The organism is Cryobacterium adonitolivorans (genome assembly GCF_004402695.1).
In the GTDB taxonomy this organism is placed as follows: domain Bacteria; phylum Actinomycetota; class Actinomycetes; order Actinomycetales; family Microbacteriaceae; genus Cryobacterium; species Cryobacterium adonitolivorans.
The window spans coordinates 57,256-114,926 of the sequence record NZ_SOFL01000002.1 but is presented as its reverse complement, the minus strand read 5'-3'; the positions used below and the strand labels follow the sequence as shown (position 1 = coordinate 114,926).

At 64.7% G+C, this 57,671-nt stretch carries 44 protein-coding genes and 2 pseudogenes (2 of these 46 only partly in view); 21 read left to right on the top strand and 25 right to left on the bottom strand.

What is annotated here, in order from left to right; translation table 11 throughout:
- Both E3O42_RS00770 and E3O42_RS00765 read right to left on the bottom strand, forming a co-directional pair.
- Window positions 1-1,197, bottom strand: partial view of a PhoX family protein gene (locus tag E3O42_RS00770; RefSeq protein WP_134452033.1) — the 5' portion only. The gene continues 861 nt to the left of window position 1, outside the view; only the first 1,197 of its 2,058 coding nucleotides appear in the window; its start codon is at window positions 1,195-1,197; the stop codon falls past the left edge of the window.
- A gap of 184 nt (window positions 1,198-1,381) precedes the next feature.
- Entirely contained in the window at window positions 1,382-2,206 is an 825-nt protein-coding gene (locus E3O42_RS00765; protein WP_134452032.1) for an MBL fold metallo-hydrolase, read from the bottom strand.
- Window positions 2,207-2,427: 221 nt separating this feature from the next.
- Between E3O42_RS00765 and E3O42_RS00760 the strand changes: the two genes are divergently transcribed.
- Window positions 2,428-3,834 carry an MFS transporter gene (locus E3O42_RS00760; protein ID WP_198414034.1) on the top strand — a complete coding sequence of 469 codons (1,407 nt, stop codon included), beginning with the start codon at window positions 2,428-2,430 and terminating at the stop codon, window positions 3,832-3,834.
- 33 nt (window positions 3,835-3,867) lie between these two features.
- Here the strand turns inward: E3O42_RS00760 and E3O42_RS00755 are convergent, their stop codons facing one another.
- The 3 genes from E3O42_RS00755 to E3O42_RS00745 all read right to left on the bottom strand — a co-directional run bounded on the left by E3O42_RS00755 (window position 3,868) and on the right by E3O42_RS00745 (window position 6,407).
- Window positions 3,868-4,848 (bottom strand): SRPBCC family protein, encoded by a 981-nt coding sequence (locus tag E3O42_RS00755; protein ID WP_134452030.1) that lies wholly within the window; start codon window positions 4,846-4,848, stop codon window positions 3,868-3,870.
- A gap of 14 nt (window positions 4,849-4,862) precedes the next feature.
- Window positions 4,863-5,216 carry an ArsR/SmtB family transcription factor gene (locus E3O42_RS00750; protein ID WP_134452029.1) on the bottom strand — a complete coding sequence of 118 codons (354 nt, stop codon included), beginning with the start codon at window positions 5,214-5,216 and terminating at the stop codon, window positions 4,863-4,865.
- Between the two features lie 396 nt (window positions 5,217-5,612).
- Window positions 5,613-6,407: an IclR family transcriptional regulator gene (locus tag E3O42_RS00745; RefSeq protein ID WP_134452028.1), complete on the bottom strand. Its 795-nt coding sequence runs from the start codon at window positions 6,405-6,407 to the stop codon at window positions 5,613-5,615.
- A gap of 98 nt (window positions 6,408-6,505) precedes the next feature.
- Between E3O42_RS00745 and E3O42_RS00740 the strand changes: the two genes are divergently transcribed.
- From E3O42_RS00740 to E3O42_RS00725, 4 genes are all read left to right on the top strand, one after another.
- The gene (locus E3O42_RS00740; protein WP_134452027.1) at window positions 6,506-7,462 is read left to right on the top strand and encodes an amidohydrolase family protein; all 957 of its coding nucleotides are present in this window, start codon (window positions 6,506-6,508) and stop codon (window positions 7,460-7,462) included.
- Window positions 7,459-8,043: a nuclear transport factor 2 family protein gene (locus E3O42_RS00735; protein ID WP_134452026.1), complete on the top strand. Its 585-nt coding sequence runs from the start codon at window positions 7,459-7,461 to the stop codon at window positions 8,041-8,043. Before E3O42_RS00740 ends, E3O42_RS00735 begins: the two co-directional genes overlap by 4 nt.
- 25 nt (window positions 8,044-8,068) lie before the next feature.
- On the top strand, window positions 8,069-9,157 hold the full coding sequence (locus E3O42_RS00730; RefSeq protein ID WP_134452025.1) for an amidohydrolase family protein: 1,089 nt from the start codon (window positions 8,069-8,071) through the stop codon (window positions 9,155-9,157).
- Between the two features lie 1,236 nt (window positions 9,158-10,393).
- On the top strand, window positions 10,394-11,149 hold the full coding sequence (locus tag E3O42_RS00725) for a hypothetical protein (RefSeq protein WP_134452024.1): 756 nt from the start codon (window positions 10,394-10,396) through the stop codon (window positions 11,147-11,149).
- A 1,172-nt stretch (window positions 11,150-12,321) separates the two neighbouring features.
- Here the strand turns inward: E3O42_RS00725 and E3O42_RS00720 are convergent.
- Together E3O42_RS00720 and E3O42_RS00715 are read right to left on the bottom strand one after the other, a co-directional pair.
- Window positions 12,322-12,978 carry a response regulator gene (locus E3O42_RS00720; RefSeq protein ID WP_134452023.1) on the bottom strand — a complete coding sequence of 219 codons (657 nt, stop codon included), beginning with the start codon at window positions 12,976-12,978 and terminating at the stop codon, window positions 12,322-12,324.
- The gene (locus E3O42_RS00715; protein ID WP_174844199.1) at window positions 12,975-14,648 is read right to left on the bottom strand and encodes a sensor histidine kinase; all 1,674 of its coding nucleotides are present in this window, start codon (window positions 14,646-14,648) and stop codon (window positions 12,975-12,977) included. The genes E3O42_RS00720 and E3O42_RS00715 overlap by 4 nt, the downstream gene beginning before the upstream one ends.
- A 223-nt stretch (window positions 14,649-14,871) precedes the next feature.
- Here E3O42_RS00715 and E3O42_RS00710 point away from each other — a divergent pair, with 223 nt between their 5' ends.
- Together E3O42_RS00710 and E3O42_RS18870 are read left to right on the top strand one after the other, a co-directional pair.
- Complete coding sequence (locus E3O42_RS00710) at window positions 14,872-16,353, top strand: CitMHS family transporter (protein ID WP_241984551.1); 1,482 nt, start codon at window positions 14,872-14,874, stop codon at window positions 16,351-16,353.
- A gap of 66 nt (window positions 16,354-16,419) precedes the next feature.
- Window positions 16,420-16,568: pseudogene (locus E3O42_RS18870) on the top strand (DNA polymerase domain-containing protein); the annotation flags it as partial.
- A 19-nt stretch (window positions 16,569-16,587) separates the two neighbouring features.
- On the opposite strand, the gene E3O42_RS00705 reads toward E3O42_RS18870, so the two are convergent.
- Complete coding sequence (locus E3O42_RS00705; RefSeq protein WP_134452021.1) at window positions 16,588-18,093, bottom strand: PucR family transcriptional regulator; 1,506 nt, start codon at window positions 18,091-18,093, stop codon at window positions 16,588-16,590.
- Window positions 18,094-18,219: 126 nt separating this feature from the next.
- Here E3O42_RS00705 and gabT point away from each other — a divergent pair, with 126 nt between their 5' ends.
- The 4 genes from gabT to E3O42_RS00685 all read left to right on the top strand — a co-directional run bounded on the left by gabT (window position 18,220) and on the right by E3O42_RS00685 (window position 23,787).
- Window positions 18,220-19,584: a 4-aminobutyrate--2-oxoglutarate transaminase gene (gabT, locus tag E3O42_RS00700; RefSeq protein ID WP_134452020.1), complete on the top strand. Its 1,365-nt coding sequence runs from the start codon at window positions 18,220-18,222 to the stop codon at window positions 19,582-19,584.
- The gene (locus E3O42_RS00695) at window positions 19,581-20,852 is read left to right on the top strand and encodes a Glu/Leu/Phe/Val family dehydrogenase (RefSeq protein ID WP_134452019.1); all 1,272 of its coding nucleotides are present in this window, start codon (window positions 19,581-19,583) and stop codon (window positions 20,850-20,852) included. The genes gabT and E3O42_RS00695 overlap by 4 nt, the downstream gene beginning before the upstream one ends.
- A 103-nt stretch (window positions 20,853-20,955) precedes the next feature.
- On the top strand, window positions 20,956-22,410 hold the full coding sequence (locus E3O42_RS00690) for an NAD-dependent succinate-semialdehyde dehydrogenase (protein WP_134452176.1): 1,455 nt from the start codon (window positions 20,956-20,958) through the stop codon (window positions 22,408-22,410).
- 9 nt (window positions 22,411-22,419) lie between these two features.
- Window positions 22,420-23,787 carry an NAD-dependent succinate-semialdehyde dehydrogenase gene (locus E3O42_RS00685; protein ID WP_134452018.1) on the top strand — a complete coding sequence of 456 codons (1,368 nt, stop codon included), beginning with the start codon at window positions 22,420-22,422 and terminating at the stop codon, window positions 23,785-23,787.
- A gap of 107 nt (window positions 23,788-23,894) precedes the next feature.
- Here E3O42_RS00685 and E3O42_RS00680 read toward each other — a convergent pair whose 3' ends face one another.
- From E3O42_RS00680 to E3O42_RS00670, 3 genes are read right to left on the bottom strand one after another with little or no spacing between them, the layout of a single operon-like run.
- The gene (locus E3O42_RS00680; protein ID WP_134452017.1) at window positions 23,895-25,457 is read right to left on the bottom strand and encodes an APC family permease; all 1,563 of its coding nucleotides are present in this window, start codon (window positions 25,455-25,457) and stop codon (window positions 23,895-23,897) included.
- A 25-nt stretch (window positions 25,458-25,482) separates the two neighbouring features.
- The gene (locus E3O42_RS00675) at window positions 25,483-26,340 is read right to left on the bottom strand and encodes a universal stress protein (protein WP_134452016.1); all 858 of its coding nucleotides are present in this window, start codon (window positions 26,338-26,340) and stop codon (window positions 25,483-25,485) included.
- 55 nt (window positions 26,341-26,395) lie between these two features.
- The gene (locus tag E3O42_RS00670) at window positions 26,396-27,823 is read right to left on the bottom strand and encodes a flavin monoamine oxidase family protein (RefSeq protein ID WP_134452175.1); all 1,428 of its coding nucleotides are present in this window, start codon (window positions 27,821-27,823) and stop codon (window positions 26,396-26,398) included.
- Between the two features lie 213 nt (window positions 27,824-28,036).
- Here E3O42_RS00670 and ligD point away from each other — a divergent pair.
- A pseudogene (gene ligD / locus E3O42_RS00665) lies at window positions 28,037-29,144 on the top strand (non-homologous end-joining DNA ligase).
- A gap of 94 nt (window positions 29,145-29,238) precedes the next feature.
- Window positions 29,239-29,805 (top strand): GrpB family protein, encoded by a 567-nt coding sequence (locus E3O42_RS00660; protein ID WP_166787848.1) that lies wholly within the window; start codon window positions 29,239-29,241, stop codon window positions 29,803-29,805.
- A 101-nt stretch (window positions 29,806-29,906) separates the two neighbouring features.
- On the opposite strand, the gene E3O42_RS00655 is transcribed toward E3O42_RS00660, so the two are convergent.
- The 8 genes from E3O42_RS00655 to E3O42_RS00620 form a co-directional block, all read right to left on the bottom strand.
- On the bottom strand, window positions 29,907-30,401 hold the full coding sequence (locus E3O42_RS00655; RefSeq protein ID WP_134452015.1) for a DUF1801 domain-containing protein: 495 nt from the start codon (window positions 30,399-30,401) through the stop codon (window positions 29,907-29,909).
- 260 nt (window positions 30,402-30,661) lie between these two features.
- Window positions 30,662-31,942, bottom strand: a complete 1,281-nt coding sequence (locus tag E3O42_RS00650) for a hypothetical protein (protein ID WP_134452014.1) — start codon at window positions 31,940-31,942, stop codon at window positions 30,662-30,664.
- 13 nt (window positions 31,943-31,955) lie between these two features.
- The gene (locus tag E3O42_RS00645) at window positions 31,956-32,699 is read right to left on the bottom strand and encodes a hypothetical protein (RefSeq protein WP_134452013.1); all 744 of its coding nucleotides are present in this window, start codon (window positions 32,697-32,699) and stop codon (window positions 31,956-31,958) included.
- Window positions 32,700-33,530: 831 nt separating this feature from the next.
- On the bottom strand, window positions 33,531-34,187 hold the full coding sequence (locus tag E3O42_RS00640) for a histidine phosphatase family protein (RefSeq protein ID WP_134452012.1): 657 nt from the start codon (window positions 34,185-34,187) through the stop codon (window positions 33,531-33,533).
- 209 nt (window positions 34,188-34,396) lie between these two features.
- Window positions 34,397-35,185, bottom strand: a complete 789-nt coding sequence (locus E3O42_RS00635; RefSeq protein ID WP_134452011.1) for a class I SAM-dependent methyltransferase — start codon at window positions 35,183-35,185, stop codon at window positions 34,397-34,399.
- A gap of 9 nt (window positions 35,186-35,194) precedes the next feature.
- Window positions 35,195-36,733, bottom strand: coding sequence for a putative bifunctional diguanylate cyclase/phosphodiesterase (locus E3O42_RS00630; RefSeq protein WP_134452173.1), 1,539 nt, complete (start codon window positions 36,731-36,733; stop codon window positions 35,195-35,197).
- A 215-nt stretch (window positions 36,734-36,948) separates the two neighbouring features.
- A complete protein-coding gene (locus tag E3O42_RS00625; protein ID WP_420897834.1) occupies window positions 36,949-37,329 on the bottom strand; it encodes a DUF7793 family protein in 381 nt (126 codons plus the stop codon).
- A 243-nt stretch (window positions 37,330-37,572) separates the two neighbouring features.
- Window positions 37,573-38,178: a TetR/AcrR family transcriptional regulator gene (locus E3O42_RS00620; protein ID WP_134452010.1), complete on the bottom strand. Its 606-nt coding sequence runs from the start codon at window positions 38,176-38,178 to the stop codon at window positions 37,573-37,575.
- A 122-nt stretch (window positions 38,179-38,300) separates the two neighbouring features.
- On the opposite strand from E3O42_RS00620, the gene E3O42_RS00615 reads away from it, so the two are divergent.
- Both E3O42_RS00615 and E3O42_RS00610 read left to right on the top strand, forming a co-directional pair.
- Entirely contained in the window at window positions 38,301-40,040 is a 1,740-nt protein-coding gene (locus tag E3O42_RS00615) for a CocE/NonD family hydrolase (RefSeq protein WP_134452009.1), read from the top strand.
- 120 nt (window positions 40,041-40,160) lie between these two features.
- Window positions 40,161-41,267: a magnesium and cobalt transport protein CorA gene (locus E3O42_RS00610; protein ID WP_134452008.1), complete on the top strand. Its 1,107-nt coding sequence runs from the start codon at window positions 40,161-40,163 to the stop codon at window positions 41,265-41,267.
- A 10-nt stretch (window positions 41,268-41,277) separates the two neighbouring features.
- On the opposite strand, the gene E3O42_RS00605 is transcribed toward E3O42_RS00610, so the two are convergent.
- The 5 genes from E3O42_RS00605 to E3O42_RS00585 form a co-directional block, all read right to left on the bottom strand.
- A complete protein-coding gene (locus E3O42_RS00605) occupies window positions 41,278-41,898 on the bottom strand; it encodes a histidine phosphatase family protein (protein ID WP_134452007.1) in 621 nt (206 codons plus the stop codon).
- Window positions 41,895-43,454 carry an FGGY-family carbohydrate kinase gene (locus E3O42_RS00600; RefSeq protein ID WP_134452006.1) on the bottom strand — a complete coding sequence of 520 codons (1,560 nt, stop codon included), beginning with the start codon at window positions 43,452-43,454 and terminating at the stop codon, window positions 41,895-41,897. The genes E3O42_RS00605 and E3O42_RS00600 overlap by 4 nt, the downstream gene beginning before the upstream one ends.
- Entirely contained in the window at window positions 43,454-44,917 is a 1,464-nt protein-coding gene (locus E3O42_RS00595) for an FGGY-family carbohydrate kinase (protein ID WP_134452005.1), read from the bottom strand. Before E3O42_RS00595 ends, E3O42_RS00600 begins: the two co-directional genes overlap by 1 nt.
- Window positions 44,914-45,975, bottom strand: coding sequence for a 2-hydroxyacid dehydrogenase (locus E3O42_RS00590; protein ID WP_134452004.1), 1,062 nt, complete (start codon window positions 45,973-45,975; stop codon window positions 44,914-44,916). Before E3O42_RS00590 ends, E3O42_RS00595 begins: the two co-directional genes overlap by 4 nt.
- 131 nt (window positions 45,976-46,106) lie before the next feature.
- The gene (locus tag E3O42_RS00585) at window positions 46,107-46,898 is read right to left on the bottom strand and encodes a DeoR/GlpR family DNA-binding transcription regulator (RefSeq protein ID WP_134452171.1); all 792 of its coding nucleotides are present in this window, start codon (window positions 46,896-46,898) and stop codon (window positions 46,107-46,109) included.
- A 247-nt stretch (window positions 46,899-47,145) separates the two neighbouring features.
- Between E3O42_RS00585 and E3O42_RS00580 the strand changes: the two genes are divergently transcribed.
- The 5 genes from E3O42_RS00580 to E3O42_RS00555 all read left to right on the top strand — a co-directional run bounded on the left by E3O42_RS00580 (window position 47,146) and on the right by E3O42_RS00555 (window position 54,243).
- On the top strand, window positions 47,146-48,210 hold the full coding sequence (locus tag E3O42_RS00580) for a substrate-binding domain-containing protein (RefSeq protein ID WP_134452003.1): 1,065 nt from the start codon (window positions 47,146-47,148) through the stop codon (window positions 48,208-48,210).
- 97 nt (window positions 48,211-48,307) lie between these two features.
- On the top strand, window positions 48,308-49,150 hold the full coding sequence (locus E3O42_RS00575; RefSeq protein WP_134452002.1) for an ATP-binding cassette domain-containing protein: 843 nt from the start codon (window positions 48,308-48,310) through the stop codon (window positions 49,148-49,150).
- Window positions 49,150-50,403, top strand: a complete 1,254-nt coding sequence (locus E3O42_RS00570; RefSeq protein WP_134452001.1) for a sugar ABC transporter permease — start codon at window positions 49,150-49,152, stop codon at window positions 50,401-50,403. Before E3O42_RS00575 ends, E3O42_RS00570 begins: the two co-directional genes overlap by 1 nt.
- Before the next feature lie 558 nt (window positions 50,404-50,961).
- Entirely contained in the window at window positions 50,962-51,951 is a 990-nt protein-coding gene (locus E3O42_RS00565) for a DMT family transporter (protein WP_134452000.1), read from the top strand.
- 390 nt (window positions 51,952-52,341) lie between these two features.
- Entirely contained in the window at window positions 52,342-54,243 is a 1,902-nt protein-coding gene (locus E3O42_RS00555; protein ID WP_134451999.1) for an ABC transporter ATP-binding protein, read from the top strand.
- Between the two features lie 364 nt (window positions 54,244-54,607).
- On the opposite strand, the gene E3O42_RS00550 is transcribed toward E3O42_RS00555, so the two are convergent.
- Window positions 54,608-55,012: a transposase gene (locus E3O42_RS00550; protein ID WP_166787847.1), complete on the bottom strand. Its 405-nt coding sequence runs from the start codon at window positions 55,010-55,012 to the stop codon at window positions 54,608-54,610.
- A 352-nt stretch (window positions 55,013-55,364) separates the two neighbouring features.
- On the opposite strand from E3O42_RS00550, the gene E3O42_RS00545 reads away from it, so the two are divergent.
- A protein-coding gene (locus tag E3O42_RS00545) for an arylsulfatase (RefSeq protein WP_134451997.1) crosses the window boundary here: on the top strand, window positions 55,365-57,671 show its 5' portion. Its footprint extends 60 nt past the window's final position; only the first 2,307 of its 2,367 coding nucleotides appear in the window; its start codon is at window positions 55,365-55,367; its stop codon lies off the right edge, out of view.

Here is a 57,671-nt window from a genome sequence, read left to right as displayed (position 1 = left end):
CTTGACGCTGTTTCCCGTGCGGAAAGTCTTGTGAGAGACGAATTTGTAGAGGTAGTCGAAGCGCTCGTCGTCGCCCATGTATGCCACGACGCGGCCGTCGCCGGCGACGGTGACGTTGGCACCCTCGTGCTTCATCCGACCCATGGCGGTGTGTTTCACTGGGGTGGCGCTGGGGTCGAGTGGGTCGATCTCAACGATGTAGCCGAACCGGTTTGGCTCGTTCACGTAGCCGGGGTTCGCCACGGCGTCGAATCGCGGCTCGATGGCTTCCCAGCCATAGGTGGAGGGCGAAGACGACAGACCGTACCGCTTCTGCCCGGCCGTGGCTCCCGAGGAACGAAAGTAGTTGTTGAAGTTCTCTTCGCCCGACAGAATGGTTCCCCACGGGGTCGTTCCGCCGGCGCAGTTGCCGAAGGTTCCGAGCACGCTCGTGCCCTCCGGGTCATCCTGCGTCTTCATCATGTCCTGGCCAGCGGCTGGTCCGGTCAGACGGAACGGGGTGGATGCCGTGATACGACGGTTGTAGTCGGAGGAGCGCAGGTACGACCACGGGCGGCCCCTCTTGTCGCGCGCAAGCTCGACGACGGCCAGGCCGTGGGCAGCCATCGTGATGCGCAACTGCTGCAGCCGCTCGGCCTCGTTCGCGGCCGGCGGGAACATGATCCCGGGGTTCGTGTATTCGTGGTTCGTGACGAGCAGGCCGTGGCGACCGCCGCCGCCCTGCAACTCGATGATGTCGAGGTAATCGTTGTTGTAGCCGAACTGCAGCGACTGCGCCTCGGGGGTCTGGTTGTTGATGTCGAACTCGGGCGCGCCGGCCAGGATCGGGTCTCCCCAGCGGATGATCGGCGCCCACTGGAAACCTGACGGCACCACAAAGTCGTCCACCGTCGCGGCAACGGGAGGGATGGCGGTGAATGCCAGTCCACGCATTGCGGCGTGGGCTGTCGGGGTGCCGCCGAACGGCGAGTCGAATGCGGCGAAGGTGAGCGCCAGTGCGCCCGCGCCTGCGCCGAGCAGCACAGAGCGACGGGAGAGTGCGACGCCGACGATGTCCCTCAAGTACTCGTTGTCGGTCTGGTTGCACACCCCCATTGCGCAGGCGTTGCCGCATTTGAGCTGGCATGTCACCGGACTGCGCTTGCCCTTGGTGTGGCCCGCCATCGGAAGAGGCATCCGTGTTTCCTGCTGCGACATGGTTCTGTTCTCCTCCAACGGCCGATTTAGACAGGGTCAACGCAACAGGATGCCGGTGGCCGTCCGGTTTCACTCGGGTGAACACCGACGGTCTCCTATTCGAAGATTCCCCTTTTCCCCAACTGAGCGCCTTGGTGGCTTTCCGGTTGCCGTCGCCGGCCTAGTGTGCAAATCCTCCCGACCTCTATTCGGGCGTCCCGCCATGCTCTCGTTTATGGGCGAGCTCCTGAACTTGCCACTTGTGCACGTCGGCCAGCCACTCCAACGGCGCCGATGGGCCGACCCGAAAGTCGCCGGGATCCCCGCCGTCACTCATGGTCTCTACGTACGCGCGATCCTGTTCGATCCGCGCTCGTACCTGATCCGCTTCGCCGACAGACCCGTGACCGGGGATGACGACATCAACGTCGTCCGCCACGTCCTCGAACAGCCGGAGCGCGTCGAGGTAATCCTCGATCGGATTCGCGGCCCGTAGGTCGAGGAACGGCATCAGGATGTCCGACAGCATGTCGCCGGCGACGAGGACTCCCCGCTCCTCGATCAACAGTGCCGCGTGGCCTGTGGCATGGGCCTGATGCTCGATGATGCGGACGTCAGGGCCGTCCCACGGAACCTGTGTGGTTTCGGCGGGCAGACCGGTGATGAAACCCAGCAAATCCATCGGGACCTCCTCGGCGTACTCCGGTGGTAGCCCCTCGGCCACGCGGGCCATCCAATCCGCGTTCGAGAGCACATCCCGGATGGACGCCGCGCAGCGGGCTGTACCGTAACGGGGCACTACACCGAAGCTCGCGTGCCAGAGCACATGATCCCAGTGCGGATGCGTCGAGAAGCCTGCCACCACGGGCTGGCCCAGCTCGCGAACGTCGTTCGCGAGGGTGGCCATTTCGTCCCGCGTGATCCCGGGGTCGATGAGCAACACACCCGCCCGGCCCTGCACGACAACGGAATTACTCTGGATGAACTCGCTCTCGTGAACATGCACACCCTCCGCGACCTGCTTCAGCATGGGAGCCCTTCCGCCTGTGGTTTGCGATCGATTGTCGAAACGGTACTACTGGCGGCAGTAGAGCACCACGGGCGAAGCGGGTGACCCGTGACATGTTCACGGGGTCTCCTTACAATGAGGTTCAGCGGTCTCGGTTGGCTGAGACTGTTGATTCGAGCGGTGGCCGTTCGAACTCGCGACGCGACTATGAGCGCACCGGGGAGGACGAGCACATGGGCAGAATGGACGAAACGCCAGCCGCATCCGAGGCTCACACCGAACCACCGCCCGGTGGCGCGCGCACGTTCGCGCAGGTGCTGGTGAACACGGCGGTCGCAAACGTCACGACGAGCTTCCTCTGGTTCGCACTCACATTCTGGGTCTACCTGGAGACGCGCTCGGTACTCGCTACCGGCATCATCGGTGGAGCGTACATGTTGCTCGTCGCCCTGTTCTCGATGGCGTTCGGCACCATCGTTGACCGGCACCGCAAGCACCTCGTGATGGTGTTCGCGGGCCTGGTCACCTTGATCGCATTCGGTATCGGCGGCGTGCTGTATCTCCTGTTCCCGGAGTCCACTCTGCTCGACATCGGTAGGCCCATGTTCTGGCTGTTCAGCGGGATCATCCTCTTCGGGGCAGTCATCGAGAACATGCGCAACATCGCACTGTCGACGGTCGTCACACTGCTTATCCCTACCGAGCGGCACGCGAACGCGAACGGGCTCGTGGGCACAGTGCAGGGGCTCGCCTTCATGGTGACGAGCGTTTTCAGCGGGCTCGCGATCGGGTTGCTGGGAATGGGGTGGACGCTCATCATCGCGATCGCCCTTTCGGCGGCGGCCCTCCTGCACCTGCTGTTCCTACGCATCCCCGAGGAACAACCGCAGCAGGATGGCGAGCGGCGTCCGCTCATCGACCTGCGCGGCAGCATCACGGCGGTGAGGGCGGCCACAGGGCTCTTCGCGCTCATCATTTTCTCGACGTTCAACAACTTCATCGGTGGCGTCTATATGGCGCTCATGGACCCTTACGGCCTCGAGCTCTTCCCCGTCGAGGTGTGGGGAATCGTGCTCGGTGTCACGTCGACCGGGTTCATCATCGGTGGCCTGCTGATCACGAAGTTCGGACTGGGACGCAACCCGATACGCACGATGCTGCTGCTCGTCATCCTCATGGGCGTGCTCGGGGCGCTGTTCACGATCCGCGAGTGGTGGTGGCTGTACGCCGCCGGCATCTGGCTCTATATGACGCTCATCCCCGCCGTCGAAGCGTCAGAGCAGACGGTCATCCAGAAAGTGGTGCCGTTCCGTGAGCAGGGGCGCGTGTTCGGGTTCGCCGCGGCATTCGAGTCGGCGGCCGCCCCCATCACCGCGTTCCTCATCGCGCCGATCGCCGAGTTCATCATCATCCCGTTCATGAACTCGGCTGCCGGACGCGAGGGCCTCGGCTGGCTCCTGGGAGACGGCGAGGCGCGGGGCATTGCGCTCGTGTTCCTTGTCGCGGGGATGCTGATGGTGCTCGCGGCCATCGGTGCGTTCTTCACGAAGTCGTACCGCCGCATCTCGGCGCAATACCTCGGCGAGGACGAGTCTGTCCCGGTTGAGGGCGATCAGGACTCGACGACCGAGGCGCAGCTGCGGCACTAAGAATGACTCGCAGCCGCACCTCGACGGGTAGAGCTATGCCAGCGTCGGCTGCAACAGCCCCTCGAGACGCTGGTAACTCGTCTCCATGCCGTCGGTCATGCCGGTCGCAAGCACCGCGTCGCGCTGCTCGGCGTTTGCGTAGGTGATGACGAGTGAGAGCAGGGTTCCGCCCTCGACTTCCGTCAGGGTCAGCTCGTTGAGCGTTGCCGGGAAGTCCATGCCGACCATCGCCTCGGTCGTGACCGCGCGGTACGGTTCCTCCACCTCGAGCAGTTCGCCGGTGAAGCCGAATCGCTCGTCGCCACCGTCCCGCTGCCACTCATAGTGGTAGCTCTCGCCGATGGCCGTCGCGATCTCACAGACAGGCATCGACCAGCCGTCCGGTCCGAGCAGCCACCGCTTCATGAGGGCGGCGTCGTTGTGTGCCCGCCACACCTGGTCGACGGTGCCGCGGATGACCCGCGCCACGCGCACCTGGGTATCGCTGAGGACTTGCGCTTCCGCCCTGCGCTCGGTGGCGAATGATGCCAGGTCGGCCAGCACCTGATCGATCTGAGCCATTGCCTCACGGGTGCCTTCGAGCATGCCCATATCGATGAGCTGCTGCATCTGCTCGAGCGAGTCGAAGTGCGATGTTGCACTGAGGCGGCTGCCGCCGCTCGTCTCCTCGAAAGCGAAGTCCATCCGGGTGGCCGGGAGGTCGGTATTCGGCACGCCCGCCGCATCCGAGAACCTGTCGATCACTTCGAACGAGTGGGGAGCGTCGGCTGAGGTCCAGTCCCAGCAGCCGTAGTGTGTGTCTCCCTCTGGTCCGGTCATTGAGTACACGCTGCGTCCGCCTGTCAGGGCGTCGTGCCGGAGAAACGTTGCCGGATAGGTTGGCGGACCCCAGAACCGCTCGATCTGGCGCGGGTCGGTGTACGCATCCCAGAGCCGGCGGAGTGGCGCCGCGAAGTCGGCGACGATCGTGATGCTGAGCTGGTCGAGGTCTTTTTCGACAGAAGTGACGGGCATGATGTTCCTTTCGGTTAGCTGTCGGGTGGAGCCGGTTCGTCTTCCGCGAGCAGGATGTCGAGGCGATCGATGCGCGAACGCCAGAGCTCTTCGAAGCTGTCGAGCAGGCGCTGCGCCTGGCGGATGCGGTCGAGATTTCCCCGAACCATCCGCTCACGACCACGCGGTTCTTTGGCCACGAGCCTGGCCTCCTCCAAAACTGCAACGTGTTTCTGGACTGCCGCGAACGACATGCTGTAGGAGTCCGCCAACTGCGACACCGAGACATCGGCGACCAACGTGCGGCACACGATATCCCGCCGCGTCGCGTCCGCTAGGGCGCGGAAGAGGCGGTTGACATCCTGTTCGGAAAGTTCTAATACAACCATTTGATTGTATGATATTCGACGAATGCGAGTCGCACAACCACTCTAGAGTCCGAATTGTCCCGAGGCGCCAGTGCAGGGGCTATTTAGAGGTTGCGATCGGCGTACACCGGTAGCACCCGTTGCAGTCGCACCAGCGCCTCGGCGTCGTGGTAGCGGTATCCGTTGTCACCGATGTGGCTCGGCGCTGTCGATGATGGTAGGGAGAACGTCGGTACTCCAAGCGTGTAGGGCCGCGATTGCGCCGCGACGTACCGAGAGCGTTCTTCAATCACCACGGGTCCCACACCGCCATCGGCAGGGCCCCACCCATCGCGCGGTCAACCAAGCTCCCCAGGCAGTTCAGCTAGCTGGGGGCCAGGCTATCCTGATCGGCGAAGAAGTCGACCTGGTCGATGTTCAGGTCGGCGTTCGGTCTGCAGCGACGGAGCTGTAGTTCAGCTCTCGGGTGACGGCGAGGGCGGTGGTCTGTACGACATGAACGTAGGTTCCCAGGTCCGGTCCTCCGGTCGGCACGACAACGGAGAGTGCCGCCACGACTGCGCCGTCCGGCGCTCGTACGGGCGCGGCGACGGTGCTCACTGACCAGGGTTCGCTCTGGCGGCCACGCGCGAAACCGCCGCGTCGGACTTCGGCGAGGGTTCGGCGCAACTCCGCGGGGCTGCGTATCTCGGTGTCTGCGGAGGGCACGAATTCCTCGATGGTCCGCTCCTGCACATCCGCGGGCGCGTGAGCGAGTAGCACGAGGCCGACGCCGGTCGAGGTCAGCGGAAGGCGCCCCCCGACTCGGTATTGCACGGGCATCGCGCCGTGGGCGGAGAGCCGCTCGACGAGGAGCGCGTCATCGCCGTCGCGTACGGCGAGCAGCACATGTTGGCGGGTGACGGCGAAGAGGTCCTCCATATATGGCATGGCGACGGCACGCAGGCCGTGTCCGCGGGGTGCGAGAGTGGCAACCTCGAGTAGCCGGAGTCCGACGACGAATGCGCCGTCGGACCGGCGTTCGAGCGCGCCGACGTCGACGAGCTTGCGTGCCAGGCGCAGGGCACTGCTGCGCGGGATCCCGCTGCGCCGCGACAGCTCGGCGAGGGAGAGTTGCCTGTGGTCGGCTGTAAAGGCTGCGAGCAGCCGGGCGGCGCGTTCGATCACCGCCTCACCGGCACCGGTCCTGCCGGCGCGCGCTTGTTCGGTCATGAGACGTTGTATCCATTCGTGTTCCACTCAGCGGCACAGCTGATGCCATCCTACGGCCGGATGGCTACGCTTGAAGAACAATCTGAGAACGGAACACCATGGCAACCACACCTCTCGTCGACGTCCACGCCCACTTCGTCACCGACTCCTACGTCGTGGCGGCGCGCGCCGCCGGGATCACACATCCGGACGGCATGCTCGCCTGGGCCACCTGGAGTCTCATCGAGCAGCTCGAGCTCATGGAGCGTGGCGGTATCGCGAAGTCCTACCTGTCGATTTCTTCGCCCGGGGTGCACTTCGGCGACGACGTCGCGGCGAGGTCCCTGGCGCGCGAGGTCAACGAGTACGGCGCCGGTCTGCGCCGGGAGCACCCTGACCGCTTTGGCCACTTCGCGTCGCTGCCGCTACCGGATGTCGCGGGATCGCTCGCCGCGGCCGCGTACGCGTTGGACAAGCTCGGCTCCGACGGCGTCGCTGTCGAGACGAATGCACACGGCGTCTACCTGGGTGACCCGAGCCTCGACCCGCTGTGGACTGAACTCGACCGGCGCGGCGCACTCGTGTTCGTGCACCCGACGACACCGCCCGCCGGCGAACAGACGTCACTAGGCCGGCCGCGCCCGCTCATGGAGTTCCTCTTCGATACCGCGCGGGCGGCGAGCGACCTCGTCTACGCACGTGTGCTGATGCGCTTCCCACACATCCGCTGGGTGCTCACGCACACCGCCGGTGTGCTGCCGCTGCTCGTCGACCGGATGGACGCGTTCAGGCCCCTGATGATGCCTGAGCTCGCCGACGACCCGGCCGTGCGTGATCAGCTCGGAGGCGTCTGGTTCGACATGGCCGGCACTCCTTTCCCGCGCGCCGTCCCCGCGTTCGACGCCGCTTTCGGCACCGACCGACTGCTGTACGGCAGTGACTACTGTTGGACCCCGCTTGACGGTGCTCTCGCGCAGATCGCCTCGATCGACGCCGCCGAACAACCCTCTGACACGGATTCCTGGCGCGACCTGACGACCCGCAACGCTGACGCTCTTCTGAGGAGGAACCGATGACCGACGATCTCACCACCATCACACAAGTCGTGCTGCACGAACGCCAGGCCCGCGACCGCGGTTGGTGGTATCAGATGGCAGGCTGCTTCTGGCCCGACTCCCAGGTGCACCTCAGCTGGCACACCGGTGACGGCCCCGGGTTCGTGGCAGCCTCACGCGAGATGGCTGGGCGCGGAGACGCGAGTGTGCACAGGATGTCACCGCCGACGGTCCACGTTGCCGACGACAGGGCATGGACCGAGGTGCCCGCCGGGATCGAAGTGCGCACCAGGATCGACGGCGTGCAGGTCGACCTCGTGTCCTACGCCCGAGTCTGCTACCGCCTCGTGCGGCGCGACCTTGTGTGGAAGATCGCCTCGCTCGACGTGATCTACGAGCGCGACACCGCCACCGCCGCCGTCCCCGGAGAGTCGTTCACCATCCCGCCCGGCGAGCTCGAGCGCTTCCGCCCCTCTTACGCGATCCTCGCGTGGCACCTCGACCGGCGCGGTTACACGATCGGCACCGACTTGCTGGGCGACGACCGACCCGCCGAGCGCGACGCCTTCTACGCCCGCACCCTGGAATGGCTGCACGCATGACCCACCCACCTGAAAGGAACCACTCATGACCACCACGGTCTTCACCGACGTCCACGTACTCAAAGGCGACGGGCTCTCCTCCCCGAGCACCGTCATCGTCACCGACGGCACCATCGTCACAGTGCACCAGGGCGCGCCGACCGCGGCCGAGGTATCCGACACCACCGACGTCATCGCCGGCGACGGCGGAACCCTGCTGCCCGGCCTGATTGACGCGCACGTGCACATCAACACCCGCAAGGACCTCGACGCCCTCGCCGCGCACGGTGTGACAACAGCCTTCGACATGGCCTCTTGGCCTATAGCGCTCACCGCCACGATGCGCGCCGAGCAGGGAACCGCGAGCACTATCAGCGCCGGGGTTCCGTTCATCGGAGCGAACGGCCCTCACTCGCACTTCGGCATGCCAGGCGACGCGATCGTCACCGACCCGGCCGGCGTCGCCGCCGGCGTCGCCCAGCGGGTCGCGGACGGATCCGACTTCATCAAGATCGTCACCGAGGCTCCGGGCCGCGGCGGCCCGGAGCCCGAGATCATCGCGGCCGTGGTCGAGGCCGCCCATGCCGCGCGGCTCCAGGTCGTCGCACACGCCAGCCACCTCGCAGCCTTCATAATGTCGCTGGACGCTGGCGTCGACGTGATCACTCACGTGCCGACCGAGGCTGCCATCGATCAGGCCGTCGCACGCCGCATGGTCGACGAGGGCCGCCTCGCGATCCCGACGCTGACCGTGTCCCAGCTCCTCACCTCAAAGCGTCCCGTCCCGGGGCAAACCTACGAGAACGCCCTGGCATCCGTGGCCGCCATGCACCAGGCCGGCGTGCCGATCATGGCTGGGACCGACTCGGTGAACCAACCCGGCGTTCCCTTCTCCATCCCGCTCGGCACGGCCCTGCACGGGGAGCTTGAACTGCTGGTGGACGCAGGTCTCTCGCCTGCCGAGGCGCTGCGCGCCGCGACCAGCACGCCAGCCCAGGCGTTCGGTCTCGACGACCGGGGTGCCGTGCGCGAGGGCCTGCGTGCCGACCTCCTGCTCATCCAGGGCGACCCGACGTCACAGATCGGTGCGACCCGCAATGTGCGGGGCGTATGGATCGCGGGTCGGCGGGTCTGATCCGGCCCGCCACCCAGTCACCATACGACCGACCGGAGGTAGCCGTTGATCTGCCCCGCCACCCAGACACCGGCGACGGCTCGAGTCGCCGTGGTGTTCCGTGTCGTGTCACCGTCGACGCCCATACTCAATCCGTGCACGATCAACGGGGGTCCAGCTCGCCTCGCCCGTCGCGCGCAGCCTTCGCCGCTCTCGACGCAGTCCCTGCCCCAACCGCCGCTTAGCGGGGGCACGCAACAACGCGATCATGCGCCAATGATGCCCTGCATGCGATCCTGCTCAGACTCGCTAGTGAACCCGAACCGGTTCTGGCGCCGCCTGTACGGAATGGAACCGCCTGCGTCAACTGTCTTGCAATCCCTCTGCTAGGTTTCTCGCACGAGCAACCGGGGAGGGGTAGAGAGCGCTAATGACGAAGCCTCGAGGAACCAAAAGAATCTGGACTTCATCGGGACTCATCCTCTTATCCCTCCTGGCGATGGCGGGTTGCACGACAGGTGATTCCACCTCCGAAGTCCGTTCGTTTCTTGCAACGGACGCTGGGCCGGAGGATGCCCTGCCACCCAACGTTGCAGCTGACGGCTTAGACACGGAATCAAGTCGACGGGTTGGAACCCAAGGGGACGTGGGGTACTACCTCGCCGAATACAAGGACCCGAATACCGGTGCCGCGGGCGTGTGCCTAGTCCTCGTCAAAGCGAGCGCTGAGTTCTCAAATTCCGCGTGCGGATCAGCTGTTGGCATGCGAACCACCGGCAGCGAAACCGGGGGTGCAGAAATCGTTCAAAAGGGTGATGAGGCTCCGGACGGTTGGGTTCGCCTCAGCGATTTCCTCATTGTGAATCCAGACGCCTAGGTCTAGCCGATCCAGGTTTTACCACCGCCTACCGCGCAGTGCCGCTGTCCTCGCCGCCCGCATCGGCCCATGTCTCGCAACCATAGGGATACGAAACGTCTCACGCGCCACGTCTGCGCTCCATGCATGTACGTTTCGAGATACCAGATCGACGTTTTCGTCGGCGGGCTCGTAATCCGGATCAACACGCATCACGTCAACGCACTTCGCTGTCCCATCCCCGCCTCACCTCGGCGGCGCAGCCGAATCGCGGCAGAACCACCGCCTGTGATGTGCGGCTCCCCGCAGTGGGGCGTGCCTACGCCCCGCGCAGTCGGTAGAGTCGGGCGTGCACGGGGGTCGTGCGGGGCGTCGTCTCGGGCGCCGGATGTGGGGGAATCATGCGTCGTTCGAAACCAGCCCTGGTCAGATCGGTGGCCTGCCTGCTCGGGGTGGCCCTCGCGCTCACGGCGTGTACCGCGTCGCCGCCGGATGCCGGTGGGACCGAGAGCGCCGAGAGCGTGAACACGGCGGACTGGCCCACCGTTGAGCTCAACGGCGTCGGTCCGGTCGAGAAGATGATCGACGTGCCAGAGGGCGCAGCGTCGTTCAGGGTGAGCTTCGTCTGCGTGAGTGGTAATTTCAGCGTCTCTTTCAGCGGAGCTACGCAGAGTGACCGCCGCGGCGGCTGCCAGGGCACCCGTACCTACCTGTTTCCGGCGCCCGAATCCGCGCTGATGCAGCTGTACATCTCCGTGCCAGCCGACTCGCAGTTCGCGTTGACGGGCGAGTTCACCACCGAGGTCTTCAGCCCCGATCCGCTCATCACCGACGCGTGCACGCAGCTGTCGGAGTACATGAGTGTCTATCTCAACGCAGACCAGGGCTACCTACAGGGCGACGTGAGCGCCGAGGAGTGGCGCGTACAGATGGATGAGGCCGCGGGCATCATCACCGAGCTGCAGAACACGGCCACCGGGCTCATCGCCCTGCAGCTGCCCGCGCTGGTGGAAGGGATGTCCTCGCCCGTCGTCGTGCCCGGCTACTTCCACGAGCAGCACTCACCGACCGAGATGGATGCTGCGGGCACGATCGTCGGGGACGTCTGCAGCGACAACGGCTCCGGCCTTGTGATCATGGCCGCTTACGGCGGCTGACCCCTTCAGCGACTCGCCGCGCAGCGCCCTTTGAGAGGTTCCGAGGGGGCGATTTGCGGCAAGTGGCGGTGGGGCGCCCTCTGTGTCAGCCTGTGATGAGGGATTCCTAGTGGCAGATAGAGAGTATTTTCATGGTCGATTCCACTCGCAGTGGACAGTATCGACCTTTGGCTGTGAAGCTGCAGATCTTGACTGAATACGAGAATGCGCCGCACGGATCGAAGGGTCTCGTTGCGCGAGAGCATAGGGTTTCTCTTCACCAGATTTACCGGTGGGCGTATGCCCGCGATAATGGCGAGTTCGGGCCTGGCCCGTCGGGACGAGGGGTGACACCAAGCCGTATGACGCCAAAGAAGCAGAGCGCCGAGATCGCGGCGTTGTGTGGAACGAAGACAGGACTGTCTTCCGAAGAGACACATGGGTTAAGAGCTCCAGCGAACGAGGCTATCTGTACCCTGGGTTACGAGGCCATCGACACGAGAATTGCGAATCCGAGACCCGCGAAAGCCACTCCAGTCACGAGCGCGACAACCGCCCGGACTCCACGCCTGGGCGACCAGGGCACGAGGAAAATGGGGAGTCCGATTAGAAACGGAATTGGCGCAAGGTTACCGATCGTGCCGCCGACATCCCGACTGATTCCGAATCCGCCACCTGTACATCCGTTGATACCGCAGAAGTCCCAAAGCGCGCTGATCAGCAGGACCGAACCCACAACCACTGGAATCGGAAGAGCCCAGAGCAGGTGGAGCCAGGTGCGCTTTCTAGGTACGGTTTCGGACACCTAGATCCGTTCCCCTTCATCAGCGTATTCATGGCGACACCACCAGCCCTAGTGTGACTTCGGCAGCTGGCCACACGCTACGGTCCTGCTGCACCTACCGTCAGCCCCCAGAATGGGGCGATCAAGTCCATGGAAACATGTAAATCTCGGCAGGCCTGCGGCGCTTCGTTGATGTGAAGAGCCATCGTGCGACGATCCTCCGTTCACCGGAACAACTATCCTCAACGGGCACTTGCCCGAAGCCAGGCGATTCCGACGCTTGCGGATCGCGACGTGTCCGTTGGACTCGCCCGATATTAGGCCCGCTGACGGGGAGTCAAACGCACGAGTTCAAGCACGCAGCAACAGGCGGCGGTGCGATGTACGTTGGTCCCTGAGAACGAGACGGTCAGAGTCGGACGCTGTACCGGTGCTCGGGGCGACCTGTCGCTCCGTAGCGGAGGGTCACTTCCACTTCACCGCGGGTTGCCAGGGCGGCGAGGTGCCTCTGCGCCGTCGCGCGAGACAGACCGGCGCGGCCGGCGATCATACTCGAGGACGATTCACCGTCCTGGAGCAGTTCGACGATCAGTTTCTCGGTCGTTGAACGCGACACCGATGCTCCTCCACCGTCCCGACCGTAAAGAACCCGCTGAGCCTTTTCGATAGCATCCTGGTCGAGTTGGCGGTCTTCTGCGGCCAGGTTGCGGAACCGGCGATATGCCTCCAGCCGCTCGCTCAGCCGCGCGGGTTCGAACGGTTTGATGAGGTAGTCCAACGCGCCCGCGCGGAGCGCACGACGCACGGTGGCGCCATCCGACGCCGCACTGATCATGAGCGCATCAACGTCGATCTCGGCGACGAAGGCTATTCCGTCGCCGTCGGGGAGGTAGACGTCGCAGATGACGAGGTCGGGCCGCAAATCGCGCACCGCCGCGCGCGCGGCGCGCACTCCTCGAACTGGCTCAAGGGCGGTGTAGCCGGGGCGCGCATCGACGATGTCGCGATGAAGGCCGCCCACGCGGAAGTCGTCGTCGACGACAAGCACAAAAATTGTATCGGTCATGATTCTTCTCCTTGTGCTGGACGGGCCGGGGCCCGCATGACCCCGGGCAGTCGGGCGCAGAACACGGCACCATTTCCGTCGCGGCCGCCAGCGTCAGCGAGCCACACATCTCCACCAAGACGCGCGGCGATGTCGCGGACGAGCGGCAGACCGATTCCCCGCCCATGCACCGCGTCCGGGTCAAGGTTCATGCGCTCCATGTCGCTGAACACGCGTGCACCGTTAGACACGCCCTGCCCGGAGTCGGACACGGTCATGACGAGTGTGTCGCCGTCGTCGAGCAATTCCACGTCCACCCAGCGTGGCTGCTGACCGTACACAGCCGCGCTCACTGCATTGTCGACGAGGTTGGCGAGCACGGTGGCCACATCCTCGGGCACTGAGACGACTCCGCGCACCAGCGAGTCCTGCCCCACCGTCAACTGCACGCCGCGCTCACCGGCCTGCGCGGCCTTCGCTTCCACAAGCGACACAAGGAAAGGCTCGGTCAGGTGCTCACCGGCGGACGGACCGCCAGCGGTGCGTGATGTTTCCAGCACGTCGTCGAGGTAGTCCCGTGCGTCGGGCACGCGGCCCGCGTCCATCAGGCCGGCCGCCACGTGCAGGCGGTTCGCGAACTCGTGGCGCTGCACCCGAAGTGCATCGGTCATCGACGCCACGGCTTCCAGGCGATCCGTGAGGGTCACAACGTCGGTACGGTCGCGGATCACCGCGATCAGGCCCAGGTCCCGATTTGCGCGCGACACCGGGTGGGTGTCGATGTAGACGACATGGTCGGCGAGTACGACCGGATCGGCCGCATCCGGTCCTCGTCCGCCCGTCGACAGCGACTTCGTCTCACCGGCCAGGGCCGCGATCACCGGCCCGGGCAGCGCGAGGTCGTGGATGCGGCGTCCGACCAGGTCGGAAATGCCGAGCAATCGCGCAGCCGTGGTGTTGGCGACGGTCACGACGTCGTCCGGTCCGTAGGCGAGCACCCCATCCCCCACGCCGTCGAGCACCGCCGCCTGGTTCTGCACAAGCGCGGACAATTCCTCGGGCTGAAGGCCGAGGGTGAGGTGCTCGAGGCGGCGTCGGATGACGAACGACACGACAGCGCCCAGCGCGAGGGCAACGGTGGCGGCCAGCGCAACGCCCCCAAGTAGGAGGGGAAGCTCTTTGAAAACACTGCTCGGTGCGAAACCGACACTCACCTCCCCCACCGGCTCATCGGTGTTGGGGTCGCGGACAGGAACTTTGGCGCGAGCTGACTCACCGAGGGTGCCCGATTCCCACGACACCGTCTCGCGTCCGGCCAGAGCCTCGGCGAAGCTTGTGCTGACCTCCGCTCCGAGCAGCTGCGGCTCGGGGTGCGCGAGTCGGATGCCGTGGTCGTCCGTGATCACGATGAACAGTGCGCCGGTATTGGCCTCCGCCGCTGCCGCGAGAGCGGACAGCGGTCCGCCACGGAGGCTCGCGTTCGTCGGCGTACCGACGTCGGCAGAAGCGCGGGCGACACCGGCGCGAACATCGGAGCCGGCGGCGACGGTGCGTGCGATCGACAGCGCGGAGGTCTCGGCCTCGGCCCGGAGCTGTTGCACGCCGATCCCGACGAACACGCCGGTGCAGATCGCGACGACGACGGTCACGCATGCGAGCTGCAACAGCAGCATCTGCGTCGAGAACCGCATCTTTCGCCTCCTAGCGGCGCACCGAGCAGAATGCGCATAACCAACGATATGCGCAATACGTGCAGCAAAGCGCGATACGGGACGCTGCGCCCGTGGCCTGCCTAAGCTTCACACCCATCGTCATACGCTTCGGCATTGACCGCCGAGCGGCATCCGCCTGCCTTGGCCGCACCATTTACACAAAGACAAAGGAGTCGATGTGCTCGTCATCCTCGGATTCACCATGATCCTTACCTTCATGGTGCTCATCATGACCAGGCGGCTCACGCCGATGGTCGCCCTCATCCTCGTCCCCACGATCTTCGGCCTCTTTGCCGGTGCCGGTCTGGGGCTCGGCGACATGATCATCGAGTCGATCGGGGATCTCGCCCCGACGGCGGCGCTGCTCATGTTCGCGATCATGTTCTTCGGCATCATGATCGACGTCGGGCTCTTCGATCCCCTTATCCGGTTCATCACCCGCTTCCTCGGCAATGACCCGGCCAAGGTCGTTCTGGGCACAGCGATCCTGGCCGGCGCGGTGTCGCTCGACGGAGACGGGTCAACGACCTTCATCATCACCACCTCGGCGATGTTGCCGATATACCTGCGCATGGGCATGAGCCCGGTCGTGCTCACGTGCGTGGCGGGCCTGATGAACGGCACGCTCAACATCGTGCCGTGGGGTGGGCCGACCGTGCGGGCCGCCTCGGCTCTGGGCGTTTCGCCGACTGACATCTTCGTGCCCATGCTGCCCTCTCTGGCGACGGGCCTCATCATTGCGCTGGCGTTCGCCTGGTTCTTGGGGCTGGCCGAGCGCAAGCGCATCGGCTCGCTCGAGTACTCCCCCGCTGCACTGGCGGATGCTGCACCGATGGCGTCACCGAGTTTCTGGCGCGGGCTCTTCGGCGGCAACCGCGTCGTGCGCGGCACGGACATCCGGCCAGGAGCAGCGGCAACGCTCTCGACCACCGGCATCCTCACGGTGCGCCCGGGCCAGCGGATGCCGGCAGGGCACACGGCCCTGGCCGAGCAGAAGCTGCTCGAAGAGGACGAGCGCGACACGGCGATGGCCGACACCATGCTGAGTGCAGACCGGCCGACGCTGCGGCCCAAGCTGATCTGGGTGAACTTCGCGCTGACCGTCGCCGTCATGGTGCTGCTCGTGCTGGATGTCATGCCACTGGCCTACATCTTCATGGTCGGCACCGGAGTGGCCCTCATGATCAACTTTCCGAAGCTGCGCAGCCAGGCCGACGAGATCGTCGCGCACGCCCCCAGCATCGTCGGCGTCGTCTCAATGGTGCTCGCCGCTGGCGTCCTGGTCGGCGTGCTGAATGGCACCGGGATGGTGACGGCCATGGCTGACTGGGTGGTTCAGGTGGTGCCGGCGTCGATGGGTGAGTACCTGGCGGTCATCACCGGAGTGCTCTCCATTCCGATGACGTTCTTCATGTCCAACGACGCGTTCTACTTCGGCATCCTCCCCGTGCTCGCCGAGAGCGCGGCGACCTACGGCATCGACCCTGTGGAGATGGCCCGCGCCTCGATCATCGGTCAGCCCGTTCACCTGCAGAGTCCGCTGGTGCCGGCCATCCTTCTGCTCGTCTCCCTCGCAAACGTCAACCTCGGCGACCACCACAAGAAGGTGCTTTGGCGAGCATGCGTGGTCTCGCTGGTGATGCTGCTCGTGGGCGTGCTTGTCGGCGCCGTCCCATTCGGCTAGGCACAGCTTCAGCCAAACCAATTAGCTGCTTCGGGGCCGTAGGGCCCGCCGCGTACCATCGCCATCATGGACGCGGCGAAGGACGACGCGACCACCCTCGACATCGACGGACGGGAGGTGCGCGTGAGTCATCCCGGCAAGCTCGTCTTCCCCGATCCGGGCTCACCAAGCTCGACCTCGTGAACTACTACCTCGCGGTGGCCGGCGGCTCCGTCCCGTTCGGCTGACCGCGTGTCAGGTGCTTGCCAGGTCGAGCGAGGAGAGCATAGCCCACAGCTCCGCTCGGTCCTGGAACTCCTGCAGGTCGAGGCCGGTCAGCTCACCGAGCTGGTGCACACGTGCTTTGAGGGTGTGGCGGTGAATCCCCAGTGCCCGTGCGGCTGGATCCCACGCGGCGTTGTGGCTGAGCCACACCCCTGCGTCGGTGAGCAATGAGCGCCCGTCTGGCGAAACCAGCACCGAAGAGAGGCGGGCCTGAGCGATCTCGGCCACCCGCGCCGACGCGAGGAGACCGAAAAAACTCGATGAAACCAGTTCGGAGAACTCGACGATCCCACCCGGCCGAGCCCGCTCGAGCGCTCGCTTTGCTTGTACGATTCCGACATCGAGTCGATCCCAGCCGAGCCGCTCCGAAACTCCGGCTCGAGCGTTCCGGCGGGACAGGAACGCTTCCAGGGCGGGCCAACCGGATGGTTCGATGAGCAGCGTCAGTGTGTCGGGAGAGCTCACCACAAACGTGTTGTTCTTGGGAACGCAGGCTCGTCGTTCCAGTGAATCGCGAAGTTTTGCGTGGGTGGGCTCTAAACCGATTGTCGCCACCCTGAGTTCGGCGCCGGGAAGTCCCGCCGGAATGGCTTGGATAGCCTGACGAACCTCGGCGATCCGCCCGTCCCTGAGGAGTGTGAAGAGTTGTTCCAGCAACGACCTCAGACTCACGCGCAGGCTGTGGTGGTGTTCCAACGACACCTCCGCAAGCGCCACGAGTGTGGTCGCGATGGAGAAGTCGGCCGAGTCGAAAGGTTCAGAACGGGTGAGAACGAGGGCGCCGCTGAGCTGCCGCGCGCTCCCGAGGGTCTGGATGGTGGCGAACAGTGGAGGCACCGAGAGGTCTCTCCGGGCTCGGCGTTGCCCGGCCAACAGCAGACCCTTTTCCACCACCACCTCCTGCGGAAGTTCCGACACGGCGCCCTCGTCCACGGCATCGGTGAGATCACCGTCCGCGTCGAAGAGGGCGATGCTGCAGCCGAGCAGGGTGCCTGTTCTCTGGATTGCCGCACCGATGCCGCCTGCGCCCAGGGCGGCAACCGACACAGCGTTCTGGGCGGCCAGCACCCAGTCGATCCTGGCTGTGGCTTCCGACGCCTGAACAGCGCCGACCCATTGGCTGATGGCGATGAACGGAGTGCGGTAGGGCACCTCCACGAGGGGAAGGCCGGCTTGCCGGCAGGCCTCCACCAGCCCGTCCGGAGTGCCTGCACGAACGACCTCGGTTCCAAAGCCGAGCGCGACCACCCCGGCAGAGCGGAGCCGGTCGACGTATGCAGAGTAGAACCGGGGATCATCGCCCTCCGGGAATTGACGTCCCGTCGTCATGAGCATCTGGCCGGGCGCCAGGAACGGCGACGGGTCTTCCAAGTCCGAGCTGTGCACCCACCCCAAGGACGTGGATTCCGGAGCCCCCTCGCGTTCCGAGATTCCGAATTCGCGGTGCGCGATCAATGACGCCAGGGTCGCAGGCATAAGCCGATTCCTTCCGTTCGCCACTATGTCAACATTCTACGGCTTCGTAGACACTATGGCAGTGGCCATGGCACCGGCGGACCGCAAAGCTGAGCAGGCCACGACCTCGATTCGGATTGGAAGACTATGACCTTGACGACTGCGCCCCTGGAAAATGTTCAATTTGGCGGACCCGCCCTCCGGCAACTGCGCAATTTGGTTACTGCGATTCCGGGTCCGCGGTCGATCGAACTGAACGCGCGAAAATCTGCTGCGGTACCCCGCGGCGTGGGCATCGCCCTCCCGATTTACGTGCAGGCGGCCGGCGGCGGCGTGGTGATGGATGTCGACGGCAACACTCTCATCGATTTGGGTTCCGGTATCGCCGTGACAGGGGTGGGCAATGCAGCACCCGCTGTCGTCGAAGCGGTCACGGAGCAGGTGAACCGGTTCACCCACACCTGTTTCACCGTCACCGGTTACGAGGGGTACGTCGCCGTCGCCGAATTGCTCAACGAGCTCACCCCCGGCGATCACGAAAAGCGCACGGCCCTGTTCAATTCCGGTGCGGAGGCCGTGGAGAACGCCGTAAAGATCGCTCGTCACTTCAGTGGCAAGCAGGCCGTCGTCGCGTTCGACCACGCCTATCACGGCCGCACCAATCTGACCATGGCCCTCACGGCGAAGTCGATGCCCTACAAGAGCGGCTTCGGACCGTTCGCACCGGAGGTCTACCGGGCCCCGGTGTCCTACCCCTTCCGGGACGGCAACCTGTCCGGCCCGGTCGCGGCCGCCCGTGCGATCACCCAGATCGAGAAGCAGATCGGCGCGGCCAACCTCGCCGCAGTGATCATCGAACCGATCCTCGGCGAGGGAGGTTTCATCCTTCCCGCTCCCGGCTTCCTCGCCGCCATAGCCGCCTGGTCGCGTGCGAACGGCGTGGTCTTCATCGCGGACGAGGTGCAAACCGGCTTCGCTCGCACCGGTGCCATGTTCGCGTCCGAGCACGAGAACCTCGTTCCCGACCTCATCGTGACGGCGAAAGGCATCGCCGGGGGCCTCCCGCTCTCGGCCGTCACCGGCCGCGCCGACATCATGGATGCGGCCCACGTCGGCGGGCTCGGCGGCACCTACGGCGGCAACCCCCTGGCGTGCGCGGCGGCGATCGCGACCATCCAGACCTACCGGACCACCGGGCTGATCGAACGCGCCCGCCAGATCGAAGCGGTGCTGCGCGAGGAACTGGAGGCGCTGCAACTTCTCGATCCCAGGATAGGTGACGTGCGGGGGCGGGGCGCCATGATCGCCATCGAATTGGTGGACCCCGCGACACAGGAGCCCGATGCCGCCCTCACAGCGCGGGTGGCTGCCGCTGCCCACGCCAACGGTGTGATCCTGCTGACCTGCGGAACCAACGGCAATGTCGTCAGGTTTCTGCCCCCGCTGACCATCTCCGATGAACTCCTTCGCGATGGCATCTCCGTGCTGCGAGAGGTTCTGGCCGCATCATGACCCTCATCGAATCCACCACGGACGTGCGCACGTCGGCGCTCGACGACGCCCAGGCCCAGCTCGCCGAGGCCGTCGCTGACCTCGGCTACGACGAGGGCACCCACTCGATGCTGTCCAAGTCGCGCCGCGAGCTGACGGTCAGCATCCCGCTGCGCCGCGACGACGGCAGCATCCAGGTCCTGACCGGTTACCGGGTGCAACACAACATCTCCCGCGGACCCGCCAAGGGCGGCCTGCGTTACAGTCCCGCCGTGACGCTCGACGAAGTGCGCGCTCTCGCCATGTGGATGACCTGGAAATGTGCGTTGCTGGACGTTCCCTACGGCGGAGCGAAGGGCGGAATCGCCCTGGACCCCCGGGACTACAGCCAGGCGGAACTGGAACGGATAACGCGTCGCTACACCAGCGAGATCCTCCCGATAATCGGCCCGCAACAAGACATCCCCGCGCCCGATATCGGCACCGATGAGCGCACCATGGCGTGGATCATGGATACCTACTCCGTGAGCCAGGGCCACACCGTGCCCGGCGTGGTGACGGGCAAACCGCTGAGCCTGGGCGGTTCGCTCGGCCGGGCCAGTGCCACCTCCCGCGGGGTGGTCCACATCGTCAAGGCCGCTCTGCACAGCAGGGGCGTCGCCGTGACCGGGTCAACCGCCGCCATCCAGGGTTTCGGCAAGGTCGGTCGCGACGCCGCGCGCTTCCTCGCCGCGGCCGGCGCCCGGGTCGTGTCGATCAGCGACCAGTACGGGGCAATCCACAACGCCGCCGGGCTTGATATCGGCGCCCTCGGCCAGCACGTCGATGCGACCGGGACGGTGGTGGGATTCGCATCCGCGGATCCGCTCGACGCCGACGAGCTGCTCGAGCTCGACGTCGACGTCTTGATTCCTGCCGCGATCGAGGGAGTGATCCACGCAGGCAACGCCGGCAGGATCCGCGCCCGCATCATCGTGGAGGGCGCGAACGGTCCCACGTCCCGCGATGCCGACGCCATCCTCGCCGCCAACGGCGTTCTCGTGGCCCCCGACATCCTCGCCAACGCGGGTGGTGTGATCGTGTCGTACTTCGAGTGGGTGCAAGCCAACCAGTCGTACCGGTGGGAGGCAAGGGACGTGGAAGCGCGGCTCGAGGAGCGGATGCTCGCAGCCTGGGCATCCGTGAGCGAGCATGCCCACGCCCATAACCTCACCCTCCGGGCCGCTGCAACCCGCCTCGCCGTCGCCCGTGTCACCGAGGCGCACCGCCTGCGCGGACTCTACCCCTGACCGTGGCTGACGCCCCAACGTCAGCGTCGCCCACATCACCGTCGCCTACTTCCCAGGAGCTCTTGTGACCAGCTTGACCGAAACCGCCCGAACCGAATCCGCCCTGCTCGAATCTGCTCTGCTCGAATCCGTGCCCGACTCACTGTTCATCGCTGGCGACTGGGTTGCCGCCGAGTCTGGCAGGACCCTCGAAGTATTCGATCCGGCGACGGGCGATGTGCTGAAAAGCATTGCTGACGCCGGACCGACCGACGGCATCAGAGCCTTGGATGCGGCGGTTGCCGCCGCATTAGAATGGGCGGCCACGGCGCCTCGCGTGCGCGGCGAGCTGCTTCGTGGCGCATTCGACCTGCTCCAACAGCGGAAGGACGAGGTCGCCCTGCTGATGACCCTCGAAATGGGCAAGCCACTCGCCGAGTCAGCGGGCGAGGTTGCCTATGGTGGCGAGTTCCTGCGCTGGTTCAGCGAAGAAGCCGTGCGCATCTCCGGCAGGTACGGCCGCAATCCCGAGGGCACCGGCCACATGCTGGTATCCCAGCGCCCGGTCGGACCGGCCTTCTTGATTACGCCGTGGAACTTCCCCCTCGCGATGGCGACCCGCAAGATCGCCCCCGCCCTCGCGGCCGGCTGCACTGTCGTAATCAAGCCGGCAGAGCTGACACCGTTGACGACGCTGTACCTGGCGCGGATCTTCAGCGAGGTCGGCCTGCCAGCGGGGGTGCTCAACGTCATCACAACCTCGAGCTCGGCGGAGGTCTCGGCACCGATCATCGCCGACAGCCGACTGCGAAAGCTGAGTTTCACAGGTTCCACCGGCGTCGGGCGGGTTCTAATGAAGCAGGCGTCCGACAATGTCCTCCGAACGTCGATGGAGTTGGGTGGCAACGCACCCTTCCTCGTCTTCGAGGACGCCGACCTCGACAAGTCGGTGGATGGTGCCCTCGCTGCGAAGTTCCGCAATACCGGCCAAGCCTGCACGGCAGCCAATCGATTCCTCGTCCATCGCTCCGTGGCCGACGAGTTCGTGCGCAGGGTCGCCGAACGGGTCACGGAGTTCCGGCTGGGGCGCGGTACCGAGCCGGGGGTGACAGTTGGGCCGCTGATCAATGCCTGCGCTGTCGACAAAGCCGACACGCTGGTGCAGGACGCTGTCGCTCGCGGCGCAGCAGTGGTGGTCGGAGGGCGCAGACCCGCGCGCACGGGAAGTTTCTACGAACCCACGGTCGTGACCGGAGTTCAGCCTGGCAGCGACATCCTTCGCGAGGAGATTTTCGGCCCCGTCCTGGCGATCGTCGTGTTCGACGACGAGGACGAGGCGGTCTCCCTCGCGAACGACACCGAATACGGCCTCGTCAGCTACGTTTTCACCGAGAGCCTGGACCGCGGACAGCGGATGATCGACAGGCTGGACACGGGAATGATGGGTCTGAACGTCGGCGTCATCTCGAATGCGGCGGCGCCGTTCGGCGGAGTCAAGCAGTCCGGACTGGGCCGCGAGGGCGGCGCCGAGGGCATCCACGAATACCTCTCCCCCAAATACACCCTGATCCCGAGCTGAAAGAGCCAGATGTCCACCTACAGTGTTGTGAATCCGGCGACCGGAGAACCCGCCGTCGAATACCCTCTGATCTCAGATGCCGAGCTCTCCGAAACTATCGGGATCGCCGCCCGGGCGCACCGCGACTGGTCGAGCAGAACCGCAGTGAGTGAGCGCGCGCTCCGCTTGCAGCGCGTCGCCGACCTGCATCGGGAACGCCGGCGGGTCCTGGCTGACATTGCCGTGCGCGAGATGGGCAAGCCGATCGAGCAGGCGCTGGCCGAGGTCGATTTCAGCGCCGAGATCTACGCGTACTATGCCGAGAGCGCTGCTGGATTGATGCAGGACGAGCCCATCGTCCTGCGTGGCGGAGCGGGCTCCGCTCTGATCCGTCGTAGCTCGATCGGGGTGCTTCTGGGGATCATGCCCTGGAACTTCCCCCTGTACCAGGTCGCGCGATTCGCCGGGCCCAACGTCATCATCGGCAACACCGTGCTCCTCAAGCACGCGCCGCAATGCCCCGAGACGGCTATCGCCCTGGAACAGATCTTTCTCGACGCCGGCTTTCCGCGAGGCGTGTTCTCGAAGCTCTTCGCGTCCAACAATCAGATCGAGTCTGTCATCGCCGACGCTCGTGTGCAGGGTGTGTCCCTGACGGGGTCCGAACGAGCTGGCGCGGCCGTCGCGGAAATCGCGGGACGGAACCTCAAGAAGATTGTTTTGGAGCTCGGTGGTTCTGATCCCTTCATTCTGCTGAGCACACACGACCTCGACAAAGCGGTAGAGGCAGCCGTGTCGGCCCGTCTCGACAACAACGGCCAGACCTGCAACGCGGCAAAGCGGTTCATCATCATCGATGAGCTCTACGAGGCGTTCTCCGACAGGTTCATCACCGCGATGCGCTCAGTGACCCCGACCGATCCAACCGATAAGTCCACCCGGCTGGGGCCGCTTGCCTCGCTCGCCGCCGCAGAGCGATTGTCCGAACAACTGGAGGCGGCGGTGCAGGCCGGCGCAGAGCTTGCGTCCGGTCACACTCGCCGCGGAACGTACTTCTCCCCCGCGGTTCTGACGTCCGTGGCCGCCACCAATCCCGCGTACGGCCAGGAGTTCTTCGGCCCCGTTGCCATGCTTTTCCGGGCGGCGGATGAGGCGGAGGCCATTCGGATAGCCAACGACACCCCCTTTGGGCTGGGTTCGTATGTCTTCACGACCGACGAGCGGCAGGCCCTCCGAGTGGCAGACCGGCTCGAGGCGGGCATGGTGTTCGTCAACATTGTGCTGGCCGACAGTGCCGAGCTCCCCTTCGGGGGCGTCAAACGCTCCGGCTTCGGTCGAGAGCTCGGACGCCTGGGTGCCGACGAGTTCGTGAACAGGAAGATGATCCGCATGGGGTGAGAGCCTTCGATCCTCTCGACGACAAGAAAACCTCCGGTCTTGTGGCGGTAGCCACGAGACCGGAGGTTTTTCGTTGCACCCGACTCCCACCCCGTCGGCTTCGTGCGTCAGTCCCTCGACGTGCCCTTCTTCAACGTCTGACCGGTGAAGAATGCGGGGTTCACCGCGCGCATCACGAGCATGAGCGCCACGCCGGCCAACAGCAGGAACGCCCCGAGGATGAAGACGAGGCCCAGGCCGCCGATGTTCGAGCCGCTTCCGTATTCGGGGCTCATCGAGTCGATCAGTGTTGTGACGAAGATGACCGCCAGAATCAGCCCCCCTACGAGTGGCGCGAGGAATCTGAGTAAGAACGAGCGAGCATTCCCGAATGCCTCTTTACGGAAGTACCAGACGCAGGCGAAGGCCGTGACCCCGTAGTAGAAGCAGATCATCATGCCCAGGGTCAGGATCGTGTCCGTGAGAACGTCGTTCGAGATGACGCGCATCACGGCATAGAAGGCCCAGGCCACCACACCCGCAACGACAGTCGCGAAGGCCGGAGACTTGAACCGCGGGCTGATCCCGGCGAATCGCTTGGGGAAGGCCTGATAGTGGCCCATGGCCAGCATGGTCCGCGCGGGTCCGACGAAGGTTGACTGCAGCGAAGCGGCCGAGCTCGACAGCACGGCAAGCGACAGCAGCACGGCGAACGGTCCCATGATGGGGCCGGCGAGGGCTGCGAACACGTTGCCCGAGATTTCTTCGTTGCCGAGACCGAATTCGCCCGCCCCGATGCCCGAGAACATGAGAGACGAGATGGCCACCAGCAGGTACAGCACAAAGATGATGACGACGGTGAGGGTGGCTGCACGCCCGGGTGTGGTCTTGGGGTTTTTCGTTTCCTCGTTCATGGTGAGGGTGACGTCCCACCCCCAAAAAATGAAGATCGACAGTGACACACCCGCCGCGAAGGCCGAGAAGGAGGAAACGGCGAAGGGGTTGAACCAGTTGAGGCTGAATGGCGTGGCGTCGAAGGCATTGCCCGCAGAGAAGTGCACGATCGCAGCTATGGCGAACCAGACCAGAATGATCAATTGGAAGCCGACGAGCCAGTACTGCACCGACTTGGTTGCCTCCATTCCCCGGTAGGAGACGTAACAGGCGCCCACCATAAAGACCAGGCAGGTGAGGATGTTGATAGGGATATTGCCTGCCAGGTCCGCGATTGCAGGATTTCCGAAGATCTGGGCGAGCGCCAGGTAGAGAAAGTCGACGGCGACGCCCGCGAGGTTGGAGAGCACCACCACCGTGGCGACGATCAGTCCCCAGCCGCCGAGCCAGCCAAGCCAGGGGCCGAACGCCCTGGTCGCCCAGGTGAACGAGGTGCCGCTGTCGGGCATGGCGTTATTGAGTTCGCGATAGCCGAGGGCCACCAACAGCATCGGCAGAAAACCGACGAGGAAAATGCCGGGCATCTGCGTGCCGACCGCCGCGGCCGTTGGTCCCAGTGATGCGGTCAGGGTGTATGCCGGTGCGATACAGGAGATCCCAATGACGGTGGCGCCAAGAAGTCCGACCGTTCCGGCCGACAGGCCCTTGGAGGAGAGGCCCGATTTTGCCTCGGCCGCATCGATGAAATCGATACCGGCATCGGCGTGGGGTTTCTGAACGGATTTGCTACGGGCCATTAATTCACTCCTATGTGATGGTGGCTCAGGGTGTCGTCGTGGGCACGACGACCAGGGGTACAGGTAAGGAATGGAGCATGCGGTTTGCGGTGGTGCCGAGGAAGATCCGTCTCGGGGAGCCGAGCCGGCTCGATCCGACGAAAGCAATCTCGTCATCTCGCCAGTCAAGGCTCTCGACGGCCGCCTCGACTGTCGGGCCTTCCGCGACCTGCGTCGAGACGGTTCCCCGGGATCTCTTCCTCGCATTGAAGTACTCGAGCACCGTCTTCAGATGGTCATCACTCCCAGGAATCCGGGGGGAGCGTGCATCGACCTCGACGAGAGTGACAAAACGCAGCTCGACGTCGAGCCCAGCGGAGACCTCGACCATCGAGTCGAGCAGGGTCTGCCAGCCCGCCCGGGTGCCGAGGGCGCAGGTGACCCGGCTGATCCGTGCCTGGGCGCGGTAGCCACGGGGGGCGAGGGCTACCGGGACGGGGGAAGCGTGCAGCAGTGCGTTGGCAACGCTGCCGATTGTGAACCGGTCGAGGATACCGGTGCGCGCAGCCCCCACGACGATGCGGTCCGATTGGAACGTTTCGGTGGCCTCGATGAGCCCTTCCGAGGTGGACTCGGCCCACAACACGTGGTTCGTGGCCACGACGTCGGCAGGAACGTGCACCATCGCCTCATCAAGCCACAACTGGGCCTGCTGGGCGATGACGCCCTCATAGTCGGCCGACGCGACCGGAACTTTGGCAGCCACGGCCGTACTGCGTGGAAGAACGAGGCAGATCCGAAGTTCGGCCGTCGTGAGCCGCGCAAGTGCGATGCCCAGTTCGATGGCCTCCCGCCCGCGCTCGGTCGCCTCGTAGGCAACAACGTAGTTTCCTATGTGGTTCATTCTGGAGCTCCTTGAATGTCGGTCTGTGGTCGCCGATCCAGAATGTGGTGGTGGATCACGATGCCGTTGTTATTGGGCGGAGTAGCTGCTGCTCTGAAGCCAGGCTGTCGATGGTTTCCGCCGCAAGACGCCGACCCACACGGATCGCACCGTCGACGTGCTGGTAACCCTCAGCGGCCAGATCGCTGGACCCGAACCGGATCGGCCCCACGGGCTCCAGTTGCATCGCTCCGTAGCGGGTGAGCCCACCCAGATCGAAGCTGGCCGCGTAAGCGCCCTGGGTCCATTCCTCGGCAGCCCAGTCGCTTTCGTAGTAGACGACGGGTTCAAGCGCCTTCGGCCCGTAATAGGCGGCCAGGGATTGCAAGATGCGCTCCTTGCGTTCGGTGGCTGACAACCCGAACACCGCGTCGGCCTTCTCATCGGACACAAAGCCCACCAAGGTGCCGCGGGTCTCTCCGTGATTGGTGTTGTCGTAGGCCTCGTGCACCAGTTGGAAGGGACTGAAGGCCGTTGCCGACAAACCGTCTTCGCGCCAGAACGGCGTTTCATAGGTTGCGTGCACCTTGATCACCAGGCCCAGCGACTGGTGCTGCAACCCTTGTTGGCGCAGCCGCGGCAGGTTAGGGGTGTATTCGATTCGGTTGCAGAGGTTGGGCGGCACCGCCACGATCACCCGGCGGGCGGTCACCACGAGATCGTCAGTGGTCACCTCCACCGGCTCCCCCTCGACAGCGTCGGCTGGAAGGGAAGCCGCCGACCACTGGATGCGCCGCACGGGCTGATTTAAGCACACGTCTCCGGAGTCCAGCTGCGCGGCCAACTTCAGCGGCACCTGCTGCAGACCCCCAATCACGCGCTTGTCGAGGATGAAGTCAGCGTCGACGAGGTGGCTGAAGCTGCCGGCGCTCGCTGCCATCAGGAGTGCCTGCAGAAGTGAAAAGGCGTGCGCGGGCTTGGTGAGCATCGCATCGGCAATGAACAAAGCGATGTTCTCTCGTGCCTCCTCGTCATCACTCTGATCCTCGAGCCAGGCCCGAAACGAGATGTGATCGAACGCGGCGGCGTCGGGGTGTTCCCAGGGAGCAGCGGGGTCAATTTGGGCGACCAACTCGTCGAGAATGCCGATCAGGCGCTCGATTTCAGACTTGGTTCGCGGGCTCGCCGGGAAGATGTCGCCGGTGAAGCGCTTGGCCACGCCGTCCCTGCCGATGTAGACGCTTTCACCGTCGCGAAAGCGCTCGTACGTCTTCAGCCCAAGGGCGTCGAGGGTGTCCAGCAGCGCCGTCTGGTCAGGTGACACCCATTGGCCACCTATCTCCAGCATCTGGCCCTCGATGTGGTTCGTCCATAGGCGCCCCCCGACGCGGTCGCGTGCCTCGAGCACGATCACGCTATGGCCGGCATTGCGCAGTTGTGTAGCCGCCGTGAGCCCCGTCGCTCCCGCTCCAACGATGACCACGTCTCGCTCTAATCGTTTCATGACAACCCATTTCGTTGTGAAAATTCGCTTCAAGCGAGGAATCCACACAATAGTGCCACAAAAGGCGCGGATTTCGCCTTCATCGCTCCAGATTGGCAAAAGTCGCCCTGTCGGCCGCGATTACGGACGATCGGTCGCGAGTTTGTCTTTCAGCGGCGGGCATCAAAACTCCACGACTCCCCCATCGCTGCAGCCGCGCGTAGCATCGCCATTATGAACGCGGCCAAGGACGACGCGACCACCCTCGACATCGACGGACGGGAGGTGCGCGTGAGTCATCCCGGCAAGCTCGTCTTCCCCGAACCCGGGCTCACCAAGCTCGACCTCGTGAATTACTACCTCGCGGTGGCCGACGGCGCGCTGCGTGGTGCGGCCGACCGGCCCATGGTGCTCAAGCGCTTCGTGAAGGGTATCGACCGGGAGGCGTTCTTCCAGAAGCGGGCGCCCGAGTCGCGGCCGTCGTGGATCGCGACGACCACCCTGCACTACGCATCCGGCACCTCGGCGGAGGAGGTCGTGGTGACGGATGTCGCCGCGCTCGCCTGGGTCATCAACCTCGGCTGCATCGACCTCAACCCGCATCCCGTGCGCGCGTGGGACCTCGATCACCCCGACGAGCTGCGCGTGGACCTCGACCCCATGCCCGGTGTCGGCTGGGTGCAGATCGTCGACGTCGCGTTCGTAGTGCGCGACGTGCTCGCCGACCACGGCCTCGTCGGCTGGCCGAAGACCAGCGGCTCACGCGGCCTGCACATCAACGTGCGGATCGAACCCCGCTGGGACTACCGCGCGGTGCGGCTCGCCGCGGAGGCCCTCGCCCGCGAGGTCGAGAATCGGGCACCCGGGCTCGCAACCGCGCACTGGTGGAAGGAGGAGCGCGGCGAAAGCGTGTTCGTCGACTTCAACCAGAACGCCAAGGACCGCACGGTCGCATCCGCCTACTCGGTACGAGCCCTTCCGGATGCCCGTGTTTCGACGCCACTCGGCTGGGATGAGGTGCGCACCCGCCGCCCCGAGGAGTTTACGGTCGCGACAGTGCTGAAGCGGTTCGCCGATCAGGGCGATGTCGCCGCCGGCATCGACGACACGGCAAGAAGCCTCGATGCGCTGCTGGCTCTCGCCGGGCGGCTCGGGCCCGTCGAGAAGGCATCCGGACGTCGTCGCGTCCCTCGAGCCCGCGGACGTGCTGGTCGACGGCATGCGCGGCGCGAGTTCCCTCTGGTACCGGGTGCGCATCGACCTGCAGCATGTGCCCGAGGGACTCCGCCCCGACCAGGGCCCCCTCGAGGTCGACTACGACCCGTGGGCCGGCCGCGGCTGAAGAGGGCTGGCGGGCCTGACGAGCCCGGCGCGGATGCGTTCCCAGCGAAGCTGGTGTCGGCGCATCCTCTGACCTGCATTGCGAGAATGTCTCTATGAGCAGAATGCGCAAGCCGCGCCGTCCCGATGTCACGACCCTTGAGCTGGTCGGCGGAGCCGAGGCGCTCGAACTCGAGCTCCACAGCTATGACGAACGCTGGGCCAGCAGTTATCTAGAACACCGGCGGCGGATCAGCGACACTCCCATGGCAGGGAAGATCGAGATCCAGCACATCGGTTCCACGTCCGTCCCCGGACTGGCAGCGAAGCCGATCATCGACATCGTGGTCACGGTGGACGACATCACCGCCGAAGAGGACTACCTGGATGCGCTCGTGGACGCCGGATACGAACTGCGAGTCCGCGAACCGAGACATCGCCTCGTGCGCACACCAGCACGCGACGTGCATGTGCACCTCTTCGAACACGACGATCCTGCCGTGGACGACTACATCCTTTTGCGCGATCATCTCCGCTCCGATGCGGAAGACCGCTCCCTCTACGAGAACACCAAGAGGAGATTGCTCAGCAAGCGGTGGGACGACATGAACGACTACGCCGACGCCAAAACTGACGTCATCGCGGCCATCAAGGCACGAGCGAGGGCAGCGCGCGGACGCTGATTCAGGTGACGAACGAGAGAGGATCCATGGCGGGTATCGAAATCGCAGCAGGTGTCACGCGCTTCCCTGGGCCGTCTTGACGTAGCCGCACAGCCTCGAATTCAACGCTTCTTGCCCCCGATACCCGGCACGGACGCCACCTGTGTCATCCACGCCGCGATCTGGCGTTCGTCGAGGTCGTCTTCGGAATCGAGCTCCACCCCCCGCGTCGACTTGCCCATGCCTACCGGTGTCACCGGTGGTACTGGTTCGAGCGCGGCGCCATTGATGAACATGAGCTTGACGTGGCCGGCGAAGCCGCCGCAGCTGAAGCACCACCCGTCGCCGACGCCGTAGTACGCCATGCCCCACTTCACGGAGCGCTGGAGGCCGGGCAACGTCTTGGCCGCCAGAGCATCGACAGCTTCGGCGATGCCGCGCTGCGGCTGCGGCAGGGTGGCGATGTAGGCGAAGACCGGCTTGTCGCCGACCGCCGCTTTCGCAGGGCTCGCCCGGCCCGTCATGGCCTCCGGCAGTGTCCAGGCGGCGTCGCCCTGTCCCGACGGCCCCGTAGCCGGTTTGTGGACTTCGCTCTTCCCGATTTCCCTGCTTTCCATGGCGAGATGGTAGTCCTTCCACACCGCGAATGGGGCGATTCCGGAAAGTCCCGGAAGCCCTTGAGTCTCGGGGACATGTGGTCGGGCTGGACCGTTTCCGGGGCACTCCGAAGCCGCCGACGGCCACGGAATGCAAGCTGGCGTGCGGCGTCCACCGACCGGTCGAGCGCCGCGGCGATCTCCTCGGGGCCGGCCGCACCGCCGTGCCCACTTCAGGGACAGTTCGCACTCGTGTTAGCGACGTTGTGGATGTGAACGTTTTAGATTGTTGGCCAGAGGTAGTGCTCGATGTAGTAAAACCAGGGGTTGTGCTCGTCCATCGGTTTGAGGGTTGGTGGCGTCTGGTAGGTGACAACTCCCGCAAACCACATATCGACGATTGAGGCCTGCTGTTCCATCGAATACTGGCTCCAGGCAAGGCCTGGTTCGGGCTTGTATAACGCGCTTTTGCCCTCGATGGGCTCTGTGATGGTGTGTCCGGTGATTGCGTCGCACACCATAACGGGCATGAAGTCGGTGTGAGCCATCTGCCAGGCGTGAGTAAGCTCGTGGATCAACAGTCGGCCTGGCGTGTCGCCGGGTGACCGCTTGAAGTGCACTGGGTCGTCGACTGCAGCGCTGCTTGGCATGTTGACCAGCGTGCTCCCGTCGACATTTGGCCAAGTGAATGCCCGCCCGGTGATTGTCGCGAGGTTCGTGAGCGTGATTTTGTCGGCCGGCGGAAGGCTACCGTGGAAGACAGCATTGGCGAAGTCCATTTCGTCCGGGCGAAGGGTGCGGTGCTGCACGACGGCGTTCGTGGCTGCCCAGGCCGTCACTGCCAGGGGAAGCACCGGAAGGAAGATGCCTTCTGCAACTAGGAACATTCCGCCGCCGATGACGAGAAGTCCGGCGAGTTCGCCAGGGCCGCCAGCGAGATGGAGTGCTTCGCCCACAACAGCACCGATCATCAGCGTCGCTCCCACCGCCGGTCCGAAGGCGACCGCGGCGACCACCACCGCGGCGACATCTTCCAGTGCTGAAACGAGGCTTCCGCCGAGGCCGGTGTCTTTGGCTTGTGCCATGGTCCGGAGCACTCCGGAGGCGACGGCCGGCCAGTTCTCCTGCACCAGGCGCCGGCGCGGATCCGCGAATTGGCTGCTCTCATCCCAGCTATGGTCGCGCGAGCCTCCTTCAATCGCTCCCCCAACACCTCCCGCGTGCACGAAAGAGAGGATCACCGAATCGTCGGAGGCGCGGAGGACCGCGGTAATACGAAAAGAATAGGAGTCGAATCCACTTCCGTGCAAGGCGCCGTGGAACCGCCAAGAACCGTTGCTTTCAATGCTGATGCCGACGGTGCCGCCGAGGGCGATCCCGGCGTCGAACGTGATCAGCGTGTCCCAGTCGCGATGGTTCGGCACTGCGTCCAAACGGTCCATGAGGCCGGTGAGTGAGATTGGCGCCGGCATCCCAACGTACGCGGCGATTGACTCTAGCGGGATGTCGCGGGTCGGCCACGGGCCATTGATGCGGCGGATCGACTGGGTGAGGGATCGCATGGCGGATCCCGGGCTACTGGAGGCTGACTAGGACGGGAATGAGGCCGCGACCGGTATCGAGCGAGCCGAGAGCCTTGCCGATGACGGCGCCGAACGCGCGGTTGCGGTCCGTCGCTCGCATGGCGTGCCCCGGCGTCGATGACGTCGTGAGCACGTCACCCGTTCGAATCGGACCGGCCGAGGCGTCGACTTTGCAGTACACCTTGCCAACAAGCGCGATGGGCACCCGGGCGGATCCGGTGGGTCGCCGGTCGAGGATCACCCCAGGCCGGTATGCGCCCGCGCCGCACACGATGCCGGCCACGCGTCCGTCGTAGTCGGTGTTGCACTCGGTGAGCGCTTCCCCGGCCTCAGTGAGGACCATCACTGAGCCGGCATCCGGTGTGTCCCCTTCCGACAGATCGAAGTCCTCTGCATAGTCGGCGGCACCGAGTTGGATGTCTCCGGTGACGATGACGTTACCGATGAAGTGCCCCGCGACTGGACCGATCCCGGTCACCCCGGCACCGTCACGGTTCTCAGGCGCCACGGCCCCGTAAACGCCGCTGCCTCCCGGCACGTCGGTGTATCCGTACACGCCGTTGCCGTGGGGCCCGGCCGGGGCGGCGCCGGGCAATGGTGCCAGCTTCGAGCGCGTGCGGGCGACGTTTTGGCCGAGCACTCCGTTAGCGTTTGCAGCGTGGGCGAAGGACTGCGAGCCGTCGCCGTAGTCGGAATGGGCGAGGACACCGGTACCTCCGCCGGAGTATCCGCTCACTCCCGCGTCTGGTCCGTTCCCTTGCACCCCAACGCCGTCGTCTTTGTTGTTGTTCGCGCCGAAAACGCCCGCAGCCGTAGGCACCACGGTTAGCCCGAATACGCCGGCTCCGCCCGGTGTTCCGGGCGGAGGATTTGTCGTTCCATCGTTCCGGCCCACTATGCCGGCTCGATCACTTTCCTGAGCTATACCCACAGCTCCGTCTTCACCGGTCGTCGGTCCGAAAACAGCCACGGTGCACCTCGTTTCGTTCCGGGTATACACACTTTTCGATCCCAGCGCGGGTTCCAAGCCGTGGACCGATCGCTCCCGGGCACCGTCACACTACTCGCGTCAACGCAAATTTGTGATAAATCCGCATGCAGAATTCCTGTATCGCGTCGACCGGTAGTGATTCCTACCGCGGAGTCTCGGAGCGCGGACAATGGGCGGCCCTGCTGCTCAGCGGGCGTATGCTCAGCGGCGAACATGGGCGGCGGCGCAGCTAGACAACGAAGGCTAAAACATGCTGGAAGGGAGCAACATGGTCGGGGACGCGGACGAGAGCGTTCGAGGTGTCGAGCGTGCGCCAGATGGGTCCGTCCCGCTGGACCGCTGGCGAGCCCTCCCGGCTCGGGTACCCGCGGACCAGCAGACCACGTCGGTCCCTGCTTCGGATGAACCCGACCCCGAAGGTGGCAGGAACCCCGACAATGACTGGCTACTGCGGGGCGTGTGATTCACGGGCCGCAATCGCCGCCGCTGCCGGCTCTATTTCACCTTGCGCCAACAGATCCAGCGACGCAAGAGAAGCCCAAAGCCCCACCCCACGCATGCCGCTTGGTTCGCGTCTTAGGACTCTGAGGGCACCATAGGCAGTTCGGCCCCGTAGTTCCAAGACAAGATGGCTGGCTGCTCACGGTAGAAGCTGAGCACGGAGACTGATCCAGCATCCAGGGTGATTTGAGCACCGAATCGAGGAGCCATTCGCAGGTACACGGCGGTCAGGATGCGCAGGAAATGGCCGTGCGCGATCAGAGCGACATCTCCCTCCACCATCGCTGGCAGCACCCGCGTGAGCACCCGCGATGCGCGGGCGGCGACCTCCTCGACCGTTTCACCAGGGGTTTCACCACGAATCACGCCGTGGGTGAATGCGCTCCAGTTGTAGCCGAGCTCGCTGCGGATGTCGCGCGTCGTGCGCCCCTCGTACCCGCCGTAGTCCCACTCAACGAGAAACGGATCGACGTCGGCATGAAGGCCAGCGAGCTCAGCAGTGCGTCGCGCACGCTGCAGCGGCGAGGTCAGCACGAGCGAGAAATCGTAACCGGCCACTAGCCTGCCCGCGCCGCGGGCAAGTCCCTCTCCCCGGGCAGTGAGCGGAATATCCGTGAGCCCAGTGTGTTTGCCATCCTTCGACCACTCCGTCTCCCCGTGGCGCAAGAGAATCAGCTTCCCTGACGGGTTATCCGGAGCGGGGTGGTTGGGCAGCGGATCGTTTGTGACCATACGGCAACAGTAGTATCGAGCCCCGATTCTGATGGGAAATTCTTGTTCACCGAAAAGGTTCGAAATCGTCGCCTCTTGAACCCTTCAACACGTAACGCGGGAGACCCTCGACGTGAGCGGGGTTCGGAGAAAGGGATGTTCCTACGTGTCAGGGCCCGTACCTCAGAGCACGTCCGCCGTCTGACGCTCAGGGCGGATGTTCGCCAGATTTACTTGCCGGCCAGAAGGGCGAAATATCCCGGAACCTGCTGCGAAAGACCGGCGGATTTCATCGGGACCACTTCGATGTTCACCGGCCCGTCGGCGATCAACTGCCAGTCCGAATCCGAAAATATGCTCTGCCGTTCCTGGGCGCCGAAACGCCCGGGGCGGGGCAGGTTTTCCAGGGCGCTCTGCAATTGCCGAGGCATGCTTCGCGGGGTGGCGCCCAGCTGCTGCAGGTAGGCGAGGCTGTTTCCTTGGAAGTTGGTTTCGGCGAGGAACACCCGGCCGCTGCGCCCGATCACGGTTCGAAGGTTGGCAGCCAGGCTGGACTGTTTGTCGGGTTTCAGGACGTGAAAGACTCCGCGGACGAAAACGTTGGCAGGACCCATCCGCTCCAACAGCTGCTCTCCCGCACCTACTCCCGCAGCATCCATGACCATGAAGTCGGCGTTCTGGACGCCTTCAGCTTCCCTCTTCGCCAACTCGACCGCGCCGGTTGAGACATCGATGCCGAGCACGCTTGGAAAAAGACCGGCAAGCCAGCGGGTGTTGGTTCCGTTGCCACACCCGACGTCAATCACCGGAAGAGCCGGATCAAAGTGGGCTACGACGGCGTCGGAGTACTGCGCATGCTCGGTCCGGGATCCGGAGTCCCACAGCACGTCTCCGGAACGGCCGGTGGTGTGGATTTTGCGCCAGTACCCATCCCACGCGGCCGCCGGGTCTCTCGGTACCCGGGAAGTGAGGCGTACTACTGTTGGGACAAGCAGCATCTGTTCCCAAAGCTTTGGCATGCCCTAACTCTACCGACGCTGCGCGAGACTCCGGAGCCGATCCGGTACCTGTGAGGGCGGCAGCGGGTAGCTGTAGTAATAGCCTTGCCCGTAAAGGCAACCCATGGCCTGCAACTGGATCGCCTGCTCGGCGGTTTCGATGCCTTCCACGATCGCCCTAAGTCCCGCAGAGGAAATCAGCTGAAGAATGGCAGCAATGAATTTCAGCTGTTGCGGGTCCGAGCCCATGTCCTGAATCAGAGATTGGTCGACCTTCACCGTGTCCGCGGGAAGCGACCGGAGATAGCTGATGGACGAATAGCCGGTACCGAAGTCGTCAATTTGCAGCCCCACGCCCATGTCCCGCAGCCCGCTGAAGACCTGTTCTTCCGCCGTTCCCCTGGACATCAGCACGGTCTCGGTGATTTCCAAAACCAAACGCCGCGGAGCCACGTGATGCCGGTCCAACGTTTCCCTGATATCGTCCAGCAGATCACTGCGAAGCAGTTCGGCGGCGGAAAGATTGATGTGCAGACGGAAGTCCGTCAAGTCAGGTGCGGTTTCGCTCCAGCGTCCCATCTGGGCGACTCCTTCATGCAGCACCCACCGCCCCAGCTCGAGGATCAGGCCGGTTTCTTCCGCGATGCGGATGAAGCTGTCCGGCATGATAATTCCGCGCACGGGATGGTGCCACCGAAGGAGGGCTTCGATGCCTATGACCCTGCCGGAGGCCAATTCGACTACCGGCTGGTACCGCAGTGCCAGCTCGCCGCCGGCAACAGCGCTGCGCAGTTCGGCGGTTATGCGTGAGCGTTCCCGGACAGCGTCGAGCATATCGGGGTGGAAGAGCTGGACGTTGTTGCGACCCTGCTCCTTCGCCTGATACATGGCGATGTCAGCATCGCGCAGCAGCGCCTCGGACGGATACCCCGGCGTGCCGATGCAAACCCCGATGCTGGCCATTGCCCAGACCGTTTCGGTTCCAATACGCACGCTCTCCTGCAGTTGCACGGATGCCCGGTGCGCAACTTGCAGGATCTCCTCTTCCGTGGCCTCGGTGATGACGATGGCAAATTCATCCCCACCCAGACGGGCCACTGTATCGGTGACCCTGACGGCGGACCGGAGACGCTTGGCAACCTCGACCAGCACGGCGTCACCGGCACCATGACCCAGAGTGTCATTTATGGCCTTGAAAGAATCCAGATCCAGCACAAGCACGGCCGGGGCTTTCCCGCTGTCCGCACTGGCCAGGATCGCCTGCTGGATCCGCTCGTTGAGCAGGGTCCTATTCGCAAGGCCTGTTAAGGCGTCCGTCTTGGCCATCTGTTCCAGCTCAGCCTGCGCTCGACCCAACATGGCCGTACGGTCGGCAACCCGCCGTTCCAAATCAGAGTAAATATGGTCGAGTTCCTCCGCGAGCAGGTTGACACCCGTGATGACAGCATCGATGTCATCCCGGCGTTCCGAAGTTTTCATGCGTGTGTGCAGCTCCCCGGCAGCCAACCGGACAATGCACTCCACCAACTGCTGCAGGCGCGAGTCCTCAGCGGCCTTTCCCGAGCTCATATCGTCCAAAGGTGCAATTTACGACGGGAAGTCTGGCCCGTTGCAGACCCCGGCTGAAGACCTGGCAACTGCCCCGGGGTCGCCCTGAATCGATCTGTCACGACCTGAATGCTGCGGTCACCAGCAACCTCCGATGTGCGGGCCCACTGTCGATACTCCACCACGAGGAGTACCCACCCGAAGGCGCCTGCGCGGCAGGCAGCACTTCCCGGCGCTCACGCATGGGCACTAAGCCAGTCCATGGCCTCGCTGCGCGATGTAAAAAATCGAGTCGGACAAGGCGGGACGTGCACACCGAGGAAGAAGTTCGCCAGGACCCGGTCTACAGGCGATTCGCCTAACAGAGCAATGCGTGAGGCGCTGCAGGGAATGGACCACACAGCCCTGGCCTCACGGCTAACCGAACCGACTGCTGCCATATCGACGAGCAAGGCATGCTCTTCCTGCTGGCAGACCTCGTTGACTTTCGCCATCGCGGCCCGAGCGTCCTCGACCTGAATGTGGACCCCGGGCAGCCAGCGCAGATGGAGAAGCCCGCCATCACTCATTTCAATACTGTGCTTTGCCTCGTTTGCAGCGACTGGATCCACCACCACGTGTCCTCCCCCGAGCACGCCGCCGAACCATTCAGCCGCTCCTCAAAGGTACTCGGGTTCATCGATTTCTCAAACAGACAGCAAGCTGAAACCCGGGCCAGCAGGCAAAAACAATGCAATCTATTAGCGCGAGTATCCAAAAGCCGGGTCCAATACCGATCAGGTATGCGGGTTACTGATCTCACAGCGGCCCTCGCTTTTGTTTATCGCGGGTCAGTACCGCCTGGTGACACCGGTGAGCGGTTAGGGCACAAGGATCTGTTGGATGGCCGGGCCGACCATAGCGACGAGCTCGTCTGTTCCCGCCGCGACAAGGGTCGGCACCCCGATTATCTTCCGTCCTGTCACGATGCCGACAAGCATGGCTGACGCGAGGCCAGCGCGCAGCGCGGCGTCGGCATCAGCGCGTCCGCTGGTGCCCTCGAGCAGCCGCGCCTCGATGAAGCTGCGCAATTGTGCGCTCGCGCTTTCGTTGACGATGGCACCGCGCAGCATCGCCATCAGCGGTTCCGATTCCTCGGGTTCGCCTTCCCACGCCCCCAGGTAGGCGCGCACGACGCGCTCACCTAGATGCTCGTCAGGACCCTCGAACGCAGTGCTGAATCGATCAAGGGCGACCGGCGGGATTGCCATTACCGCGGCGAAGAGTTCGTCTTTCGAGCGATAGAACTGCATCACCTGGGACGCGTCGACCGAGGCGTCTGAGGCGATGAGTCGAATCGTGCTGGCGGCGAACCCGTCGCTGGCGAACCGGGCCCGGGCGGCCTCGAGGATCGCCGGGCGGGTATTCGAGGCGCCGGGGCGCCGCCCCCGACGGGGCGTCGAATCTAGAGCGTTGTGGTCTGTCATAGGTCGACCCTACCCGTCCGTCAATAGTTTCTCAACAAGCGTTGAGTTTCTGTTCGAATGAGCGTACGCTCGCACCGATCCGAGAAAAAGGTCCCTGGGTCACGAGACAAGAGGAGCTCGCCATGAGCGATGACCAAAAGATGTTCGTTCCGTCCCACCCGCTACCGCCGGCCCGAACCGGTCTGCTGACCGCTTTTGACCCCGGCACCCGCACGCTGGAGGCTGGCTTCCGGGTCGCGCCGCAGTTCCGCGAGTTGCCGGTGGACATCGTGTTCGAGAAAGACGTAGCCGTGACACTCCGCGACGGGGTCACGATCCATGTTGACGTGTTTCGCCCGGCCGGCACGGCGCAGGTGCCGGTCATTGTGGCGTGGAGCCCATACGGCAAGGGACAGGGAACCTCGGGCAGCGTGATGGGCGTCTTCGGCCTGGTTGGCCTGTCCAATGAAATCGTCTCGGGACTGGAAAAATTCGAGGCCCCCGACCCGGCGTACTGGTGCGCTCAGGGTTACGCGGTCTGCAACCCGGACATCCGCGGAGTGGTCGACTCCGAAGGCGACAGCGTGATCTGGGACCGCCAGGAAGGTCGCGATTGCTACGACTTGATCGAGTGGCTGGCCGAGCAGGAATGGTGCACCGGCAAGGTCGGAATGAGCGGCACCTCGTACCTCGCGGTGTCCCAATGGTTCACCGCAGCCGAGCAGCCGCCCCACCTCGTGGCCATCAACCCGTGGGAGGGCGTCAGCGACGTCTACCGTGACCTGGTGCTACGCGGCGGCATGCCCGACACTGGATTCGCGCAGCAGCTCCAAGACGGCAGCTTCTTCGGCAAGAACCGGAAAGAAGACCTCCTGGCCGAAGCTGAACGCTACCCCCTCATGACCGAACTGTGGGAGAACAAGATCCCCGACTTCGAGAAGATCACCGTGCCGGCGTACATCGTGGCCAGCTACTCGAACACCCTGCACACCGCCGGAACGTTCCGCGCCTGGCGGCGGATTGCCTCGGAGGAGAAGTGGCTGCGCATCCACAACGGCCAGGAATGGCCCGACTACTACGACGAAGCCAACGTGGAGGACCTGCGCCGCTTCTTCGACCACTACTTGAAAGGCGTCGACAACGGATGGGACACCACCCCGCGGGTGCGCTTCTCGGTCCTCGACCTCGAGGGCGGCGACCTGGTGGGCCTGGAGGCAGATGTCTTCCCGCCGGCCGACGTCACCTCGACGAAGTTCTACCTCGACGCCGGCACCCGCCGGTTGAGCACCGACGCGCCGGCCGCGGAGGCCAGTGCGGCCTACCTCGTTGACGCGAACCCGAACGCGGTGTCATTCCTCATCCGCTTCGATGAAGAAACGGTGTTGGCCGGCTATCCAAAGGCTCACCTCTGGGTGGAAGCGCGCGATGCCGACGACATGGACCTGTTCGTGCTCGTGCAGAAGCTCGACAAGTACGGGACGCCGCTGCAGGCGTTCACCGTGCCCAACCAGAGCGCGGTGGCGCACGACCTGACCGATCACGGCGCGACGATCCTGCGCTACAAGGGCTCCGACGGGCGGTTGCGGGTGTCCGCACGCCACCTGGACGAGACGCTGTCCACCGCCGACGTGCCCGCGCACAGCTTCGACCGCATCGAGAAGCTCGCGTCCGGCGAGATCGTGGAGATCGAAATCGACCTGCTCCCCGTCGGTCTCGCATTCCACCCCGGCGAGCAGCTGCGTTTCATCATCAGTTCCCACAACCTACTCGGAACGTTGATGCCGGCGATCCGGGAGTACACCGGCGCCAACACCGGTCAGCACGTCATCCACACCGGCGGCCAGCACCTCTCCTATCTTCAGCTCCCACTCACGACCAGCTGAGCGGGCCGCAGCTGCTGATGCTCCCGCGGCTTAGCGTCGTCGGGAGCATCAGTCGCAGCTAGACAATCGAACCGTATTGTGGTGGGCGGTACCTCGTTCGATTCGAGGAACGAGGGCGACATGTCTCAACGACAGAATGACGGCGCAACGGCGCAACGGGGCCGACTGTTCCGCCGAAGCGGTAGCGGCCAGCATCCGCCGCTATCCGCGACGACCCGACGCACCCGCTACGTCATCGACGGCCGGCTCTCCGTGGCGCCGGCAGATGCGACCATCTTAGACGCGCTCGCGTTCGCCCAGGCGGGACCGGACCGAATCGCGCTCTGCCTCTTCCCGGCCCCCACGCCGGAAGACGTCGACGAACTGGCCGAGGCCTGGGGTCTGCATCCGCTCCTGGTCGAGGACCTGCAGCACGCCGGCCAGCGGCCGAAGCTGGAGCGTTACGGCGACGTGCTCTATATGGTGGTGCGCTCGGCGAGGTACCTGGACGAGGCCGAAGACGTCGACTTTTCCGAGTTCCACGTTTTGGTTCGACCGCACGCGATTGCGGTGCTCTGCCAGGACGGGCGCTGGATCGATGGCTCCGATGAGGCGCACCTGCCCAACAACGCCACAGACGTGGCCGACCACACCCTACTCAATGATGAGGACCTGCTCAGGCTTGGTCCGGAAGCGGTGCTGTACCGGCTGCTCGATGCCATCGTCGACGGCTACACGCCGGTGCTGCGCGGACTCGCCATCGACAAGGAACAGATTGAACGCCAGGTGTTCAGCGGAGATGCCGCTGTCGCCGAGCGGATCTACCGATTGAGCCAGGAGGTCATCGACCTGCAGCACGCGACCTCATCGCTAACCGACGTGATCGAGTCGCTTCGGAAGGGGTTCGATCGCTACGGCATTCCCGAACCGCTTCAGACCTATTTGCAGGACGTTGCGGACCATCTTGCCCGCGCCGAGGCCCGGGACTTCGAGCTCAGGGACGCCCTGTCGCAAATCCTCAGCGTGAACGCGACGTTAGTGGCTCAACGGCAGAACGAAGATATGAAGAAGATCTCCGGCTGGGCCGCGATCCTTTTCGCCCCCACGCTGATCGCCGCTGTCTACGGCATGAACTTCGACGAGATGCCGGAGTTGCACTGGGCATTCGGCTACCCGCTCGCCGTCGGCGGAATGGTCACATTCGCCCTGACTCTCTATCTGACGTTCCGGCGTAAAAAGTGGATGTAGCGGATGCAGGTTACGGTTCAGCTCCCGGAAATTGGGTCACGTTATAGGCGTGCAGTGCGGGCGGGTTCGATCCGAGCGAGACCGTCGTAATTGCGGCATTGACGACACTGGGGAAAGCAGACCGATAGCGATCCAGAGGCATGTCCAGGACCCTGCACAGCACGAGGCGCATGAGGGTGGAGTGCATAACGACAAGAACCGGACCGGGTTCGTGGCGCGTGGCGATCTGCTCCAGGGCAGCCCAGGCGCGGGCCACGGCCTCGAGGCCGGATTCGCCGCCAGGAAGTGGGGAAAGGCCGGGATGCCGGTGGAACTCGGCCAGCTCCTCCGGGAACTGTTCGCGCATTTCGGCCGTGGTCAGTCCCTCGCCGCGACCGAAATCTACTTCGCGTAGGCGCGCGTCGATGTTCAGGTCGAGCCCGAGAACGGATGCCGCCGGAGTTGCCGTTATCCGTGCCCGCGATAAGTCCGAGGAGTACACGGCGACCGGCCGGGTGCCGGCCGCCCAGCGTCCCAGCGTCTCGGCCTGGGCCCGACCGAGTTCGGTGAGCCCAACATCCGACGAACCCGCATACCGGTTCTCGGCATGCCACACGGTTTCGCCGTGGCGAGCGAGGTGCACGATGGTCACGCAACGATCCGTTCGCTCGGGACCCAGCCACGGGTCACAAGCGTGTCCCGGAACGCGGCGTAGTGCTCGTCCAGCACCGCCCGGCGGGTCGGGTCCGGTTCGACGACCCGACCGACCAGAGACATCCGGCCCGCGGTCTCGGGCAGCGTGGCCACAGCTGCTGCATCAGCGGTCGACTTACGGTGTCCGGCCGCCCACGCGGCGAGAATCGCCATTCCGATCGACCCCTCAGCGGAGACCGGAACGGTGAGAGCCCGGCCCAGGAGGTCGGCCCGCAGCTGGGTCCACCAGGAGTTTCGAGTTCCGCCGCCGGAGGTACTGAAGCTGCCGGTCACAGTCGCGCCGGCATCCGACATGGTCTCAACCGCGAGCCGCTCAACACACGCGACGCCGAGGAAGATCGAGGCAAGGAGCGCATCACCGTCCAGATGACCGGACGCTTCGAGCAGCGAGTATTCGGCGTGGCCCGCACGCACGAATCCGTGTGCGTCAGGGCGCACGACCGGGAAGCGCTCGCCCGATCCGACCAACGGGTAACAAATCGGGATACGGTCCGGCCGCGCAGTGTAAGCGTCGGCGATTCGCGCGGTGCCGGCGGCCAGATCAACTCCCTCGAACATTGCCGTGATTGCTCCGGCGCCGACGCTGGAGGCGCCGCCGGGGAACCAGAGTCCGTCGTGTGGCGCACGGTGGGAGTAGACGGCACCGGAGTCGTCGATGACGATGCGGTCGCTGACTCCCTTGACCACCATGGTGGTGCCGATGACCGTGTGCCAGTCGCCGAGGGCGAGCGTGCCAGCGCTGAGCTGTGCGGCGCATCCGTCGGTCATGCCCGCGTAGACCGGAGTGCGTTCGGGCAGCCCGGTTCCAGTGGACCAGTCGGCGCAGGAGTGGCCGAGCACAGTGCCGGGCGCTACGACGTCCGGCAGATGACGCGCATCGATCCCGAGGGTGTCGAGCGCCCGGATGGGCCAGGTCGCCTCGATCAGGTCGTAGCCGGATTTCAGACTGTGGCTCCAGTCCGATGCCACGGGGCCACCGGTCAGCGCCGCCGCGACAACGTCCGCCTGGGTGGCCACACGGAGCCCGTCGGCCAGGTAGCCGTTGCGCGACAACCAGAGGATTTTCGGCAACGCCCAGGTCGGCTGGATGCGGTAGCCGAGCCGCTGCCAGCGTTCGGGGTCAGCGGCGGCGACCTCGTCGCTGAGGTTCCCCGCCCGCGAGTCGTCGTACATAAGACCGGTGGATACCGGCGAGCCCGTCACATCAACGGTCGCGATGGTTCCGGAGGTCGCGCACATGGCGACTCCCCGGATGCGGGCCCGGTCTGCAGGAGTGAGCGTCGTGAGCGCTGCCGCCATCGCCGTTCGGGTTTGACCCACCCAGGCGCGCGGGTCTTGCTCGTGGCGGGGGCCGTTGCGGGTGCTGGCCAGGGGTGCGGACGCTGCCGCGTGCACGAGCCCGACGTCGTCGACAACGCTCACCTTCACACTCTGAGTGCCGAGATCCACACCCAACCAGAGGGCTGAGCCGAGGATGCCACTGCCGGATGTCATCAGCGGGCCAGCGCCCAGAGCGACCGGGCGCTGGCAAGCTGCGCACAGTAGACGGCGTACGAGGCGTCGTATTGTGCGGCGCGCTCCGGGTGCGGTTCTATCTTTCGGCGCTGAGAGCGCCACACCGCCTCATCCACGGGCTTGCCCAGCCCGGCCCACGCGACCATGGCTGCCCCGCGGGCGCCGACGGCGGCGTCGACGGGACGGTACAGCGGCCGGCCGAGCACGTCGGCGAATATCTGCGCCCAAGCGTCGGACTGCAGTCCGCCGCCGCAGGCAGCGACGTCTCCATCAAGGTTCATTTCCTCGAAGCAGTGACGTGCGGCGAATGCCAAGCCCTCGCAGAGCCCGCGTACGAGGTCGGCGCGGGTGCTGCGCAACTGCAGACCCGAGAATTGGCCGCGTGCCAGGGGGTCGACGAAGGGTGCACGCTCGCCCGCGGGTGAGAGGAACGACAGCGCCCCGACGCCGTTCGCTCCCGGGGGGCTCTGTTCTAGCAAGGCGTTGAGGTCGGTAGGCTGCAGCTCGAACAGTGACAACAGCCAGTCGATGCTGGCCGTGCCCACCATGGACGGCATGACCCGCAGGAACAGCTCGGGGTCGGGAGTGCAGAGCCACATGCCCGCCGGGTCCGCGGCGGGGTCGATGGTGGTGTCGTTCGTGAGCACCTGGCAGCTCAACGTCGTTCCCACAACAAGGGTGCCCTCGCCGAGCCGGGTTGTGCCGGAACCGAACCCGCACGCTTGGAGGTCGTACGGGCCGCCCGTGACGGGGGTGCCGTCCGGCAAGCCTAGTAGGGCGCTCCCCCGGGCATCGAGCCGGAAGACGGTGCCCGATTCGGCGGGCTGCGGCAGCAAGTGGCCCCACTCAGCGATCCCGCACAGCTGCAGCGCCTCGCTGACATAGGTGCGGCTGCGCACATCCAGAAAAGGCAACGACGCATCGGAGGCGTCCACGGTGAGTTCACCGGTGAGATTGTGCAGGACGGCGTCGATGCAATAGCCGGCCACGGCCGCCTGCGCCAAGGAGTCCGGTTCGTTCTCGGCGAGCCAAGCGAGCAGGCCAGCGTGACACCCCGGGAAGAGGCCGGATCCGGTCAGTCCGTAAACCCGGTTGGATACGCTCTGCTCCCCTCCCGCGTTCCAGGCCTCCACGATTGCAGACGCCCTCGCATCCATCCAGGAGATCGCGGGGCGGACGGAGCGGCCGGCGGCGTCGCGCAGCCACAGGCCGTCGCCTTGTCCGGTGATCGCCACTGCCTCGACGAGTTCCGTTGTAGAGGCGGCAACTTCACGAACCACCGTGGCAACCGAGTTGATCACGTCGTCCAAGTCCTGCTCGACCTGCCCACCCTCACCGAAATTCAGGGTGGATCGCATGCTCGCCGTCGCACCGACGGTGCCGTCGTGGAAGATCACGGACGCCTTCGTCACAGAGGTGCCGATGTCGACGCCGATTATCATCGCACGCTCCCGGTGACCAGGCCTTCGAAGACAAGCGGGTTGGCGACGTGCTGCGGCCGTTCCCCGCGCAGGTAACGCGCGATGTCATCACCGACGATGTCCGCCGCGCGCTGCGCCGTCTGCCGGGTGGCGCCCGCCAGGTGCGGAGTCATGATCACGTTCGGAGCCGCGAACAAGGGCCAGTCTGCGGGCGGCGGTTCGATGTCGTAGACGTCCAGGGCCAGTGCGCCCAGCCGACCGCTCGTCAACAGCGCTGGGAGAGGAGTGTAGTCAAGAAGGCCACCACGGGCGGTGTTGACCAGCACTGCCCCATCGGGCAGGAGCGCCAGGTTCTCGGCGTTGAGCAGGTGGCGTGTCTCCGGGGTGAGCCTGGCGTGCAGGCTCACCACCGCGCTGCGTCGAAGCAGTGCAGGAAGGTCTACGACCTCAACGCCGTCAGCGGCGATGGCGGCCGGGTCGGCATAGGGGTCGTAGGTGATCACGTTCGCGCCGAAGGCAATCAGTATTCGGGCGACGATGCGGCCGATGGCGCCGTAGCCGACCAAGCCGACCGTGGAACCGTCGAGCTCGATACCCACGTTTTCGTAGGCGTAGTAGTCCCCCCGCCAGGATCCCGACTTCAGTTCGCTGTCCGTTGCGACGACCCGGCGCATCGCGGCGAGCATCAGGCCGACCGCGAACTCTGCCGCTGCCACGGCATTGCGGGCCGGGGCGAATGAGACGATGACGCCGGCCGCTGTCGCCGCCGCCAGGTCGACGTTCACCGGGCCCCCGCGACAGACACTGATCAGCTTCAGGACGGGGCACTGTCGGAACACCTCGGGGGTGAAGGCGGCCATCTGGGTGACGGCGATTTCAGCGCCGGCCAGGGCTGCAATGAGCTCAGGGATCGTTCCGCTGGCCTCATCAACGGTATCGACCGGGCCGAATGGCTCGTGCGGCCAGGGCAACGTGAGACCGGAGAAGGTCAGGTCCAGTTCCGGCACACGGGATCGGACGGCGTGGATGAAAAATTCCGGGGAGACGAAGTGGTCGCCCGCAGCGAGAATGTGTGTCATTCGGCTGCCTTTCTGCGATGGCGGGAGTAGGCAGCCAGAGCTCCATTACCCGATGGACACGAGACTAACACTCCGAATGTTATTTTGGACATCCCAAATGATAGAAAACCTCGTTCCGGCCTCCTCGGATCTCAACCTCGAATCGAAACGAGGTGCACTCGGGCATTTTTCTCCACCCTGTCCACCGTTTCGGTGTCCACATCGTCGGTCAAGATGACATCTGTGTAGTCGCTCACCGGAACATAGTGGTGCAGGGACGTCCTCCCTACCTTGGTGCCGTCCATCATCAGGACCCTGGTGTCACCAGAACGCAGCATCGCACGCTTCATCAGCACGATGTCCTGCTCCTGGTGATAGGTCATGTCCGCGCCCATAGCGGACGTCGACTGGAACACCACGTCGACGGCGTAGGAGTCGACCGACTCGTGACTCGGCATGGCAATGTACGAGTCGTGTGTCCTCGAGTAGTGGCCGCCCACGACGATGAGACGGATGTCGTCGTTCTCTCTCAGCACCTCGACGGCCTGGCGATAGTTGGTGATGACAGTGAGCGGACCTACATCGTTGAGCAGGCGAGCCAGCGCCAGAACGGTGGTGGAGTCGTCAAGCATCACCGACATCCCCGGCTCCACGAACCGCACGGCTCGCCGGGCAAGGGCTTCCTTCGCGGCGCCCCGAGTCTGCAACCGGAACTCCGAACTGCTTTCGAAAACGCTCGTCGGCAGCACTGAAACGCCACCGTGGAACCGCCGCAGGATGCCGCGGTGGGCCAGGTCCTCGATGTCGCGGTGGATAGTCATCACACTGACTCCGGTCAAGGCGGACAATTCCGCGGCGGTGGCCGATGACACCTCGGAAAGGTGATCCACTATCCGCCTTTGACGCAATGTGCGTGGGAGTCGGGGCGATGCGGGTTCTGACATTCTGGCTGCCCATTCGTTGAGTTTTCGGCATAGCCGGCGCGACGCGAATGGCCGCTTCACGGGGGTTTCTCACCTGATCGTAGCCGCACCCTTCGCTGACTTTGGTAACAAAGTAACATTCATGGTGGCCATATTAACTTCTATTGTGTTACTGTCTCGAAGCGGTTGCGGCGGCTGTACCCATTGCACGCACCAGCGCGAAGTCCTTGCTGTCGATGTCGACGGCATTCCCGAACAAGGAGATTCAATGAAGAATATCTACTCGAGGCTGGCTGTGGCCGGTCTTACCGTCGCCCTGGCTACGTCCACGCTGACGGCGTGCGTTGAGCAGGCCGGCACGGCCGCCCCCGACGGGGCTTACAAAATTGCGTTCCTGATGCCCGATCTTGCGTCAACGCGCTATGAGCAGCAGGACAAGCCACTCTTCGAGGCGAAGATCGCCGAGCTCTGCGCCGAGTGCGAAGTCATCTACTCGAACGCCGACGCCAGCGCGGACACCCAGCAGCAGCAGGCGAACTCCGCTATCGCACAGGGCGTCGACGCCATCGTGATCGACGCTGTGGACTCCACAGCTGCGGCCAGCATCGTCGTGGCTGCCAACGCCGCAAAGATTCCGATCATTGCCTACGACCGGCCGATCCCAACCCAACAAGCCGACTACTACGTCTCCTTCGACAATGAGGGAATTGGCGAGAAGATCGCGCAGTCCCTGGTGGAAAAGCTCGGCGTCCCGAACGGCGGAATCCTGATCATCAACGGCTCCCCCACCGATGCTGCGGCCGGTCTGATCAGGGACGGGATTCACACGTCGGTCGACGCGAGCGGCATCGAGGTTCTCGCCGAGTTCGACACTCCCGATTGGGACCCGGCGGCCGCTCAGGAATGGGCCAGCGGGCAGATCACCCAGTTCGGCGACAAGATCGTCGGTGTCGTGGCCGCGAACGATGGTACCGGAGGAGGGGCGATCGCGGCCTTCAAGGCTGCAGGCATCGCCGTCGTTCCGCCGGTGACCGGCAATGACGCCGAGGTCGCCGCCGCCCAGCGCATCATCGCGGGTACGCAGTACAACACCATCTCCAAGCCGATCAGCATCGTCGCCGAAGCGGCGGCCGAGGTCGCGTATTCTTTCGCCCAGGGTGAAGTGGTCGACGGCGACACAACGCTCTACGACACCCCGTCGCAGCTCTTCACCCCGGAGGTGGTCACCCTCGACAACATCCAGGAGATCCTCTTCGACAGCAAGATCATGACGGCGGCGGATGTCTGCACGGCCGACTACGCCGCAGCCTGCGCCACAGCCGGCATCAAGTAGCCCGCCCGGCACACCGAAGGGTTCGGCTGTCGCAGCACAGCGACAGCCGAACCGTTCGGATCCAGTCCACTCAACGATGAGCCCGATCGAGGAACCCATGTCAACATCGACCACTGATCGCCCCCCTACAGCCACCAGCATCCTCTCGCTGAGAAACGTCAACAAGAATTTCGGCGCCGTAGCGGCACTAACTGACATCAGTCTGGACGTCGCGGCCGGCGAGGTCGTTGCCATCGTCGGCGATAACGGCGCCGGCAAGTCCACCCTGGTCAAGGTGCTCTCAGGAGTGCATCGGCCAGACTCCGGCGACATACGCTTCGAGTCCAGGCCCGTCACCATCCCCAACCCCACCGCGGCACTCGACATGGGCATAGCGACGGTGTTCCAGGACCTCGCCCTCTGCGACAACCTCAACGTCATCGAAAACCTCTTTCTCGGCCGTGAGCTCCGCCGCGGGCGCCTCGACGAGATCGCGATGGAAACCCGGTCGTGGGAACTACTGCGCCAACTCTCCGCAAAGATCCCCTCGGTACGCATCCCGATTGCCTCGCTCTCGGGCGGACAACGCCAGACCGTGGCGATCGCCCGCTCGCTTCTGGGAGACCCGAAGGTCATCATCCTCGACGAACCGACGGCCGCCCTCGGCGTGGCACAGACCGCCGAGGTGCTCAATCTGGTCGAGCGACTGCGTGACCGCGGGCTCGGCGTGATCATGATCAGCCACAACATGGCCGACGTGCAGGCCGTGGCCGACCGCGTCATCGTGCTTCGTCTCGGCCGCAACAACGGCGAATTCACCGTCGGCGAGGTGACCCCAGAAGAAATCATCGCGGCCATCACCGGCGCAACCGAAAATGCCGTCACCCTCCGAACCGCAAAAATCGATCTTCGCGGGGTCAAGACCGCGCAGAGCACCGTTGACAAGGAAGTCACCCGCTGATGAATACCACCAAGGTCCTCACTCCTCCGCTTCCCCTCGACCAGCAGGACGAACGACTACAAGACCGAAACGGTGTCCGCGGCGCCCTTCGCGCCTTCCTAGACAGGGTTCGCGGCGGAGATCTCGGCGTCCTGCCGGTCGTCGCCGGGCTGGTGGTCATCTGGACCGTTCTCCAAATCCTCAACCGGGGATTCCTGTCCAGCGCGAACCTCGTCAATCTCTTGATGGAGTCCGCCGCGGTCGGCGTCATCGCCCTGGGTATCGTGTGCGTTCTCCTGGTTGCTCAGATCGACCTGTCGGTCGGCTCTGTGAGTGGGCTGTCCTCGGCCATCCTGGGCGTCTTGTTTGTCTCCCAGGGCTGGAACGTGTGGGCCGCCGTCGCCGTCGCCGTGCTGACCGGCATGGCGATCGGGTGGGTCTACGGCCAGATTTTCAACCGGTTCGGGGTACCGAGCTTCGTCGTCACCCTTGCCGGGCTGTTGAGTTTTCTCGGACTGCAGCTGTTCGTCCTCAAGGGCAAGGGCACGATCAACTTGCCGTTCGACTCCCCCCTGGTCTACTTCGCGCAGCTCGCTTTCGTTCCCGCCGCCGTGTCCTACCTCCTCGTCGTTTTCACAGCGGCCAGCGTGTTCGTGCACGGATTCCTGAAGGCTCGGGCCCGCCGGGCGGCGGGCCTCTCGGCCCAACCGATCCAGATGACCGCTCTCAAGAGCGGAGCCCTCCTCGTTGCCCTCGGGTTCGTGACCTGGTACCTGAACCAGGCGCGCGGCATCGGCTGGATGTTTGTGCTCTTCGTTGCGCTCGTCCTGGTGCTGCACTATNTGCTCTCCCGCACCAGCTGGGGTCGTTCCGTGTACGCGGTCGGCGGCAACGTCGAGGCAGCGCGCCGCGCCGGAATCAACGTGCGTTGGGTCTACACATCCGTCTTCATGGTCTGCAGCACGCTCGCGGCGGTTGGCGGCATCCTCGCGGCATCCCGACTAGCGGCGGCGAGCCAGAGCAGCGGCGCAGGCGACGTGAACTTGAACGCCATCGCCGCGGCGGTCATCGGTGGTACCAGCCTCTTCGGCGGACGGGGAACGGCCTTCGCAGCGCTTCTGGGAATCATCGTCATTCAATCCATTTCCAGTGGACTTACCCTGCTCAACCTCGACTCATCCTTCAGATTCATCGTCACCGGCATTGTGCTGCTGCTCGCGGTCACCCTTGACTCGGTCACGCGTCGCTCGCGAACCTCCCATGGGCGCGCTTAGGCCCGGCGGCGGCCCTGATGTCAGAAGCCTGAAATGAGGAGAACCTCCGGGACTTTACGAAGGCCGTTGGTGCCCACGTCCCGGAGGTTCGTCGTTCTTCCCAATCCACCGAAACCAAGCATTTCTCAACGCCAGTTGAGTTGCAGCTCGCGTCGGCGTAGGCTCTGAGCGAGTGCTTGAGGCCAACGATGAGCTCACGCCAGGAGGAGCCCGTCATGACCAGTAGCCGCAGAATCTCCCCCGCGTGAACATCATCAGCCTGAAGTATTTCGTCGCCGTGGCGGAGTTCGGGCAACACGTGTCGTTTCTCGAGGTCGCCACTTCGGGCATTCCTATCAGGCGGGGTAGACCAGCCTCCCCGTAACGCCGCTCGCGGCTCTCTGATGGCACGGGATGCGCGGTAGCCGACGGCTTACGAGTGGAGCGAGAGACACTTAGCGCTGCAAACCGGCCGCCGTTTAGCGCCGCGATCCACATGCGCGGGTCCAGCCGGTGCTGACGATGGCACTGAGATCATGGGTGCCGTTCTGATCGAACGTCCGGCCATAGACTGCGCGCATGATCAAAACCGCACTCCATCGGCGCCTTCCTTTAGTGGCCGTCGGAATCGCCGTGTTGCTGTGGTCGACAAGCTTCGGAATCAGCAGCGAGGTATTGAAAACGGCGTCACCAGCCGCTCTTTCGGTCGGGCGGTTCGCGATCGGCCTGATCGTCCTCGTGCCCCTCGCCGCACGTCGGCCACTGTTCGCGCGTACCGTCCGAGATCCGCGCACGATTCTGCTCGGGTTCCTCGGGGTTGCGATTTATTACTCGTTGACCAACGTCGGTCTTGAGTTCACTACTCCCGGCACGGCCGCTCTCAGCAACGCGGCGCTCCCCGCGCTAACCGCCCTGCTCGGTCTGCTCATCCTGAAGGAACACCTGGCTCCCCGCACGATCGTCGGACTGGTGCTCGCGACCGCCGGCGTCGTCATCGTGGCGGGTGCTGGCCTCACTTTGGACATCGGCGTGATGCTCTGCCTCATCGGCTTGGCCAGCTACGCGCTTTATACAGTGCTGCTCCGCAAGGGTGTACACGCCGGGCCCCGACAACGGGCGGCCGTCGGTAGACAGATGGCCGGGGTCGTTGATCCGCTCGTGCTGGCGACGGCAACCGCCGTGTGGGGTACGGCGATCATGCTCCCCTGGCTCGTCGTGGAGATGGCGGTCGGCGCGGCCTCCCTCCCGAGCGGATGGGGAGGGCTCGGGGGTCTGCTGATCCTCGGTGTCGTAATAACAGCGCCGACGCTCGTGCTATTCAACTACGGCGCCGAACGCCTTCCCGCCGCTGCCACCGGCGTGCTCACGGCAGCGATTCCGGCATTCGGCTACCTCTTCGCCCTTTTACTTGGCGAACCGTTCGACGCGATCACCGCACTCGGCGGCGCAGTCGCGCTCGTCGGCGTCGCCATCGCGTCGGTCACAGCTCCCTCGACCGACTCGAGTCCAGCCGGTTCGGGCTTACCCCCACACGAGGACGTGGCCGCCAGCCCTTTTGAACGCGACTGATCAGAGAGCACGGCGCTCGACAGGAGCGCAGTGCGACACCGAGCAGAGTGAACGCAGAAATGTCTATCCGCAAGTTCTCTTATAGCATCGACCCCAGACAAGACACCTGTGATTGCCTGTCTGCACACGCTGCAGCACCTCTCCCTCCTCGCCGCACTGCACGGCATGCATTAGGTCAGTCTCGGGCCGCTCCCCGGCTGGAACACCACCACGTCCACCGGCCACGACGACAACCGTCTTGGCTTCTCCCTCGGAGCCGGCGCACAGTCGTGGAATGACCGCGGACCCGACGCGGTCCTGACCAGCGCACCGCGCGTCATCTCGCGCCGCATCGCGAAGCTCGGGCACGTCGCCATCTAAGCTGGACTGTTGCCCACGGAAGGAACCTCAATGAGCATGGAAGGCGCGGCCTGGAGCTCGCTGTACAAGATCTCTACCGCCAGGGACGGCAAGCACGGCTTCTCCCGTGAGTCCGTTCGGCGGATCATGACGTTCGCGGTGCCCTACCGGTCCAAGCTGCTGGTCTTCATCACCCTCTCCACCGTGGGAGCTTTCCTCGCGGTCGCGACGCCGGTACTCGCCGGCCAGGTGGTCGACGTCATCGTCGCCCAGGGTGAGGTCACCACAATCGTTTGGCTCGCCGTCGTCATCGCCCTCGTGGCCGTGGCCGACGCCGCCGTGTCACTCGTGACGCGCTGGTACTCGGCGCGGATCGGCGAAGGCGTGATCCTGGACCTCCGCACCGCCGTCTTCAACCACGTGCAGAAGATGCCGATCGCGTTCTTCACCCGCACGCGGACGGGCGCCCTCGTGAGCCGCCTCAATAACGATGTGATCGGCGCTCAGCAGGCCTTCAGTGGCACGCTGTCCGGCGTGGTCACGAACCTCGTGGCGCTGATCCTCACCCTGATCGTCATGCTCAGCACGTCCTGGCTCGTGACGGTTCTCGCCGTGATCATGCTCCCCATCTTCCTGGTACCCGCGCGCCGCATGGGCAGCCGCCTCGCCGCGCTGCGCCGCGAGGCCGCCGATCACAATTCCGCCATGAGCACGCAGATGACCGAGCGCTTCTCGGCGCCCGGCGCCACCCTCGTCAAGCTGTTCGGCCGGCCCGACGAGGAGGCCGAGGAGTTCCGCGTCCGCGCCGCCCGTGTCCGCGACATCGGGGTCCGGACCGCGATGCTGCAGTTCGTCTTCTTCACCGCACTGATGCTCGTCTCCGCTCTCGCCCTCGCGCTCGTGTACGGGCTCGGCGGCTCCCTCGCACTCGCCGGCCAGTTGAATACCGGTGACGTGGTCACCCTGGCGCTCCTCCTCACCCGCCTCTACGCGCCGCTGACCAGCCTCGCAAACGCACGGGTGGAGATCATGAGCGCGCTGGTCAGCTTCGAGCGCGTCTTCGAGGTGCTGGACCTCGATCCGCTCATCAAGGAGAAGCCCGACGCCGTCGCCGTCCCCGAAGGCCCAGTGGCCGTCGAGTTCGACAACGTCCGCTTCGCCTACCCGTCAGCGGACAAAGTGTCCCTCGCCTCTCTCGAGGAGGTTGCCACGCTGGACACCCGCGGCGGCGAGGAGGTGCTGCACGGCGTGTCCTTCAGGATCGAGCCGGGGCAGACCGTTGCCCTCGTTGGTACATCCGGCGCCGGTAAGTCCACAATTGCGCAGCTCCTCTCGCGCCTGTATGACGTCGACAGCGGCGCCGTGCGCCTCGCGGGGACGGATGTCCGCGATGTCACTTTCGCCTCCATGCGGCACACCCTGGGCATGGTGACGCAGGACGGCCACCTGTTCCACGAGACCATCCTCTCCAATCTGCGCCTCGCGAGGCCGGAGGCGTCCGACGACGAGGTGTGGGACGCCGTCCGCCGCGCGCGGCTCGAGCCGCTCATCCGGTCCCTGCCGGACCAGCTGGACACCATGGTGGGAGAGCGTGGCTACCGACTGTCCGGGGGCGAGCGCCAGCGGATGACCATCGCGAGGCTCCTACTCGCCCAGCCGCGCGTCGTCATCCTCGACGAGGCGACGGCGGCGCTGGACTCGACGTCAGAGGCCGCCGTACAGGCGGCGCTCAGCGAGGCGCTCGAGGGACGCACGGCGATGGTGATCGCACACCGCCTCTCCACCATCCGCAGCGCGGACCTGATCCTCGTGGTTGAGGACGGCTCGATCGTGGAGCGCGGTACGCACGAGGAACTGCTGGCTGTGGGTGGTCGGTACGAGGAATTGCACCGGACCCAGTTCGCCGTGCAGAAGAATGGTGCGGCGGATGAGGAAGCGCTGAGCCGGACTTAGTCGCTGAGTTCGGTGCCCCCGCCGGGGATCGAACCCAGATCTGCCCGTAGGTGGGTTGGTCTTACACGGTCGCGCCGTTGGATGTACTCAACAGTTCTGTACACCGGTGGCACTCTGGTGATGCCGATGACTGTGCTGGTCGAGTCCTATTGGCGGGAAATCAGCCAAGGCTTAGCCTCCTACGACATTCCAGTGCATCGCTTCGTGCTCCACGCCGATCAAGCCACCCTCCGGGGACGAATTCAGGACGACTCCGTGATGCCTCCTCGTTTCGTTTCAGGTACCTCTCCCCCTACGCCGAGGCCTTCCATTCCTGGTTTGGCAAAGAAGCGCACGTTATCGACACCGTTGAGCTCACGCCTGCTCAGTCCGCGTCGGAAGTCGCCAGGATGGTCAACATCTCGTAGCTCCAGGACGACCACTCGAATATTTCGCTATGGCGGTGATGCCCCTCTGGCAACCTATATTCCGGCGATGGCGCGCGGCGTATCCGGGCTGGGGCTGAACGTTGCGAGGCTAGGCTGCCGCTAACTAGCGTTGTTTTCGCGGTCGGGGCCGCGCAGCGCCCAAATGTCCTCCTCTCGGACTCCGTCACCTCGGTCTGCCCGGTCTTGTTGCGGGCCTTGAACGCGGTCACCCAGCGGCCCAGCGTGGCCTCGTTGATCCCGAGTTCGCGGGCGACGGTCGCGACCGCTCTGCCGGTGGTCAAAACCAGCCTCACGGCCTCGTCTTTGTACTCAGGGGTGAAGTCCCGACGTGATCTTGCCATAGTGAACATTCTCTCTTGTGAGGTGTCCACTCGTCGGGGTCAGGGCCACACTCTCGGTGAAGACGAACGGGAACTCATCATCGAGCGCGTCCCCGCGGGGATCGCTGCAGCCCGTCAATCTGAGCATCACGGTGGATCAAATCCCGCCCAGCTCGAACTAACCCCGCGCCACCCAACTGTGCACTTGAGCACTATCGGTTCTCAGGGTTGAGTTATGCAAGCACCCACGAGCGGATGAGCAGCACCGTGATCGGCGCTGAGGGCGGGTCCCGGGTCACCCCTGCAGGGTGATGGCGTGGGCCCTCACCGGGGTTAACGTGAGCGCGACGACCTTCGAGGAAGAGGCACAACCATGGCTCCTGACCGCCACTCCCGCGCGATGCTTCCCATCCCGGACCGGCCCACGCCGGGGCTGACCACCTACGACGCTAAGGATCCGAATACCTCGTATCCGCCGATCGAGCCGCTGCTGCCGCCAGAGGGCGCGCCGAACGTGCTTGTCATTCTGCTCGACGACGCCGGTTTCGGGGCAGCGAGCGCGTTCGGCGGCCCCTGCGCCACACCAAACCTTGAAAAGCTCGCCGCAGGCGGCCTGAAGTACAACCGTTTTCACACGACGGCGCTGTGCGCGCCCACCCGGGCCGCGCTACTCAGCGGCCGCAATCACCACTCCGTGGGAATGGGAAGCATTACCGAGACGGCGACCTCAGCACCGGGCAACAGCTCGCTGCGCCCGAACACCAAAGCGCCCCTCGCAATGACCCTCAAGCTCAACGGCTACTCTACGGCGCAGTTCGGCAAGTGCCATGAGGTTCCGGTGTGGCAGTCTTCTCCGATGGGTCCCTTCGACGCATGGCCGTCGGTTGGCGGCGGCTTCGAGACCTTCTATGGCTTCATCGGCGGTGAGAACAATCAGTGGGATCCGTCTTTGTATGAAGGGACGACACCCGTCGAACCGCCTGCGACCGCGGACGAGGGCTATCATCTGACCGAGGACTTGGCTGACCGCGCGATCGGCTGGGTCCGCACTCAGAAGGCGCTGATGCCGGAGAAGCCTTTTTTCGTCTATTTCGCCCCAGGCGCGACACATGCCCCGCATCACGTTCCGAAGGAGTGGGCCGACAAGTATCAGGGAAAGTTCGCCGACGGGTGGGATGCCCAACGAGAGAAGACCTTCGCTAGGCAGAAGAAACTCGGAGTGATCCCGGCTGACACTTTGCTGACCCCCCGGCACGCCGAGATTCCTGCGTGGGACGAGATGCCGGCGACGTTAAAACCAGTGCTCGAGCGGGAGATGGAGGTCTACGCGGGATTCATGGAGCACACCGACCACCACGTCGGCCGGATTATCGACGCAATCGATGACCTCGGGATCCTCGAGAACACACTTATCTACTACATCGTCGGCGATAACGGCGCGTCCGGCGAGGGCACGCTGAACGGTGCGTTCAACGAATTGGCGAACTTCAACGGCATGGCGGCGCTCGAGACGCCCGAGTTCATGGCGTCGAAGATGGACGAGCTCGGCTCGCCGAGCTCGTACAATCACTACGCCGTGGGCTGGGCCTGGGCGATGGACGCCCCGCTCCAGTGGACCAAGCAGGTCGCTTCGCATTGGGGCGGCACGCGCAACGGCACCGTCGTGCACTGGCCGAAGGGAATCGCGGAACGCGGCGGGATACGCAGCCAGTTCTCCCATGTCATCGATATCGCTCCCACGATCCTGGAAGCGGCTGGCCTGCCGGAGCCCACGATGGTCAACGGCGTCCAACAGGCCCCAATCGAGGGCACGAGCATGCTCTACTCGTTCGATCAACCCGATACCCCCGAACGACACGATCTGCAGTACTTCGAAATGTTCGGCAACCGCGGCATTTATCACAAAGGTTGGAGTGCGGTTACCAAACACCGCACACCGTGGGTCATGGTGGGCGGGCTCCTACCAGCGTTTGATGACGACGTATGGGAACTCTACGACGGCAGCACCGACTTCAGTCAGGCACGAGATCTCTCCGCCGAGCATCCAGACAAGCTGCACGAATTGCAGCGGCTCTGGTTGATCGAAGCCGTGAAGTACAACGTTCTGCCAATCGACGACCGGGGCGCTGAGCGATTGAATCCGGACGTCGCCGGGCGCCCGAGCTTAATACGCGGAAACAGCCAGCTGCTGTTTCCCGGCATGGGGCGGCTTTCGGAAAACAGCGTCGTCAACATCAAGAACAAGTCCTTCTCGATCACCACTGAAATCGAGGTCCCGGAGACCGGTGTCGAGGGCGTAATCATCGCCCAGGGCGGTCGCTTCGGAGGGTGGAGCCTTTTTGCCTCCGGCGGCAAGGCCAAGTTCGTCTACAACGTGCTGGGCATCCAGTCGTTCCCAACGGAAGCCGAGCAACCAATCCCGGCGGGGAAGCATCAAGTGCGGATGGAGTTCGCATACGACGGTGGCGGCCTTGCAAAGGGCGGCAACGTCACTCTCTACTATGACGGAGAAGCAGTCGGAACTGGACGTGTCGGTGCCACCCAGGCGATGATCTTCTCCGCCGACGAGACGACCGACGTCGGCTACGAAGCCGGCACGGCGGTCAGTACCGACTACACCACGAAGACCAGCCGGTTCACGGGCAAAATCAACTGGGTGCAGATCGACCTCGGCGACGAC

Excerpts from the sequence above, each read along its gene's own strand:
- E3O42_RS00725 (WP_134452024.1), top strand. The coding sequence starts at position 10,394 with ATGCGTCGTTCGAAACCAGCCCTGGTCAGATCGGTGGCCTGCCTGCTC.
- E3O42_RS00740 (WP_134452027.1), top strand. The coding sequence starts at position 6,506 with ATGGCAACCACACCTCTCGTCGACGTCCACGCCCACTTCGTCACCGAC.
- E3O42_RS00765 (WP_134452032.1), bottom strand. The coding sequence starts at position 2,206 with ATGCTGAAGCAGGTCGCGGAGGGTGTGCATGTTCACGAGAGCGAGTTC.
- E3O42_RS00595 (WP_134452005.1), bottom strand. The coding sequence starts at position 44,917 with ATGATAATCGGCGTCGACATCGGCACCTCTGTGACGAAGGCGTCCGTG.
- E3O42_RS00660 (WP_166787848.1), top strand. The coding sequence starts at position 29,239 with ATGAGCAGAATGCGCAAGCCGCGCCGTCCCGATGTCACGACCCTTGAG.
- E3O42_RS00610 (WP_134452008.1), top strand. The coding sequence starts at position 40,161 with ATGTCTCAACGACAGAATGACGGCGCAACGGCGCAACGGGGCCGACTG.
- E3O42_RS00615 (WP_134452009.1), top strand. The coding sequence starts at position 38,301 with ATGAGCGATGACCAAAAGATGTTCGTTCCGTCCCACCCGCTACCGCCG.
- E3O42_RS00670 (WP_134452175.1), bottom strand. The coding sequence starts at position 27,823 with ATGAAACGATTAGAGCGAGACGTGGTCATCGTTGGAGCGGGAGCGACG.
- E3O42_RS00745 (WP_134452028.1), bottom strand. The coding sequence starts at position 6,407 with ATGACCGAACAAGCGCGCGCCGGCAGGACCGGTGCCGGTGAGGCGGTG.
- E3O42_RS00630 (WP_134452173.1), bottom strand. The coding sequence starts at position 36,733 with ATGAGCTCGGGAAAGGCCGCTGAGGACTCGCGCCTGCAGCAGTTGGTG.
- E3O42_RS00575 (WP_134452002.1), top strand. The coding sequence starts at position 48,308 with ATGTCAACATCGACCACTGATCGCCCCCCTACAGCCACCAGCATCCTC.
- E3O42_RS00675 (WP_134452016.1), bottom strand. The coding sequence starts at position 26,340 with ATGAACCACATAGGAAACTACGTTGTTGCCTACGAGGCGACCGAGCGC.
- E3O42_RS00760 (WP_198414034.1), top strand. The coding sequence starts at position 2,428 with ATGGACGAAACGCCAGCCGCATCCGAGGCTCACACCGAACCACCGCCC.
- E3O42_RS00620 (WP_134452010.1), bottom strand. The coding sequence starts at position 38,178 with ATGACAGACCACAACGCTCTAGATTCGACGCCCCGTCGGGGGCGGCGC.
- E3O42_RS00655 (WP_134452015.1), bottom strand. The coding sequence starts at position 30,401 with ATGGAAAGCAGGGAAATCGGGAAGAGCGAAGTCCACAAACCGGCTACG.
- E3O42_RS00680 (WP_134452017.1), bottom strand. The coding sequence starts at position 25,457 with ATGGCCCGTAGCAAATCCGTTCAGAAACCCCACGCCGATGCCGGTATC.
- E3O42_RS00550 (WP_166787847.1), bottom strand. The coding sequence starts at position 55,012 with ATGGCAAGATCACGTCGGGACTTCACCCCTGAGTACAAAGACGAGGCC.
- E3O42_RS00635 (WP_134452011.1), bottom strand. The coding sequence starts at position 35,185 with ATGCCAAAGCTTTGGGAACAGATGCTGCTTGTCCCAACAGTAGTACGC.
- E3O42_RS00600 (WP_134452006.1), bottom strand. The coding sequence starts at position 43,454 with ATGACATCCGGCAGTGGCATCCTCGGCTCAGCCCTCTGGTTGGGTGTG.
- E3O42_RS00755 (WP_134452030.1), bottom strand. The coding sequence starts at position 4,848 with ATGCCCGTCACTTCTGTCGAAAAAGACCTCGACCAGCTCAGCATCACG.
- E3O42_RS00585 (WP_134452171.1), bottom strand. The coding sequence starts at position 46,898 with ATGTCAGAACCCGCATCGCCCCGACTCCCACGCACATTGCGTCAAAGG.
- E3O42_RS00715 (WP_174844199.1), bottom strand. The coding sequence starts at position 14,648 with ATGCGGTTCTCGACGCAGATGCTGCTGTTGCAGCTCGCATGCGTGACC.
- E3O42_RS00555 (WP_134451999.1), top strand. The coding sequence starts at position 52,342 with ATGAGCATGGAAGGCGCGGCCTGGAGCTCGCTGTACAAGATCTCTACC.
- gabT (WP_134452020.1), top strand. The coding sequence starts at position 18,220 with ATGACCTTGACGACTGCGCCCCTGGAAAATGTTCAATTTGGCGGACCC.
- E3O42_RS00730 (WP_134452025.1), top strand. The coding sequence starts at position 8,069 with ATGACCACCACGGTCTTCACCGACGTCCACGTACTCAAAGGCGACGGG.
- E3O42_RS00695 (WP_134452019.1), top strand. The coding sequence starts at position 19,581 with ATGACCCTCATCGAATCCACCACGGACGTGCGCACGTCGGCGCTCGAC.
- E3O42_RS00750 (WP_134452029.1), bottom strand. The coding sequence starts at position 5,216 with ATGGTTGTATTAGAACTTTCCGAACAGGATGTCAACCGCCTCTTCCGC.
- E3O42_RS00590 (WP_134452004.1), bottom strand. The coding sequence starts at position 45,975 with ATGACACACATTCTCGCTGCGGGCGACCACTTCGTCTCCCCGGAATTT.
- E3O42_RS00735 (WP_134452026.1), top strand. The coding sequence starts at position 7,459 with ATGACCGACGATCTCACCACCATCACACAAGTCGTGCTGCACGAACGC.
- E3O42_RS00580 (WP_134452003.1), top strand. The coding sequence starts at position 47,146 with ATGAAGAATATCTACTCGAGGCTGGCTGTGGCCGGTCTTACCGTCGCC.
- E3O42_RS00685 (WP_134452018.1), top strand. The coding sequence starts at position 22,420 with ATGTCCACCTACAGTGTTGTGAATCCGGCGACCGGAGAACCCGCCGTC.
- E3O42_RS00710 (WP_241984551.1), top strand. The coding sequence starts at position 14,872 with ATGATCCTTACCTTCATGGTGCTCATCATGACCAGGCGGCTCACGCCG.
- E3O42_RS00705 (WP_134452021.1), bottom strand. The coding sequence starts at position 18,093 with ATGCCTGCGACCCTGGCGTCATTGATCGCGCACCGCGAATTCGGAATC.
- E3O42_RS00720 (WP_134452023.1), bottom strand. The coding sequence starts at position 12,978 with ATGACCGATACAATTTTTGTGCTTGTCGTCGACGACGACTTCCGCGTG.
- E3O42_RS00565 (WP_134452000.1), top strand. The coding sequence starts at position 50,962 with ATGATCAAAACCGCACTCCATCGGCGCCTTCCTTTAGTGGCCGTCGGA.
- E3O42_RS00640 (WP_134452012.1), bottom strand. The coding sequence starts at position 34,187 with ATGGTCACAAACGATCCGCTGCCCAACCACCCCGCTCCGGATAACCCG.
- E3O42_RS00650 (WP_134452014.1), bottom strand. The coding sequence starts at position 31,942 with ATGCGATCCCTCACCCAGTCGATCCGCCGCATCAATGGCCCGTGGCCG.